Below are 57,671 nucleotides of genomic sequence, written 5' to 3'. Positions count from 1 at the left end.
CGCCGCCCCGCCCTGATGGCCGCCGCCATGGCCGACGCCGTCCGCGCGGGCTACCTCGCTCGCGAAGCAGGCCGCATCCCCAAACGCTTCTGGGCCCAGGCATCCTCCCCGGCCGTCGTCTAGGTCGCTCAGGGGTCGGTCATCCTCGAGGATGACCGACTCGCGACCTGGGGGCGATGGTTGTCACGGCGATCGTCGGCGAGACTGGTCGCATGATCGAAGTCAAGGGCTTGACCAAACGGTTCGGCGCGACCGTCGCGGTCGACGATCTGTCCTTCAAGGTCGAGCCCGGTCAGGTGACCGGATTCCTCGGCCCGAACGGTGCGGGGAAGTCGACCACGATGCGGATGATCCTGGGGCTGGACCGGCCGACCGCCGGTGTGGCGCTGGTCGACGGGAAGCCGTATCAGCAGCTGGAACGTCCGCTGCACATCGTCGGCGCGCTGCTCGACGCGAAGTGGGTGCATCCGAATCGGTCGGCGCGGTCGCATCTGCGCTGGCTCGCGGCCTCGAACGATCTGCCCGACTCGCGGGTGGAGGAGGTGCTGCGGCTGGTCGGGCTGGCCGAGACGGCGGACAAGAAGGCCGGCGGCTTCTCCCTCGGCATGTCGCAGCGGCTGGGGCTGGCCGCGGCGCTGCTCGGCGATCCGGAAATCCTGCTGTTCGACGAGCCGGTGAACGGCCTGGACCCGGAGGGCATCCTGTGGATCCGCCGGTTCATGCAGCGGCTGGCCGCGGAGGGCCGCACCGTGCTGGTCTCCAGCCACCTGCTCTCGGAGATGGCGCAGACCGCCGATCATCTGATCGTGATCGGCCGCGGCAAACTCATCGCCGACACCAGCACCGCCGATTTCATCGAACGTGCCTCGGAATCGACTGTGCGCGTTCGCAGTCCGCAGTTGGATCAGCTGCGCAGCCTGCTCACCTCGAAGGGGATGACGGTGCGCGAGGACGGCAGCGAACGCCTCACCCCCGACGGTCGTCCGGTCGATCCGGTCCCGGCGCTGACGGTGCTCGGCGAAACCAGCGATGCCGTGGGCGAATTGGCGGGCGCGAACGGCATCACGCTGTATGAGCTTGCCCCGCAACGTGCTTCGCTCGAGGAGGCGTTCATGCGGCTGACCGGTGGTGCGGTGCAGTACCACGGCGGCGGCGTCGATCAGGCGATGGGAGGTGCGCTCTGATGGGCGTATTGACGGCGGAACGGATCAAACTCACCTCGACGCGCTCACCCATGTGGTGCACGGCGCTGACGGTCGTGTTCGCACTCGGCATGGCGGCGCTGTTCAGCCTGCTGGTGAACGTCAGCGTGACCGAGTACCACCGGCAGGCCGCGGCCGGGCATCCGATGCTCACCGAGGATCCGGCGCCCGGGAATTCCATTGCGGGACTGGGCATTACCGGCGCCTCGCAGGGGATGCCCGGATTCGGCTACATCATGATCATGATCCTGGCCGCGCTCGCGATCACCAGTGAGTACCGCTTCGGCACCATCCGCGCGACGTTCCTGGCCGCGCCGAACCGCAGCCTGGTGCTGCTGTCCAAGGCCGGGCTGATCGCGGTGGCCGCGGCGGTGCTCTCGGTGGTGCTGACCTTCCTGAGCTTCTTCATCTTCAAGCTGATGCTGTCGCAGGCCGCGGGCCGGAACATGAGCCTGACGCACGGCGACGCGCACGTGTTCTATTCGGTGCCGATCTTCGTGGCGCTGGTGGTGTTCCTGTCGGTCGGCGTGGGTGCGCTGATCCGGCAGTCCGCCGGGGCGATCTCGCTGCTGATCGTGTGGCCGGTGCTGATCGAGCCGATCGTGGGCGCGTTCGGCAAGCTCGGCCGCAATATCGAGGTGTTCCTGCCGTTCCAGAACGCCGGGCGTTTCCTGGGGACCGCCGGTGGCGGCGATCTGCCCTGGCACTGGGGGCCGTGGGGTGGGCTGGTCTACTTCGCGGTCATCGTGGCGATCATCTTCGGCGGGGCGCTGTTCGTGGTGAACAAGCGCGACGCCTGAACTCCCCGGGAGCCTTCCCTCGCTGCCCGGGGCGGGAGGCGATCGCGTCGGGCGATCGCCGCACCCCGGTCACGTCGCGCACTGCCCGTTCGGCGTGACCTCATCGGCCCGATGCGCCCCTACGCGCATCGGGCCGATGTGCGTTCGACGGATGGAAATCCTCGGTTAACTGTTCCTTACAGCTCTTTCGGAGTGAAATACCGGTGCGTAGCATCGTGGCAGCAAACCTATCCATCGGCGGACCCAGTGCCGTGTTCGCTCCGTCCGATAGAGAGGTGAAGGGGTGGCGATAATCGACGATCTGCCCACCGGAGGGCGTCTGAGATACGCTCTGGGCGTGAGTGAATCCTCCTCCGCCGACGGCGAAAAAGCGCGTCGCACTGGCGATACCGGAAATTCCGCCGGTGCCGGCGAGCCGCAGTCCGCGCGCGATGGCGGCGAGAGTGAGGAACCCGTGGATGCCGGACGATCGCCGGACGGGCAAGCGGCGGAAAATGGCCCGGACGTGGTGATTCCGTTGGAACCGGTGGATGCCGAGCCGAACGGCCGCCGATCGGGCGCGCGGCTGCGTGCCGGACAGCTGTCCGCGCTGATGTCCGCGGCGAATCAGCGCAGGGATCTGATCGGCGTGATTCGCAAGGCGCGCGAAAACCTGCCCGGTGACCCGGCTTTCGGCGATCCGCTGTCGGTGTCGGGTCCCGGCGGACCGCAGGCGGTGGCGCGCGCGGCGGACAAACTCGTCGGCGATTCGCCCAGCGCGGCCAAGGAGATCGGCCTCGGCGCCCTGCAGGTCTGGCAGGCGATGTTGGAACGGGTCGGCCGCGGAAAAGGTAGCGAGCCGATAACTGTGATGTTCACCGATCTGGTGTCGTTCTCCCGCTGGTCGCTTACGGCCGGGGACGAGGCGACGCTGGATTTCCTGCGCCGGGTCGCGACGGCGATCGAACCGCCGATCGTGGATCGCGGCGGCCGGGTGATCAAGCGCATGGGTGACGGCGTGATGGCGGTCTTCCTGAGTCCCGATGCCGCCGTGCGCGCCGCGATCGCCGCGAAACGGCAGTTGACGGCGTTGGATGTGCCGAATTACCGGCCGCAGATGCGGATCGGCCTGCACACCGGCTCACCACGCGAGATCGGCGGCGACTGGCTGGGCGTCGACGTCACCATCGCCGCGCGCGTGATGGAGGCCGGCGGCAACGGCAACACCATGATCTCCCAGACCACCCTGGACGCCCTGCGCCCGGAAACCCTCGACGACCTGGGCTGCACCGTCAAGCCCTACCGCCGCGGCCTGTTCGCCGCACCCCTCAGCGGCGTCCCGGAGGACCTGAAGATCTTCCGCCTCGACGGCATCTGACCTTCATCGCCACCACAACACCGCCCCGACCACCGCCAACACCGCGCAGACGCCGAGGATGGCGCCGACGAACCGACCGCCGTTGCGCCAGGTGGTGAAGGCCCCGCCGATCAGGAAACCGGCGAGGGCCAACAGGACGACCACGATCAGGGAGTGCGACACCCTGCCATCTTGGCCTCCGCTGTGTCGTGCAGGGCCGCGGCCCCCCCGAAGAGCCCCGTATCCGTGCGATCGCCCGATGTCCGCGAGGTGGGCAATTCCCGGCTGAATGGTGTCGCGGAGGAGAAGAATCGGCCTCGGGGTCCGCTGACCAGGTCGGTGGCGGGGGGGAGTGCACATAACAAGCACTCATGCTTGATTTTTTCTCGGGGAGATGTGACGCTGTAGGCGGTGCGGCGAGGACGCCGTAGGCGCGGCTCAGGTTGGGAGGCGGCAGGCTGATGGGCGGATTGGCGCGCGATGCGGAGGTCATCCGGATCGGGAACTGTTCCGGGTTTTACGGGGATCGGGCCGGGGCGATGCGAGAGATGCTCGACGGTGGGCAGCTCGACGTGCTGACCGGGGATTATCTGGCCGAGTTGACCATGTTGATCCTGGGGCGGGATCGGATGAAGGATCCCGCGCTGGGGTACGCCAAGACCTTTCTGCGGCAGTTGCAGGACAGTCTCGGGACGGCGCTCGAGCGCGGGGTGCGGATCGTCGCCAACGCGGGCGGGCTGAATCCGGCGGGGTTGGCGCTGCGGGTTCGGGAGTTGTCCGAAAAGCTCGGGCTGGCAACGAAAGTCGCGTACGTGGCCGGGGACGATCTGCTGCCGCGGGCGAGCGAACTCGAACTCGGATCGCCGCTGACCGCCAACGCGTATCTCGGGGCGTGGGGTATCGCGGAGGCATTGCACGCGGGCGCGGATGTGGTGGTGACCGGGCGGGTCACCGACGCCTCGCTGGTGGTCGGACCGGCGGCGGCCCATTTCGGTTGGGGGCGTACGGATTACGACGCGCTGGCCGGTGCGGTGGTGGCGGGACACGTGATCGAATGCGGAACCCAGGCCACCGGCGGCAATTTCGCGTTCTTCACCGAACTCGGCGATCTGGGGCGTCCGGGATTCCCGATCGCGGAGGTGCGGCGGGACGGCAGCAGCGTCATCACCAAACACGACGGGACCGACGGCGCGGTCACCGTGGATACCGTTGCCGCGCAACTGATGTACGAGATCCAGAGCGCGCGTTACGCGGGACCGGATGTGACTACTCGGCTGGACAGTATCCGGCTGAGCCAACAGAGTCCGGACCGAGTGTTGATCGATGCCGTGACCGGCGAGGCCCCGCCGCCGCGAACCAAGGTCTCGCTCAACACCATCGGCGGCTTCCGCAACGAGATGACCTTCATCCTCACCGGTTTGGACATCGAGGCCAAGGCCGCACTCGCGCGACGTCAGCTGGAATCGTGGCTGGCGGTGCGTCCGGCCGAACTCGACTGGACCCTGAGCCGCCTGGACCGGCCCGACCCGGAGACCGAGGAGCAGGGTAGCGCGCTGCTGCGCTGCGTGGTCCGCGATCCGGATCCGAACAAGGTCGGTCGCGCATTCTCCAGTGTGGCAGTGGAATTGGCGTTGGCGAGCTATCCGGGATTCACGCTGACCGCGCCGCCGGGAAACGGCGGCCCGTACGGGGTGTTCACGGCGGGCTATGTGGATGCCGGGCAGGTGCCGCACGTCGCGGTGCTGCCCGACGGCGACGAGGTCGCCATCCTGCCCGCTGCCGAGACCCTGGAACTCGCGGATGTCCCCGAACCCGCTGTGCCCCGGTTCATTTCATCCGGTGAGACCGAACGCAAACCGCTGGGAACCATCGCCATGGCCCGCTCCGGCGACAAGGGCGGCAACGCCAATATCGGCGTCTGGGTCCGCACCGACGACCAATTCGCCTGGCTGGCACAGACTTTGACCGTCGACACCTTGCGCGAGCTACTCCCCGAAACCGCGAAACTGACCGTCACCCGGCACGTGCTGCCGAATCTGCGGGCATTGAACTTCATCGTCGAGGACCTGCTCGGCGAGGGCGTGGCCTATCAGGCCCGCTTCGATCCGCAGGCCAAGGGGCTCGGGGAATGGCTCCGGGCCCGGCACATCGATATCCCCGTGGAACTGCTGCCATGAGCAATCGCGCAGCCGAGGGGACATCAGTCATGAACAGTCGACGCCCGCGGGAAGCGGCGGGGTGTCACCGAGGAGGGCGCTGGTGCAGGCCCGGGAGGACGCAACGATGACCTATGTGAACCCTTGGGAAACACCTGAGCGGCGCGAACTACGTTCCACCGTAAGAGGTTTCGCCGAACGCGAGGTACTGCCCAATCTGGACGAGTGGGAACGCGCCGGTGAGATCCCGCGCGAGTTGCACAAGAAGGCGGGCGCGCTGGGCCTGCTGGGCATCCAGTTCCCCGAGTCCGTCGGCGGCTCCGGCGGTGACGGCCTCGACGCCGCGATCGTCTGCGAGGAAATGCATTACGCGGGCAGTTCGGGCGGCGTCTTCGCTTCGCTGTTCACCTGCGGAATCGCTGTCCCGCACCTCATCGCGGCCGGGAACACCGAGCAGATCGACCGCTGGGTGAAACCGACACTGGCGGGGGAGAAGATCGGCTCACTGGCCATCACCGAACCCAGCGGCGGCTCGGACGTCGGACATCTGCGCACCACCGCCGTGCGCGACGGCGACGACTACGTGGTGAACGGCTCGAAGACGTTCATCACCTCCGGCGTGCGCGCGGACTATGTGGTCACCGCCGTGCGCACGGGAGGCGCTGGCGCGGCGGGTGTTTCGCTGCTCGTGGTGGAGAAGGGCACGCCAGGTTTCACCGTCAGCCGCAAGCTGGAGAAGATGGGCTGGCTGGCCTCGGACACCGCCGAACTCTCGTATGTCGATGCGCGCGTACCGGTGTCGAATCTGGTCGGCGTCGAGAACAGCGGATTCGCCCAGATCGCACAGGCATTCGTGAGTGAGCGGGTGGGGCTGTCCGCGCAGGCGTACGGACATGCGCAGCGCTGCCTGGATCTGACCCTGCAATGGTGCCGGGATCGGGAGACCTTCGGTCGCCCGCTGATCAGCCGCCAGGCGGTGCAGAACACGTTGTCGGAGATGGCACGCCGGATCGACATCGCGCGGGTGTACACCCACCACGTGGTCGAGCGGGCGGCGGCGGGCGACACCGATCTGATCGCGGAGGTGTGCTTCGCCAAGAACACCGCCGTGGAAACCGCGGAATGGGTTGCGCACCAGGCGGTTCAGCTGTTCGGTGGACTCGGCTACATGCGCGAGTCCGAGGTCGAGCGGCATTATCGGGACGTGCGCATCCTCGGCATCGGCGGTGGCACGAACGAGATCCTGACCAGCCTCGCGGCCAAGCGATTGGGGTTCCAGTCTTGAGCATTCTGCGTAGCACACTGGATGCGGCGTCGGCGGATTACGTGGCCGCCGCCGAGGCCATGACGACGAAACTGGCCGAGGTCGAGGCCGAATACGCGAAGAACATCGCCGGTGGCGGCCCGGACAAGCTGGCCCGGCATCGCAAGCGCGGCAAGCTGACCGCGCGCGAACGCATCGAACTGCTCATCGACGAGGATTCGCCGTTCCTGGAACTGGCCCCCCTCGCGGCCTGGGGCAGCGAATTCCACGTGGGCGCAAGCGTTATCGCGGGCATCGGGATCGTGGAGGGCGTCGAATGCATGATCGTCGCCCCCGATCCGACCGTGCGCGGCGGCACCTCGAACCCGTGGACGTTGCGAAAGAACCTGCGCATGAACGATATCGCGCTGGAGAACCGCCTCCCGGTCATCGGCCTGGTCGAATCCGGCGGCGCGGATCTGCCGACGCAGAAGGAGGTCTTCGTCCCCGGCGGTCGCATGTTCCGCGACCTGACCCGGCTGTCGGCGGCCGGAATCCCCACCATCGCACTGGTTTTCGGCAACTCCACCGCCGGTGGCGCGTACATCCCCGGCATGTCGGACTACACGGTCATGATCAAGGAACGCTCCAAGGTGTTCCTCGGTGGCCCGCCGCTGGTGAAGATGGCCACCGGTGAGGAGTCCGACGACGAATCCCTCGGCGGCGCGGAAATGCACGCGCGCGTCTCGGGTCTGGCCGACTATCTGGCCACCGACGAACAGGACGCGATCCGCCTGGGCCGCTCGATCGTCAAGCGGCTCAACTGGACCAAGCGCGGCCCCGCGCCCCGGGCCGAGGTCGTCGAACCGCGGTACGACCAGGACGAACTGCTCGGCATCGTGCCGACCGATCTGAAGATCCCGTTCGATCCGCGCGAGGTCATCGCCCGCGTGGTCGACGGTTCGGATTTCGACGAGTTCAAACCGCTCTACGGGTCGAGCCTGGTGACCGGATGGGCCGAGCTGCACGGCTATCCGATCGGCATTCTCGCCAACGCGCGTGGCGTGCTGTTCTCCGAGGAGGCGCAGAAGGCCGCGCAGTTCATCCAGCTGGCGAACCAGTCCGATACGCCACTGTTGTTCCTGCACAACACAACCGGCTACATGGTCGGCAAGGAGTACGAGCAGAAGGGCATCATCAAGCACGGCGCGATGATGATCAACGCGGTCTCCAATTCGAAGGTGCCGCACATCTCGGTGCTGATGGGCGCGTCCTACGGCGCGGGCCACTACGGCATGTGCGGCCGGGCCTACGACCCGCGTTTCGTATTCGCCTGGCCCAGTGCGAAATCCGCCGTCATGGGCGGTGCGCAATTGGCGGGCGTCATCTCGATCGTGGGCCGCGCGGCCGCCGAGTCCCGGGGCATGCCCTTCGACGAGGAGGCCGACAAGGGGATGCGCGCGATGATCGAGGCGCAGATCGAGGCCGAATCACTGCCCATGTTCATGTCGGGACGCCTGTACGACGACGGCGTCATCGACCCCCGCGACACCCGCACGGTACTGGGAATGGCGTTGTCCGCCATCCACAATGCCCCGATCGAAGGCGCCGCTGGGTTCGGCGTCTTCCGGATGTGAGGCGAATTATGACAGCATCACGCAGTGATTCGGTGAGGGGTGGTGGTCGGGCGACGGGTGGGCTAGCGAACGTCCTGGTCGCCAATCGCGGGGAGATCGCCCGGCGCGTCTTCGCGACCTGCCGCCGGATGGGAATCGCCACCACGGCAGTGTATTCCGATGCCGACGCGCACTCTCCCCATGTGGCGGAGGCAGATTCGGCCGTCCGGCTACCTGGCAACACCCCGGCCGAGACCTACCTGCGCGGTGAACTGATCATCGAGGCCGCCCTGGCCGCCGGTGCCGACGCGATCCATCCCGGCTACGGATTCCTTTCCGAGAACGCCGGATTCGCGCGCGCCGTGCAGGAGGCGGGGCTGACCTGGATCGGCCCGCCCGTCGCGGCCATCGAGCAGATGGGCTCCAAGGTGGAGTCCAAGAAGATGATGGACGCGGCCGGAGTTCCGGTGCTGAAGCAGCTCGATCCGGCCGAGGTCACTCCCGACCTGCTGCCCGTGCTGATCAAAGCCTCCGCGGGCGGCGGCGGTCGTGGCATGCGGGTAGTGCGCGAGGTGGCCGATCTGGCCCCGCAACTCGAGGCCGCGCGCCGCGAGGCCGAATCCGCCTTCGGCGATCCGACCGTGTTCTGCGAGCGCTATCTCGAGACCGGACGGCACATCGAAGTGCAGGTCATGGCGGATACGCACGGTACGGTGTGGGCGGTGGGTGAGCGCGAATGTTCCATCCAGCGACGGCACCAGAAGGTCGTCGAGGAAGCGCCCTCACCGCTGGTGGAGAAGATGGACGGCATGCGCGAGCGGTTGTTCACCGCCGCGCGACTGGCCTCGGAGGCGATCGGTTACGAGGGTGCGGGCACGGTCGAATTCCTCGCCGACGAGCGGGGTGATTTCTTCTTCCTGGAGATGAATACCCGTCTGCAAGTGGAACATCCGGTCACCGAGCAGGTCACCGGCCTGGACCTGGTCCGATTGCAGTTGCAGGTGGCGGCGGGCCGTCCGCTGCCCGCTCGGCAGCCCGGCCTGCGCGGCCACTCCATCGAGGTGCGCCTCTACGCGGAGGATCCGGCACAGGATTGGCAGCCCCAGAGCGGCCCGGTCCACAAGCTCGACATCCCCGGCACCACAGGCGAATTCACGGTCCTGACCGAGCCCGGCGTCCGCCTGGACACCGGCGTGGTCGACGGCTCGGTGGTCGGCGTGCACTACGACCCGATGCTGTCCAAGGTGATCTCCTACGCCGAAACCCGTGACGAGGCAGCACATCTGCTCGCCTCGGCACTGCAACGCGCGAAGATCCACGGCCTGGTCACCAACCGCGATCTGCTGGTCCGTGTGCTGCGCCACCCGGCCTTCCTCGCGGGCGATACCGACACCGCGTTCTTCGCCACACACGACATCGAAAAGCTTTCCGCCCCTCTGGTTTCCGAGTCGGACGAGAAGCTCTCGATCGTGGCGGCGGCCCTGTCCGACGCGGCGGCGAATCGTGCGAAGGTCCGCATCGGCGCGGGCCTGCCCAGCGGCTGGCGCAATCTTCCCTCCCAACCCCAGTCCAAATCCTACGAGTCCCGCATCACCGGCAAACACGAGATCCGCTACCGCCTCACCCGCACGGGCCTCGCGGTCGACGGTTTCGAGGGACTCGAATTGATCGAGGCCACACCGGATTCGGTCACCCTGTCCGTCCCCGGCGAGCGCGGCCGGGTCCGCCGACGTTTCGACATCGCCCGCTACGACGACCTCGTCGCGATCGACTCCGCACTGGGCCCGGTAGCGGTGAAACGCCTCCCACGCTTCGAGGACCCGGCCGATCACGTGGCAGAGGGCTCCCTGCTGGCCCCCATGCCCGGCGCGGTCATCCGCCTCGGCGCACAGGCGGGCGACCGGGTCGAGAAGGGTCAGCCGATCCTGTGGCTGGAGGCGATGAAGATGGAACACACCATCGCCGCCCCCGCCGCGGGCGTGCTCGCCGAACTGAATGTCGTTGCAGGCCAACAGGTAGAGGTCGGCGCGGTACTCGCCGTCGTCCGCAGCGCGGATGCCACCCCCAGCGAAGGAGTAGCCGAATGAGTTTCATCGAATCCGAGGAGCAGAAGGCGCTGCGCGCCGCGGTGGCCGCCCTGGCCGAGAAGTACAACTTCCGCGACTACGCCGGACCCAAGGCCCGCCGCAACGAGCCGTACGACGAATTGTGGTCCGAGGCAGGCAAACTCGGCTTCCTCGGGGTGAACCTGCCCGAGCAGTATGGCGGTGGCGGCGCGGGCATCTACGAACTGGCCCTGGTGCAGGAGGAACTCTCCGCGCGCGGCTGCGGCCTGCTGCTGATGGTGGTCTCCCCGGCCATCTGCGGCACGATCATCACCAAGTACGGCACCGAGGACCAGAAGAAGTACTGGCTCACCCGCCTCGCCGACGGCACGTCCAAGATGGTCTTCGGCATCACCGAACCCGACGCCGGATCGAACTCGCACAAGATCACCACCACCGCCCGCCGCGACGGCGAGGACTGGATCCTCAACGGCCGCAAGATCTTCATCTCCGGGGTGGATCAGGCCGAGGCGGTGCTGATCGTGGCCCGCACCGAGAACGCCAAGACCGGTAACCTCCAGCCCGCCCTGTTCATCGTCCCGACCGACGCTCCCGGCCTGGTCAAGACGGCGCAGGAGATGGACATCATCGAGCCGGACAACCAGTTCACGCTGTTCCTGGACGATGTGCGGCTGCCCGCCAGTGCCCTGGTCGGCCAGGAGGACGCGGCCATCGCGCAGCTGTTTGCGGGCCTGAATCCCGAGCGCATCATGGGCGCGGCCATGGCGGTGGGCATGGGCCGCTACGCCATCGATCGCGCGATCGAGTACGCCAAGGAACGCGCGGTGTGGAAGGGCGTGCCGATCGGTGCGCACCAAGGACTTTCGCATCCGCTCGCCCAGGTGAAGATCGAACTCGAACTGGCCAAGCTGATGATGCAGAAGGCCGCGGTGCTGTACGACTCGGGCGACGACTTCGGTGCGGCCGAGGCGGCGAACATGGCGAAATACGCTGCGGCGGAGGCGAGTATCAAGGCGTTGGACCAGGCCATCCAGACGCACGGCGGTTCGGGTCTGACCCGCGACGTCGGCCTGGCCGGCATGCTGGCCGCGGCCCGTATCGCGCGCGTCGCGCCGGTCAGCCGCGAGATGATCCTGAACTTCGTCTCCCAGCATTCGCTGGGCCTGCCCAGGTCCTACTGAGGGGTTCGCATGACCGAAACTCCAAGTGCCGATGCGCCTTTCGTGCACTACGAGGTGAGCGACGGATTCGCCGTCCTCACCCTGGACTCCCCGCGCAACCGCAACGCGCTGTCCGCCCGCCTGGTCCAGGAACTCCTGGCGGGCCTGGAACGCGCCGCCGCCGACGATTCCGCGCGCGGCGTCGTCCTGACCCACACCGGCAATACCTTCTGCGCCGGTGCGGATCTCAAGGAAGCCCTGGACGCCGACCCCGCCGCGGCGGCGGACATCCGAACCCGCTGGATGATCCGTGTCCTGCGCGACATTCTCGTGCTCCCGAAACCCGTTGTGGCACAGGTGAACGGCAACGTCCGCGCGGGCGGCATGGGCATTCTGGCCGCCTGCGACATCGCGGTGGCCGGACCGTCCAGCACCTTCGCCCTGACCGAGGCACGAATCGGCTTGGCCCCCTTCATGATTTCGCTGACCCTGCTGCCCCGCACGACCTCCCGCTCGGCCGCGCGCTACTACCAGACCGGCGAAACCTTCGATGCCGCGGAAGCCGAACGCATCGGCCTGATCACCGTCGCGGCGGAAGACGCTGCGACAGAGGTGAACCGCCTCCGCGCCGAACTCCGCAAGAGCTCCCCGCAGGGCCTCGCCGAGGGCAAGCGCCTGGTGAACGCCGCCCTGCTCGCCGAATTCGACCGTTCCGCCGAGGAGTTGGCGAAACGCTCGGCGTCCTATTTCGGAACGCCCGAGGTCATCGAGGGTATGACGGCCTTCTTCGAGCGCCGCCCGCCCAACTGGGCAGAATAGCCAGTCATGGCTACCCCGCACGAACCCAAGCAGGACCGCAGCCGGGCCACCCGGCTGCGGCTGCTCGAATCGACCATCGACACGCTGGCCGAAACCGGTTGGGCGGCAGCCACCGTCGCCGTGGTGGCCGAGCGTGCCGGGGTGTCCCGCGGTGCGGCCCAACATCATTTCCCGACCCGCGAGGATCTGATCACCGCCGCGCTCGAGTACATGTTCGACATTCGGATGGAGCATTCCAAGGCCGAGGCGGCGGCGTTCCGCTCGGCCTCGGCGCACACCGCCGCGCAGGATCCGGCCCGCACCGAGGCAGTGGTGGCGCAGTTGGTCGAGTCCTATACGACCGCGCTGTTCAAGGCGGCCCTGCAGGTGTGGACCCACGCCGCCGCCGATCCGGCGCTGCGCGAACGCATCGTCCCGCTCGAGGCCCGCTTCGGCCGCGTCTCGCACCGGCTGGCGGTCGAGGCCCTCGGCGTCGACGACGCCGACCCCGTCGCCCACCACCTGGTCCAGGCCACCCTCGACATGGCCCGCGGCCTCGGCCTCGCCGACGTCCTCACCGACGACTCGGCCCGCCGCAAACAGATCGTCCACCAGTGGGCGGCCACCCTGCACATGGCCCTGCACGCCCCGCGCTGAGCTGCCGCGACCCATCCGCGCGTGTGAGCCTGAGCACCGGATTTGGCGAGAACGCGCGGGGTGGATAAACTGCTCAGGTTCCGGTTCACCGGATTCGAAGTTCCTGGCCCCGTCGTCTAGCGGCCTAGGACGCCGCCCTCTCAAGGCGGTAGCGCGGGTTCAAATCCCGTCGGGGCTACGTCGAGAAGCCGCGCTACGTGCGCGGCTTTCTCATTCCCCACGAATCACCTTGGCGCGCAGGCGAATCCGAGTGTTACGTAATGCTCTCCGCGGGCTGCGAACCGCCGACCGCATTCCGGAACACCCAGCGCAACCCGATGAACCGGATCAACGTCGCCACCAGATTCGCCACGACCAGCACGAACAGTTGCAGATGCACCGCCGCCCCGGGTGCCCAGTGATGCAGCGCGAACAGCGACCCGCTGGTCAGGCACCAGGTGAAGATGAAGATCAACAGCCCCTGCACCTGATGCGACACGGCCTTGCTCGACCCGCGCACCCCGAACGTGAACGCCCGATTCGCCGTCGTATTACCGACCGCCGTGATCAGCAACGCCAGGAAATTCGCCGCCTGCGCGCCCGTCAGCGGCTGCAACAGCAGATACAGCACCATGTACGCGAGCGTCGAGACCACCCCGACGATCCCGAACCGCACCAGCTGCCCGACCATCCCCAGCGGCACCCCCTCCACCAGCGGCTCCCGCCCGATCGCGGCCCGCAGCTCGTTGATCGGCAGCCGCCCGGTCGCCAGGGCTCGCCCGAGCCGCCAGATCCCGCGCAGATCCTTGCGCGCGGTATCGATGATGTGCACGCTCGAATTCGGATCATCGATCCAGTCGACCGGCACCTCGTGGATCCGCAGCCCGGCGCGTTCGGCGATGACGAGCAGTTCGGTGTCGAAGAACCACTCACCGTCCTGCACCAGCGGCAGCACCAGCTGCCCGACGTCGGTGCGCATCGCCTTGAAACCGCACTGCGCGTCCGAAAACCGTGCTTGCAGTGAGGCTTTCAGGATCAGGTTGTACGAGCGGGAGATGAATTCGCGTTTGGGCCCGCGCACCACCCGCGAGGATTTCGCCAGCCGGGTGCCGATCGCCAGATCCGAATGCCCGGACACCAGCGGCGCGACCAGCGGCAGCAGCGCGTTGAGATCGGTGGACAGATCCACATCCATGTACGCGACGACCTGCGCGTCGGACGCCTCCCAGACCGCCCGCAGCGCGCGCCCGCGACCCTTGCGGTCCAGATGCACCACCTGCACGTCGTCGAGTTCGTCGGCCAGCGCGTGCGCGACGGCCAGCGTACTGTCGGTGGACGCGTTGTCCGCGATGGTGATCCGCGCGCTGAACGGGAAACCGTCATCGAGGAACGCGCGCAGCCGACGCACACAGATGCCCAGATCACGCTCCTCGTTGTAGACCGGGATCACCACATCCAGGACGGGGGTCACTACGGCGTCGTCCGGATCGCACTCGTGCGCGGCCGTCGCGGTGTCGGTCATGGGGTCAACGGTTGAGGACCAGCCTTGGTTATCGCTGCGGCAGAGCTGGGAGATTGCTGGGAGAGTGGCCGCCGGGGTTGCGCGATCGAGGTTTCCAACAAAGAATATTCGGTCTCCTCAATCCTGGGAATGCAGCCGCCACAGCGGTGAGACCGGGCCGTGGCCCGCGCCCAGATCGTAGGAGGCGGCCAGGCAGCGCCGGGTCCACTCCTTCGCGAATTCCACCGCCTCGGGCACGGTGTACCCGTGCGCGAGCGCGCAGGCGGTGGCCGCGGCCAGGGTGTCGCCGCCGCCGTGGTCGTTACCGGTGGCGATGCGCGGGGCGGACAGCTCGGTGAAGGTGTCGCCGTCGTACAGCAGATCGGTGCTGGTCGCCGAGGACCGCAGATGGCCGCCCTTGACGATCGCCCAGCGCGGCCCCAGCCCGTGCAGCGCCTCGGCGGCCTTGCGCGCCGTGCGGTCGTCGACGACGTCGATTCCGGTGAGCAGCCGCACCTCGTCCAGATTCGGGGTGACCAGCGTCGCGCACGGAATCAGCGTGTGCCGCAACGCATCCAGCGCCTCGGCGTGCAGCAGCGGATCGCCGTGCATGGAGGCCGCGACCGGATCGACCACCAGCGGGATGTGCCCGTCCCGCCCGATGCCCAACTCTCGGCACACGCCCGCGACGGCCTCGATGATGGCGGTCGAGGCGAGCATGCCGGTCTTGGCCGCGCCGATGCCGATATCGCTCACCACCGCGCGCACCTGGGCGGCGACCGTCTCGGCCGGGATCTCGTGAAATCCGCTGACGCCCACCGAATTCTGCACCGTCACCGCCGCGACGGCGACGCAGGCGTGCACGCCCAGCAGGGCCATCGTGCGCGAATCGGCCTGAATGCCCGCGCCGCCACCGGAATCGGTGCCGGCGATGGTCAGCGCACGCACCGGCGTGCGGCCGTCGGGTGTCAGCGGCAGGAGTTCCACATCTGCACAGTACGTCGCGGCGGTTCGGACCCCGCCGCGCACCGATCTAATGAAAACGATTATCATTAGCTTGTGACCGCATCGACGAACGTTCCGCTGCCCGTGACCGTGCTCTCCGGATTCCTCGGCGCGGGCAAGACGACCCTGCTCAACCACATCCTGGCCAATCGCGAGGGCCGCCGCGTCGCGGTGATCGTGAACGATATGAGCGAGGTGAACATCGACGCGGCCCTGGTCGCGGGCCAGGCGAGCCTGGATCGGACGCAGGAGAAACTGGTCGAACTCACCAACGGCTGCATCTGCTGCACGTTGCGCGAGGATCTGATCGAATCGGTCGGCGCGCTGGCCCGCGAGGGGCGTTTCGATCAGCTGGTGATCGAGTCGACCGGAATCTCCGAACCGATGCCGGTCGCGGCCACCTTCGAGTGGGAGTTCGAGGACGGTTTCCGGCTCGGCGACATCGCGCGGCTGGACACCATGGTGACCGTGGTGGACGCGTCCACCTTCCTGGCCGAGGTGGTGAAGGGCCAGGCCCTCGCGGACCGGGACATGCAGGCCGCGCAGGGCGACGAACGCACCATCGCCGACCTGCTCATCGATCAGGTCGAATTCGCGAATGTGTTGGTGCTCAACAAGACCGATCTGGTCAGCGCGAACGCGGTGGGCACCGTGGAGGCGACGATCAAGCGGCTCAATCCGGCCGCGCGCGTGGTGCGTTCGGCGCACGGCGTCGTCGAGTTGAGCGAGGTGCTCGGCACCGGCCGCTACAACCCCGATATCGCCGCCCAGTTCGACGGCTGGGAGGACGAACTCGCCGGTGGACACACTCCGGAGACCGAGGAGTACGGCATCAGCAGTCTGACCTTCACCGCCGACCGCCCGTTCCACCCCGAACGCCTGGAAGCCGTTCTCGCACAACTGAACAGGCTGCTGCGCAGTAAAGGTTTCTTCTGGCTGGCGAGCCGCCCCGAAGTCGCCGCCCTCTGGTCGCAGGCGGGCCCGAACCTCACCTTCGAGGCCGCCGCGTACTGGACCGCACTCGATATGCCGCCCGGTCAGGAACTCGTCTTCATCGGCGTCCGGCTGAACCGCCCGCACATCCGCGACCTGCTCAACGCCGCCCTGCTCACCGACGCCGAGCTCGCCGCCGGACCGCGCAGCTGGGCGCACTACGCCGATCCGTTCCCGTCCTGGGGTGAGATGCACGAACACGCATGAGGGGCATGTTCACGCATTTCACCGCCTAGATCCCGGTCGCTGACCGGGCGTCACCACGGTCCGTCCCCGTTGTCGATCGGGGACGGACCGTCGGCGTTCGCGACGGGTATCGATCTGGCCGGAAAACCGTGCTTCCGGCGTGAGAACTCGACCCGGGTCCGTCGTCCCGGAGGAGGTCGGGTCAGGCGGGACCCTGACCTCCGCCGGGAGGACGGAACCGGGATCGGTTGCGGGAGAAGGTGTTACGAGACGACCGGGAGGTAGACCTGGTTCCCCGACTCGGTGAATTCGGCGGACTTGGCGGCCATTCCCGCCTCGATCGCGTCGATATCGGTGAGGCCGTGGGATTCGGCGTACTCGCGAACGTCGGCGGAGATCCGCATGGAGCAGAACTTCGGGCCGCACATGGAGCAGAAGTGCGCGGTTTTCGCGGGTTCCGCGGGCATGGTCTCGTCGTGGTATTCGCGGGCGGTGTCCGGATCCAGCGACAGCGCGAACTGGTCGTGCCAGCGGAATTCGAAGCGCGCCTTGGACAGTGCGTCGTCCCGGTCCTGCGCGTGCGGCAGGCCCTTGGCCAGATCGGCCGCGTGCGCGGCGATCTTGTAGGTGATGACGCCGACCTTCACATCGTCCCGGTTGGGCAGGCCCAGATGCTCCTTGGGCGTGACGTAGCACAGCATCGCGGTCCCGGCCTGGGCGATGATCGCCGCGCCGATGCCGGAGGTGATGTGGTCGTAGGCGGGCGCGATATCGGTGGCCAGCGGGCCGAGGGTGTAGAACGGCGCTTCCTCGCACCATTCCTCTTCCAGCCGAACGTTTTCCACGATCTTGTGCATCGGCACGTGGCCGGGACCCTCGATCATCACCTGCACGCCATGGGATTTCGCGATCTTCGTCAACTCGCCCAGGGTGCGCAGCTCGGCGAACTGGGCCTCGTCGTTGGCGTCGGCGATCGAGCCCGGACGCAGACCGTCACCCAGGGAGAAGGTGATGTCGTACTTCGCCAGGATCTCGCACAATTCCTCGAAGTGCGTGTACAGGAACGATTCCTGATGATGCGCCAGGCACCACGCGGCCATGATCGACCCGCCGCGCGAGACGATTCCGGTGACCCGCTTGGCCGTCAGCGGCACGTACCGCAGCAGCACCCCGGCGTGCACGGTCATGTAGTCCACGCCCTGCTCGGCCTGCTCGATCACGGTGTCGCGGTACATCTCCCAGGTCAACAGCGTCGGATCGCCGTTCACCTTCTCCAGCGCCTGATAGATCGGCACGGTGCCGACCGGCACCGGTGAATTGCGCAGGATCCATTCGCGGGTCTCGTGGATGTTCTTGCCCGTGGACAGGTCCATGATGGTGTCCGCGCCCCAGCGCGTCGCCCACACCATCTTCTCGACCTCCTCGGCGATCGAGGAGCTCACGGCCGAATTGCCGATGTTCGCATTGATTTTCACCGCGAACTTCTTGCCGATGATCATCGGCTCGGATTCGGGATGGTTGTGGTTGGCCGGGATCACCGCGCGTCCGGCGGCGACCTCCTCGCGTACGAGTTCGGGTGAAACCCCTTCGCGCGCAGCGATATACCGCATCTCGCTGGTCACGATGCCCTGCCGGGCCCAGGCCAATTGTGTTGGCGGACCGGCGATCTCGGGTTTGGTCCAGCCGTCGCGCAGCTTCGGCAGGCCGTTGTCGAGATCGATCGTCGCGGCATCGTCGGTGTACGGACCCGAGGTGTCGTACACGTCGAAGTGCTCACCATTGGTCAGATTGACCCGGCGAACCGGAATGCGCAGGTCATCGACCTGCTGATAGTGCTTGACGCTGCCCTGGATGGGGCCGATGGTCACGGTTTCCACCGTGCCCTGGACATGATTCGACGACATGTGAAGCCTCCCTACGCCGGCATTACCCGGTCAGGTTCGAACGGTCGACGGCCCTGCTCCGCCCGAATGGGCTAGCCGTCCTCTCAGCCCGCTGGTGCGAGCCCCCGCATGTTCGGTTGTGGTACCTGGCCGAGAGTACATGCCCGCGGCGGCGCGCGTCAGCGGACCTGGGCGGGAATTTTCGGGTCCGGACGGTCTGCCCACCCGCCGCCGGGACACGGATTATGGTCGTCTGATGACCCGCAGCAAATATTCCGCACCGGATGAATCCGGATCGGTGAACCATCGGATCCGCGGTCTGGACGCGGAGCAGCGCAGCGTGCGACGCCGTCGCAAGATTCTGGAAGCATCGATGGATTTATTTGCCGCGCACGGATTCTGGGGTACCTCGATCGAACAGATCTGCCAATCCGCCTATGTCGGCACCAAGGCGTTCTACGAACATTTCGAGAGTAAGGAAGCCTGTTACACCGCATTGCTGGAGCAGCTCACAGCACATACTCAGCAACAAGTGGCCGAACGGGCCGCCGCGGTGGCGGAACTGCCCTGGTCGCAGCGGTCGCCGGTGGTGGTCGCCGCCTTCGTGCACGCCATCGCGGATGATCCGCGCGTCGCGGCGGTCAGTTTCGGACATGCCGGGGGTATCTCGCCGACCGTGGAGCGCAAGCGTCGCCGCATCCGCCGCTGGGCCGCGGCCTTCCTGGACGCGCAGTGGTCCGGCGATCCGGACCCGGATCCCGATCGCCAACGCCGCCGCCTCGCCCTGGCGCTCGGCGCGATCGGCGGGCTGTTCGAACTGGTCACCGATTGGCTGTGTCATCACGACGACGGCGCCGACCCGGACACCATGGAATCCCTGATCGAGGATCTCGACCGCTACCTCACCGCCGTCGCCGCGGGTCGGGCCGCCGCGCTGTGACCCGCCCCGCCGGTCCCCGGTATCCGGCGGATGAACCCGCGGTCACCGTTGGACAACTTCTGGCAAATTATCGGATGTGAAGCCCGGAACGCTCGCGTACCGGCCGCAACAGCCTGTTCGACAGGCGGTCGTGTTAACGATTCGGCCGACCGCGAGCCTACGGTTGCGTAGCCTGACGGTTGTACGGCAACCTCCAGATGTAACTGTCGACCAGTTGTGCGCGGCCGGATTCGCCGAGTGGGATCTCGTCCTCGCACGCTGCAATTCCGCCGAGGAGGACGGTCCGTGTCGCACTACAAGGCGAACCTTCGGGATATCGAGTTCAACTTGTTCGAGGTGCTGGGAATCGGGGCGCTGCTGGACGCCGGCGCCTACGGCGATCTGGACGCCGACACCGCGCGAGGCATGCTGGGGGAGGTGCTGCGCCTGGCGGAGGGGCCGGTCGCGGAGTCGTTCGTCGACGCCGACCGCAATCCGGTCGTCTTCGATCCGGCCACCCATTCGGCCATCGTCCCCGATTCGATGCGCAAGACCGTGGCCGCGGTGAACGAGGCGGGCTGGTCCGGCCTGGGCATGCCCGAGGGGATGGGCGGGGTGCCCTCGCCCTCGCCGCTGATCTGGGCCACGCAGGAAATGCTTGTGGCGGCACACAATTCGGCGAGCTTCTTCAACATGGGCCCGTTGATGCACGAGGTGCTGTACCGCGAGGGCACCGAGGAACAGCAGCGCTGGGCCGCGCACGCGTGGGAGAACCGTTGGGGCGGAACGATGGTGCTCACCGAGCCCGACGCCGGGTCGGATGTGGGCATGGGCCGTACCAAGGCGATCCAGCAGCCCGACGGCAGCTGGCACATCGAGGGCGTCAAGCGTTTCATCTCCGGTGGTGACGTCGGCGATACCGCGGACAACATCATCCACCTGACCCTGGCGCGTCCCGAGGGCGCGGGTCCAGGCACCAAGGGCCTGTCGCTGTTCGTCGTCCCGAAATTCCTGTTCGATTCGCAGACAATGGAATTGGGCGAGCGCAACGGGGTGTACGTCACCAACCTCGAGCACAAGATGGGCATCAAATCCTCGCCCACCTGCGAATTGACCTTCGGCGGTGACCATCCCGCGATCGGCTATCTGGTCGGCGACGCGCACAACGGCATCGCGCAGATGTTCAAGGTGATCGAGCACGCCCGCATGATGGTGGGCGTGCTGTCGGCGGGCACGCTGTCGACCGGATACCTGAATGCGTTGGAGTACGCCAAGACTCGCGTCCAGGGCGCGGATCTGACACGGAACAGCGACAAGGCCGCACCGCGCGTCACCATCACCCACCACCCGGACGTGCGCCGCAGCCTGGCGTTGCAGAAGGCGTACTCGGAGGGGCTGCGCGCGCTCTACCTGTACTGCTCGGCGTATCAGGATGCCGATGTGGCACAGGCGAATTTCGGCGCGGACGCCGATGTGGCCGCGCGGGTGAACGATCTGCTGCTGCCGATCGTCAAGGGTGTCGGCTCCGAGCGCGCGTACGAGACGCTCACCGAATCGCTGCAAACCTTCGGCGGCTCCGGCTATCTGCAGGATTACCCGATCGAGCAGTACATCCGCGATGTGAAGATCGACTCGCTGTACGAGGGCACCACCGCGATCCAGGCGCAGGACTTCTTCTTCCGCAAGATCATTCGGGACAAGGGCGTCGCGCTGGGGCATGTGGCCGGGCTGATCGGCAAGTTCGTCGAGTCCGAGGGATCCGAGCTGAAGGCCGAGCGCGAACTGCTCGGCGCGGCCCTGGCCGACGTGCAGGCGATGGCCGCGGCGCTGACCGGGTATCTGGTAGCCTCCCAGCAGGATTCGGCCGAGATCTACAAGGTCGGCCTGGGTTCGGTGCGGTTCCTGCACGCGGTCGGCGATCTGGTCATCGGGTGGCGGCTGCTGGAGGCGGCGAAGATCTCGCTGGTCGCGCTGGAGGGCAGCCCGACCGAGAAGGATCGGCTGTTCTACACCGGAAAGGCCGCTGTCGCTTCGTGGTTCGCGAAGAACCAGTTGCCGCTGCTGTCCAGCGTGCGCACGGTGATCGAGAACCTCGACAACGACATCATGGAACTGGAAGAGGCCGCGTTCTGATGCTCTTCGTCGGAACGACGCAGAAGCGGGACAACTGATTTCGTAAGGACATGGGTAACTCACCGGGGACGTCCATGAGGCGCCCCGGTGAGTTACTGTTAGCCCGACGCGAATGTCTCCCCGCGCTCGACGGCCCGCTGAAATCGCGGGGAGGCGGAACAGGTACAACTAGCGCCATGGTTTTCCCGGTGGATTTCGGCTGGATTCAGGTGCTGCTGGGACTGCTGTTCGCAGTCGCGCTGGTGTTGCTGGTCACGGCGCTGCTCAAGGCGCGCAGGGCCGGGTGGAAGGTATTGGCCCGCAGGGGAAGTAGCGCGCTGGTGCTGGTGCTGATCGCCGCGCTGATCCTCTGGGTTACCACCCTGCTACAGGCTTATCTCGGTCTCACCGGGGAGGTGAAGGCGGCCCACGTCGTCGCGAAAACCATTGCCAACAGCCCACATACCCTCGATGTCGAAGTCACCGTCTACGGCGACCACGACCACGCCGACACCCACGAGACCTACCTGGTCGAGGGCGATATGTGGGCCCTGCAAGCCGATATCGTCGAACTCGAGCCCTGGATCAACGCCCTGGGCTTCCACTCCGGCTACAAACTCACCCGCCTGTTCGGCGAACGCCAGGACGGCACCGCGGTGAAACAGAACCAGATCTTCCTCAACGGCAGCGACCGAGACTTCTTCTCCGACATGCAGAACCACACCTGGTACACCAACCCCTTCGTCCGCTCCGCCTACGGCAACGCCGTCATCGCCGGCACCGGCGCCTACGACGTCTACATCTCCCAGGACGCCATCAAAACCCGTCCGGCCGACTGACGCGAGCGTCCGGACCGGGCGTCCCTATCCGCTGGGTGGATCAGTCCAGTTCGGCCCAGGTGATGCTTACGTCGATCGGGTCGAGTGGCTGTTGCGGCAACCTAGATGCCGTCGTCGAGATACTCCCAGGTGATGCGTGTCGCGAACGGATCGATGACGTCGACGGCGACCAGGTCGGTTCCGCGCACGGAAATGCCATCCGAGATGTATTTGCCGGAGATGGTCAGACGGAATCGCTCGATCGACACCACCGGTCCGTCGTTGCCTGCCATCTGTACGACCCAGTAGTGCGGGATCCTCGCTTGTGCGTACTCGGCCAGCTTGTCTCGGGTATCGGTGACAACTGTGCCCGGTGACACGATCTCGATGACCAGCAAGGAATCCGACGCGTAAGGCTTGCGACGCCATCGCCCACGATCCGATTCGATGCAGCGGTAGACGACGACATCCGGACGCCGATAATGCAGCCGGGGGGCCTCGGTGAGGAGCATGTCGACGTCACCGATCACCTTGTGGCAGGTCTGTTCCCGAGCATCCATGTACTTCGCCGCATCACGTAGCGCGGACACCAGGTTGTGCTGGATGGTCTGGTGTTCCGGGGTCGGGGATTCGCATCGAATGATTCGTCCGTCCACGACCTCGATCTGACGGCCGAGCTCCTCAGGAATGCTTGCGTACACCTCGAGGGTGATCTCTGGAGCGGCCAGTGACTGCCGCAGCCAGGACCAATCGTATGCTTCGCTCACCTGGATCAGCCTACTGAGGGCAGGCGATCGGCGGCTGTGGTCCTCGCTGTCGATACGGCACGGCACGTGCATCGCTTACTCGAGGAGTCAGTGCAGGTGAGGCAAGGCCAGCGCGATCTGCGTAATGACAGCGGCAAGATCCTCGACGCCGTGGAGGCGGGGGAGAGCTACACCATCAGTCGCAACGGCAAGCCTGTCGGTGAACTCCGGCCGGTGGGGCGGCGCACATTTGTGCCTGTCGCGGAGCTGCGGCGGACGGCCGAGCATCTGCCGCCGGTCGATTACAGCAAGTTCCGGGCCGACCTGAACGCCATGATCGACCAGGATCCCCACCATGACTGAACCTGTCGGTGCCGAGCGGTCGCGAACGGCTTCCCCTGTACCGCAACCCGGATGATTTCACGGGGCTCGGCCCTTCCTCGACGTCATCGCGGTGTGACGACGGCGAGGCCGGTCACTCGGGAATCTCCGCGACGACCGGAGCATGGTCGGACGCGCCCTTGCCCTTGCGTTCCTCGCGGTCCACGGACGCGTCGGTGACGCGGGCCGCGAGAGCGGGGGAGGCGAGGATGAAATCTATGCGCATCCCTTCCTTGCGGGGGAAGCGCAATTGTGTGTAGTCCCAATAGGTGTAGACGCCGGGGCCGGGGGCGAAGGGGCGCATGACGTCGGTGAAACCGGCCTCGTTCATGGCTGTGAAGGCGTCGCGTTCCGGTTGGGAAACATGGGTTTTGCCCTCGAAGAAGGCCGTCGACCAGACGTCGTCGTCGGTGGGGGCGATATTCCAGTCGCCGACCAGGGCGATCGGCGCGTCGGGGTGTTCGGTCAACCAGCGGGTGCCCGAATCGCGCAGGGCGGCAAGCCATTCCAGCTTGTAGGTGTAGTGCGGATCGTCCAGTGTGCGGCCGTTGGGCACGTACAGGCTCCACACCCGGATGCCGCCGCAGGTCGCGCCGATCGCGCGGGCCTCGATCACCGGTGCGGACAGCAGCGACGCCTCGGCGTCCTTGTCGAAACCCGGCTGATTCGGGAAGCCGATCTCCACCTCGTCCAGCCCGACGCGCGAGGCGATCGCGACCCCGTTCCACTGGTTGAAGCCCACGTGCGCGACCTCGTAACCGGCCTCTTCGAAACGCTCGAAAGGGAATTGGTCGTCCCGGCACTTGGTCTCCTGGATCGCCAGCACGTCGACGTCGGCGCGGTCGAGCCAGGCGATCACCCGATCCACCCGGGACCGAATCGAATTCACGTTCCATGTCGCCAGACGCACCGCCGGCTCACCTCTTTCGCCTCGACCCTGTCGAGATTGCTCTGCCCCGTCGATAATTGCTGCCGCTACCATCGATATCGCCTCGGCCCCAGCGGTTTTCGCCTCGAGTCCCGCCGATGCCGCTGGCGGCGCGCATCACTCGGGCGCGGCGTACCGGTACCGATGATGCTCGACGAACCCCATCTGCCGATACAAGGCCAACGCCCCCGTATTCTCCACCTCCACTTGGAGATACGCGTGCGTGGCACCGCGCCGATGACCCCAGCGGATCAGTTCCGCGCAGACCAGCGTGCCCAGACCGTGCCGTCGATGCGGCGCGGCGACCGCGATACCGCTCAGCCCGACCCAGTTCCGGCCGTCCGGTGCGACGGTGACCGCGCCCCGCCCGATCGCCAGCGTGCTCGGGATTCCCAGTGCGGCGAAACCGACTTCGCCCTGATGCACCGCGGTGAGCACCTCCCGATCCGGTTCCACCGGCGCCACCGGCGTGAGGTCCTCACCCCGGAACCGATGCAGTTCCAGCCACGCCGCGGTCGGCTCGGGATCCACCCGAACCATCGAAGGCCCTTGCGGCAGTACGAAATTGTCGATATCGATGCCGAGCACCACCACCTCGGCCCAGGTATGGAAACCGGGCAGCTCCGGCACCAGCCGATCCGGCAGCGCCAACTGCATCGGCAGGCCACGCTCGGCGTACCACTCGGCGATCCGGGTCAACGCGCCCGGCGTCAACTGCACCGGACCGTCGACCGTGCCCAAGGGGAGCGCCGAATTCGCCCGTCGCGTATAGCCGTTCCCGGCGCGCACCAGCCAGCCGTCGATCCAGGCGCGTTCGGTCCCGGGCCAGCCGTCGGCCGCCGCGGACTCCAGCGCCCGGATCTCGCGCGTGCGAATCGGCCTGGGGGACAACGTTCTCGCCGCCACCACGCGTTCGGCGGGAATGGTGATCAGGGCGCCGTCCGGGACCCGCACGGTCAGCGGATCCAGCGTCACCAATTCGCCGATGACATCGCTGAACTCGTGCGTCTCGTCGGCGAGCAGGCGATAGCGGACCACCACCCGCCGCCCCGGAACCAGGCCGTCGGGCTCAGTCGTCATGTCCGAAGGGATCCGGCACGGTCCCGGGAATCCAGCTCAAATCGGGTGTGCCCCAACCGTTCCGCTTGATCGCCTTCTTCGCCGCGCGGGCGTTGCGGCCGATCAGCACGTCGACGTAGAGGAAGCCGTCCAGATGCCCCACCTCGTGCTGCAACATCCGGGCGAAGAAACCCTTGCCCTCGATGTCGACCGGTTCGCCCTTCTCGTCGGTGCCGGTCACCCGCGCCCAGCCCGCGCGACCGGTGGGGAACTGCTCCCCGGGCACCGACAGGCACCCCTCCTCGTCGTCATCGGGGTCCGGCATCGTCTCGGGAATCTCCGAGGTCTCCAGCACCGGATTGACCACCGCGCCGCGCCGCCGCTGCATCGCACCGTCCGCACCCAGATCGGGGCAGTCGTAGACGAACAGGCGCAGGCCCACACCGACCTGATTCGCCGCCAGGCCAACACCATTGGCCGCGTCGAGCGTCTCGTACATGTCCGCGATCAACTCGGCGAGCTCGTCCGGTGACTGGGTGACCGGTTCGGTCGGGTTGTGCAGCACCGGATCGCCGACGATGCGAATGGGGAGAATCGCCATGGACGCATACTTTACGCGGCGTCCCGGCAGGTCCCGACACGCCGTGTGACACATCTTGTATCTCCGGCATTCATGGTTGAATTGCCCCACGACGTATCGTCTGGTGGTCACTCGGCGAGGGAGCATTATGGACAGCGCAGCGGCCCGGAACCTTTCCGCAAGCGAGGACAGCTCTTCCGCGAGCGAGGTCCTCGGCACCCCGGATACCGAAATCCCGAACATCGAAGCCCCGGAAACCGAACGGCTCGTCGACGGACTCGATCGACGCGAACTCGACATCCTCGACTTCGAACGCAAGTGGTGGAAGTACGCGGGCGCCAAGGAAGAGGCCATCCGCGAACTGTTCGGCATGTCCGCCACCCGCTACTACCAGGTGCTCAACGCCGTGGTCGACAAGCCCGAGGCGCTGGTCGCCGACCCGATGCTGGTCAAACGCCTGCGCCGGTTGCGGGCGAGCCGTCAGAAGGCCAGGGCGGCACGGCGACTGGGCTTTCAGGTGTGATCCGCGCGTTCGGCTGCGCGGACCGTTAGGGTTGCAGTCGTGAGCAACCAGAATCCGTCCCCGGGTGGACTGCCGCTGCGTGCGCTCGCCATGGTGTTGATCGCGGTGGCCATCGTCTTCGCGGGTCTGGGCGCGATGTCGCTGTCGAGCTCGCAGGGCGACGGTGCGGCATCCGCGGATTCGGCCGTCTCGACGACCGCGCAGGCCGCGGCCACCTCGGCGCAGGCCGCCACCACCACGGCCGGCGCGTCGTCCACGGCGGCCGAGACGACCACCACGGCCGCGCCCACCACGACCGCCGCCGCGGGTGTGGACAAGTCGATTCCGGTGCGGGTGCTCAACAACAGCACCGTCGCGGGCCTGGCCGCCAAGACCGGGGCCAAGCTCACCGCCAACGGCTGGAACGTCACCTCGACGGGTAACTACGCCACCAGCGTGTTGTCGAAAACCACTGTCTTCTACGAGAATTCGCCACATCAGCAGGCGACCGCGCAGGCCATCGCGAGTCAGCTCGGCGGCATCGCCGCACCCCGCACCAGCGCGTTGTCCGGACAGGCCGCGGGCATCATCGTCATCGTCACCGGCGACTGATCCGGTGGTCACGGGCTCGCGCCTACAGTGCGTAGTAGCCCCGCGCCTGCCCTGCGTAACGGCTCTGGCATCATCTTGACCGGTAACGAATTTGTCCACCAGCTCTACTCGTAAACTCGGTACTCGTAAAGGAGTTCTCCGATGGCCCCGTTCACGACACGTCGCCCGTCCTGGCGGATTGTGACCCCGGTGCTGGCGGTCGCGGTCTTCGGTCTCGCAGCCTGCACCAACAGTCAGGAGTCCAGCGACGTCAAGGGGACGACGCCGCCGGTGTGGACCGGTACGGCGGGCCCGTCCGGAGCCGCGAACCCCAGCGAGAGCGCCGCGCCCGCGGGCGATTCGGTCTCGGTGCCGCTGAAGGACCCCTCCGGTCAGGAGGTCGGCAAGGCCACCTTCGCGAAGTCCGACGATCACCTCGAGCTGACCGTCGACGTGCACGGCCTCCAGCCCGGCTTCCACGGCCTGCACATCCACCAGGTCGGCAAGTGCGAGCCGAATTCGGTCGCCCCCGCGGGCGGCAACCCCGGCAACTTCCTGTCCGCGGGCGGCCATCTCCAGGTCGGCGACGCGCACGCGATGCCCGCCAGCGGTGATCTGACCTCGCTCGAGGTCCGCAAGGACGGTTCGGCGCACCTGGTCACCACCACCGACGCGGTCACCCTGGACCAGATCTCGGGCAAGGCCCTGATCATCCACGCCGGTGAGGACAACTTCGCCAATATTCCGAATCGCTACACCCAGGCCAACGGAACCCCCGGCCCGGACGCCGAATCCCAGGCGACCGGTGATGCGGGCGCCCGTATCGCCTGCGGTGTCATCGGGTAGGTAGGTACGCCATGGGCGGGGCAGGCATCGGTTCGGTTCCCTGGAACGGTTCGCCCCGCCCGACGCTCGGTGTCGAGTGGGAGATCGCCCTGGTCGACAAGCAGACCCGCGATCTGTCCAATACCGCCGCCGCCGTCTTCGACACGGTCGGTGATCTGCACGCGTCGGACGGGCAGGCGCGATTGTCGAAGGAGTTGCTGCGCAACACCGTCGAGATCGTCAGCGGTGTGCACGACACCGTCGACGAGGTCATGGACGATCTGCACGGCACCATGGACGTGCTGCGGCGGGCCGCGGATCCGCTCGGCGTGGATCTGTTCTGCGCCGGAACCCATCCGTTCGCGCAGTGGTCCGCCCAATTGCTCACTCGCACGGAGCATTACGACGAGTTGATCGATCGCACCCAGTGGTGGGGCCGGCAGATGCTGATCTGGGGCGTGCACGTGCACGTGGGAATCTCCCACCCGGAGAAGGTATTTCCGATCCTGAACACGCTGCTGCTGTCGTATCCGCATCTGCTGGCGTTGTCGGCCTCCTCGCCGATGTGGGCGGGCGTGGACACCGGATATGCCAGCAATCGGGCGATGATGTTCCAGCAGCTGCCCACCGCCGGATTGCCGTTCCAGTTCGAAACCTGGTCGCAGTTCGAGGCTTTCGTGCGCGATCAGACCAAGACCGGGGTGTTCGAACAGCTCGGCGGCATGCACTGGGATATCCGGCCCGCGCCCAAGTGGGGCACCATCGAGGTCCGGGTCTGCGACGGAATACCCAGTCGCGCAGAGCTTTCCGCGATCGTGGCGCTCATCCACTGCCTGATCGTGGATATCGATCGACGGGTCGAGGCGGGGGAGGAGATGCCGGTGCTGCCGCCCTGGCATGTGCAGGAGAACAAGTGGCGCGCAGCACGTTACGGGCTCGACGCGATCATCATCACCGACGCGGACAGCAATGAGCGGTTGGTCACCGACGACCTGTCCGAGATGTTGAACCGGCTCGAGCCGACCGCGAAGCAGCTGGGGTGTTCGGACGAACTCGCCGCGGTCGCCGAGATACCCGCGCGGGGGGCGTCGTATCAGCGGCAGCGTCGGGCGGCCGCGGCCGCGCAGGGGGATCTGGTGGCCGTGGTGGACGCGCTCGTGCACGAACTCGGTCGCTGAGCGCCGTCCCGGTTTTCGCCTGTTCGACGCCGATGATTCAGCCACCCAGGGGGCTGGCGTTCATCGTGTGTTTACTATGAGTCAGTGCTTCTCGACGATCCTCGCGCCGGTTACGACGGCGATTCGCGCCGTGGCCGGTTTCGATGGCCGTCGAGCCCGACCCGGACGGCGGTCGCGCTCGCGGCGGTGCCGCTGCTGCTGATCGTGTTGCAGATCGTGGCCTCCCGCAACGGTTTCGAAGGTCCGCTGCAGAGTGTGTGGCACGACTACTTCGGGACGCCCAAGTCGATGTCGATGCCGTGGGCGGGACTGGCGTTGGCGCTGGTCGGACTGTCCTGGCGGCGGCGGTTCGCCGCGCTGGGGGTCGCGCTCGCGCTGGACGCGGTGATCAGTGGAATCCGGGTGGCGCTGGGCGGTCCGTTCACGTTCGGCAACGGTGCGGTGATCACGTTGACCGGGGTGGCGCTGGTGGCGTGGCTGGGCTGGGAGAGCCGCGACAAGCGCAACGCCCTGCACGCGGCCGCGCTGGGCGCGCTGCTGATCCTGGCCACCAAGGTGGGTGACGTGTGGCTGCACGTCACGGTGATGGCCGGGCCGAATGTGCTGGATCGGTATGTGGCGCTGGCGGATCGGGCGTTGGGTGAACCCGCGTGGACGGTGGCGCGGGTGCTGGATTCGCTCGGTCCCGTGCCGCCCGCGATCCTGCACTGGGTCTATATCGAACTGCCTGTCGCGGCGATGGTGATCGCGGTGTGGCAGTTGCGGCGGGTGGCGTCGGCGGGGGTGTGGCCGAGTCACTATCTGGTGCGGACGTTCCTGCTGCTCGGGTTGGTCGGGCCGCTGTTCTACGTGCTGTTCCCGGTGGTGGGGCCGATGTTCGCGTTCGCGTCCGACGGGCACGGCCTGCAGATCGGCAATTTCTGGCCGCATCACGTGCCGCCGTTCGACCACCGGCCCGCCGCGCTGCGTTTCGACGCCTTCACCCCGCGCAACTGCATGCCCTCCATGCACGCCGCCTGGTCGACGTCTATCTTCCTGCACTCCCGCCGCGATGTCGACGGCACGCCCGCACCCCGCTGGCTGCGCTGGGGCGGCGCGTTCTGGGTGCTGGCCACCCTGACCGCCACCCTGGGCTTCGGCTACCACTACGGCTCGGATCTGATCGCCGGAATCATCCTGTGCCTGACCGTCGAATCGGTCCTGCGCGCCCCCGAACAAGGCTGGCACCGCCCCCGCATCCAACTCGTCACCGCGGGCGCGATCCTCTTCGCCGCCCTCCTACTGTCCTTCCGCTACCTCGCCCTCTGGATGGCCCAACACCCCGTCCCCTCCGGCCTGGTCCTACTCCTACTCGTGGCCGCCTACGCCCGCGCCTTCTACAACACCTGGTTCGCCCCCACATCGACCGCCGACACGACCGACACGATGGACGACGCCCTCGCGCGGTAGGACTGTGTCGCCCGGCGGACGCTTGTGCCTGCGCGCCGACCTTCGATAACGCCAGCTCTGGACTCACCCAGTTTCGCCGACTCCGGATAACGCAGACACCAGGGCCACCGAGTCCGTCAGCCCTGAATAGCGCCGGCATCAGGGTTACCGAGTTCCGCCAGCCTCCGAGAAGGCCAGTTCCAGGGTCACCCAGTTCCGTCAACCATCGATAACGCCAACTCCGAGGTCACCCAGTTCCGCTAGCTCCGAATAACGCCGACAGCAAGGGTCGGGGCCCGGCTCGATTCTGGACTGACGGAGCGGGGGAGCGAAGCGGAGGAGCGGAGGAGGGAAGAATCGAGCCTTCGCCGGGCCCCGACCCCGCCGGAGCGGAGCGGAGGCAGAAGACACAGCGGAGGAGGGAAGAATCGAGCCTTCGCCGGGCCCCGACCCCGCCGGAGCGAAGCGGAGGCAAGATGGCACAGTGTCCGAACTTCCTGAGCTTGCTTTGGCTGCCCGACTGAACCGCTCGGCCGCGGATGCGCGGCGGGGGGTGGTGCGGGTGCATCCGGAGGCGTTGGCGGCGCTGGGGTTGCGGGAGTGGGACGGGATCACGGTGATCGGGTCGCGGCGGACCGCGGCGGTGGCGGGGGTGGCCCCGGCGGGGACTCCGGCCGGGGCGGTGCTGCTGGACGATGTGACGCTGTCGAATGCGGGGGTGCGGGAGGATGCGACCGTGGTCGTCTCTCCCGCAACGGTTTTCGGGGCGCGGCGGATCTCGGTGACCGGCGGGGCGCAGGCGATGCGGTCGGTGCCGGAGGCGACGTTGCGGCAGGCGCTGCTGGGCAAGGTGGTCACGGTGGGCGACACCGTCTCGCTGCTACCGCGTGATCTGGGGCCGGGGACCAGCACCGCGGCGGCGTCGCAGGCGCTGTCGCGGACCTTCGGCATCGCGTGGACCTCGGAACTGCTGACCGTCACCGCGACCGATCCGGCCGACGGACCGGTCAGCGTGCAGCCCAACAGTGCCGTGGTGTGGGGTGCGGGCGCTCCGGCGGTGGAGGCGTCACACGATCCCGGCGGTGCGCACGAGACGTCCGCCGCGCCGGGGACGCGAATGACGGTGCGGGAGCGGCCTTCCGCGGTTCCGGTGGCCGAACTCGCGGGCGTGCGCGCGCAGGCCGCGAAGCTGACCGAATGGCTCGACCTCGCCCTGGACGAGCCCGAACTGCTCAAAACCCTCGGCGCCCCACCGCATCTGGGCGTGCTGATCACGGGACCGGCCGGAGCGGGGAAGGCGACGTTGGCCCGCGCGGTCTCCACACCACGTCGCATCGTGGAACTCGACGGGCCCTCGGTCGGCGCGACCGAGAGTGGCACCCGGCTGCGGGAGGTCGCCCTCGCGGTGTCCGAAATCGGTTCCGGCGCAGGCGGTGTGCTGCTGATCACCGATATCGACGCGCTGCTCCCGGCCGATCGCGAACCGGTGGCGACGCTGATCCTGGATCAGCTGCGCGCGACCGTCGCCACGCCCGGAGTCGCCTTCCTGGCCACCACCTCCCATCCCGCGGGCATCGATTCCCGTTTGCGCGCACCGGAATTGTGCGATCGTGAGGTCGCGCTGACCCTGCCGACCGCGGCGGTGCGCAAGGATCTGCTGGCGCAACTGCTGCGCAAGGTGCCCACCGAAGATCTCATACTCGATGAGATTGCCTCGCGCACACCGGGTTTCGTGGTATCCGACCTGGCGGCGCTGTGCCGGGAGGCGGCGTTGCGGGCGGCCTCGCGCGCGAGCCGGGAACACGCCGATCCGGTGCTCACCCAGCCCGATCTGGTCGGCGCGCTCGAGGTGATCCGCCCGCTGTCCCGTTCGGGCGCAGAGGAATTGGCGATCGGCAGCCTGAGCCTGGACGACGTCGGCGATATGACCGAAACCAAACAGGCGCTCACCGAATCGGTGCTGTGGCCGCTGCGCCACCCCGACTCCTTCGCTCGCCTGGGCATCGATCCGCCACGCGGTGTGCTGCTCTACGGCCCGCCCGGCTGCGGTAAGACGTTCCTGGTCCGCGCGCTGGCAGGCAGCGGGCAGCTCAGTGTGCACGCGGTCAAGGGCGCGGAGCTGATGGACAAATGGGTCGGCTCCTCCGAACGCGCGGTCCGCGAATTGTTCCAGCGCGCACGCGATTCCGCCCCCTCGCTGATCTTCCTGGACGAGGTCGACGCGCTTGCGCCACGTCGCGGGCAGAGCAGCGACTCCGGCGTCGGCGACCGCGTCGTCGCCGCACTGCTCACCGAACTGGACGGCGTGGAACCCCTGCGCGAGGTCGTCGTGGTCGGCGCGACCAACCGCCCCGAACTGATCGACCCGGCCCTGATGCGCCCCGGCCGCCTCGAACGCCTCGTCTTCGTCCCGCCCCCCGACGCCGCGGGCCGCGCCGACATCCTGCGCACCGCCGCCCGCGCGGTCCCCCTGGCCCCCGACGTCGACCTCACCGCCCTGGCCACCACCCTCGACGGCTACTCCGCCGCCGACTGCTCGGCCCTCCTGCGCGAGGCCGCCCTCGCCGCCATGCGCCGCGACGTGGACGCCGCCGACGTCACCGCAGCCGACGTCACCACCGCCCGAAAATCCGTCCGCCCCTCCCTCGACCCCACCCAGGTCGAATCCCTCCGCGCCTACGCCGAACGCCGCACCACCGACACCTGACCCCACCACTGTCGACAGCGGCCTCACGCGAACAGCTGTGCCGATGTCTTCGGCACCTGACCCGCGACTCTCGATAGCGGCCTCACGCGAACAGTCGTGCCGATGTCTTCGACATCTGACCCGCGACTCTCGATAGCGGCCTCACGCGACAGTCGTGCCGACGTCTTCGGAACCTGACCCACCACAACAGCGGCCCGACGCGAACGGCCGTGCCAACGCCTTCGACACCGGCACCTGACCCACCACTGTCGACAGCGGCCCCACGCGAACAGTCGTGCCGACGCCTTCGAACACCGGCATCGACCACTCGGCTTCGGCATGCGTGCCCGTGGGGCCCGGTCCGATTTCCGCGCGTGAGCGAAGTCGATGGCGACGACACCCGGGTGGGGGCGGGCGATGCCGACGTGAGCCGCACGAACCACGCGTAACCGGCACGTCACCCGTGGACGTGTTTCGCATCACAGGTAGTTTTGCCTGGTGCGCACTCCTCATGCAGCGGCGGAGATGGTCACGGCCTACGTGTCCACGCTGGTTGCCGGGATGTCGCTGTTACTGCCGATCGACTTCGCGTGGTCGTCGGAATCGACGCCGCTGCAACTGGATATGCTCGCGTTCAGCGTGCCGCAGGCGATCGCGATGGGTGCGATCATCGCGGTGCTGGTCGCGGTGTTCGCCACCACGGTCAACCACGCGCTCGCGGCCTGGGGGACGGCGCTGATCGGTGTGGTGATCATGTTGATCAACCATCTCGCGGGGCACGACGCCACCCCGGTCGCGCCGCTGTCGACGCTGAACTTCGTGGATTCGATCGCGGGCGGCATGCTGCTGGGCGGGATGGCGGCCGCGGTGCTGCGCGGGCGCATGCAGGTGTTCGGGTGGACGCTCGGCGCGCTGACCAGCATCGTTCTCGCCGACGCACTTCCGGTGGCGCACACCCCGAATCCGTTCGCACCCGCTCCCGCGCATCGGCCCTCGGTGGACTACCCGCCGCTGTGGCTGATCGAGGTGACCCTCGTGCTGGTCGCCATCGGCACCCTGGTCAACCGGCGCCGCACCGAGATCGAGCGCCGCTCGTTCGAACTGCCGATGGCGCCGATCGTGGCCGGGGTGTTGTACATCGGCGCGGCCATGCTCGGCGCGCGCTGGCTGGCCGCGCGGACCGCGAGCGTGCTGGACATCGTGCTGGCCGTCGCGTTGACCGCCGTCACGGCCATGATCGCGGCCATGTTGCTGCCGCGTCGGGACGGCACCCTGGTGCTGCTCGCGGTCGCGGTCTCCTCGGTCGGCAGCGCGATCGTCCCGACGCGGCTGCCGGGCTGGTCGGTGTGGGTGCTGGTGGCGCTGCTCGCGGTCGGGATCCTGCTGGGCTTCCGGCGTCCGGCCCCGATGCTCGCGATGTCCGTGCTGCTGATCCTGGCGTTGGTGGGCGCGTTGACCGCCGGCGTGCAGGACCGCATGCACATCGCGACGATCGGCGCGGTCATGTCGCTCACGGCCGGATACGCCTTCGGCTGCGCCGCACCGCGATACAACCCGACCCGGGTGCTCGGCGTCGCGATCATCCTGGGTTCCTCGGTGGTGCTGGCGTTGCGCGGCCGCGGGGAGTTCAGCACCGTGGTCATCGGCGGTTCGCACTACAACGCGACGCCCGGGTCGATCGGACAGTCCGCCGTCGCGTACTGGATGGCGCTGGCCATCACGGTCTGCTGTGCGCTGTCGCTACTGGTCCTGCGGCGCTGGCGCAAACCCGTCCGGTTCGCGCCGCAGCCGACCGACGCCGAAGAATTGCCTGAAGATAGCTAAATGGCATAGCAGATTCGTTCCCCGCCGGTCGTGGCGCAGGTCCGCCGATCCCGCCAAGTAAACTCGGGCCCACTCCACCCCGCCCCCGACCGACGGAGTGCTGTTTGCTCGCCATTCTGCTCGTCCACGCCGCCGCCGCTCTGATCGCGCCGCCGTGCGTTCGGATGCTCGGCAGACGCGGCTTCTACCTCCTCGCCCTCGCCCCCCTGGGCAGCCTGTTCTGGGTCCTCGCGCACTGGAACGACGACCAGGTCGTGCAGATCGAATGGGCCCCCAGCATCCGCATGGATCTGGACCTGCGCCTGGATTCGCTGGCCTGCATCCTGTCGTTGCTGGTCCTGGGCGTCGGAACGCTGATCCTGGCATACTGCGCAAGCTATTTCGACGACGACGACCACCAGCGCCTGGGCATCTTCGCCGGCTACATGGTCGCCTTCTCCGGAGCCATGTTCGGCCTCGTCACCAGCGACAACATGATCCTGATGTTCACCTTCTGGGAGGTGACCACGGTCCTGTCCTTCCTGCTGGTCGGCCATCACGCCGAACAGACCGCGGGCCGTCGCGCGGCCCTGCAGGCGCTGTTGGTGACCGGTGCGGGCGGGCTGACGATGCTGGTCGGCATCATCATGGTCGGCGAGGGGTGCGGCAGTTACCGGCTGTCGGAGGTCGTGCACCGCGCCGATCCGCACTCCTGGTCGACCGGGGTCGCGGTGGTGCTCATCCTGATCGGCGCGTTGAGCAAGTCCGCGATCGTGCCGCTGCACTTCTGGCTGCCCGGCGCGATGGCCGCGCCGACGCCGGTCAGCGCCTACCTGCACGCCGCGGCCATGGTGAAGGCCGGTGTGTACCTGGTCGCGCGGCTCGCGCCGGTGTTCGCGGTGTCCGGGCCGTGGCATCCGATCCTGCTCGTGCTCGGGTTGCTCTCGATGATCCTGGCCGGGCTGCGCTCACTCCAGGTGTACGACCTGAAACTGGTGCTGGCGTTCGGCACGGTCAGCCAGCTGGGTTTCATGATGGTGCTGGTCGGCATCGGCACACCCGACGCGGCGCTGGCCGGGGCGACGATGATCGTGGCGCACGCGATGTTCAAGGCGTGCCTGTTCATGGTGGTCGGCGTCATCGATCACAGCGCCGGAACCCGCGATATGCGCAGGCTGTCCGGGCTCGGCCGGCGCGCGCCGCTGCTGTGCGGGACCGCGGTCCTGGCCGCACTGAGCATGGCGGGCATTCCGCCGCTGTTCGGCTTCGTCGGCAAGGAGAGTGCGCTGGCCGCGATCATGGGCGCGGGCGATCTGTCCGGGCCGGTGAAGATCGCGGAGACCCTGGGCGTGGTGATCGGGTCGATGTTCACCGTCGGCTACAGCATCCGATTCCTGTGGGGCGCGTTCGGAGCCAAATCGAGGTCGCGTGATTCGGACGACGTTCCCGACGAGGATGTACCCGAAATCTCCTGGCACCGACCGAGTTTCGCCTTCGTCGCGCCCGCGGGCCTGCTGGCGCTGTGCAGCCTGGCCGCCGCGATCGGCGCACCCTGGCTCGATCGGCTGCTGCGCCCCTACGCGCTGACCCTGCCCGGACCCGAGCCCACCCACCTGGCGCTGTGGCACGGCTGGGGACAACCGCTGGCCCTGTCCATGATCGCCATCGCGTGCGGTCTGCTGCTGTTCGAGATCCGCGACCACATCGGCGAATCCGCGACGCCCCGGCTGGGTAACGCCGACCGCGTCTACGACGCGACCCTGCGCGCGATGGATCAGCTCTCGCTGCGCATGACCGGCGCGACCCAACGCGGTTCGCTGCCGCTGAATCAGGCGCTGATCCTGATCACTCTGATCATCCTGCCCGTCGCGCTGCTGCTGGCCGGTGCCCGCTCGAAAGTCTCACTGCGCCTGTGGGATTCGCCGTGGCAGCTGGTGATCGGCGCGATCGTGATCATGATGGCGCTGGGTGCGACGGTGATGCGCAATCGCCTGGCTGCGGTGCTGCTGGTCGGGGTGACCGGCTACGGCTGCGGCTGCATCTTCGCGCTGCACGGCGCGCCGGATCTCGCGTTGACCCAATTCCTGGTCGAGACACTGACTTTGGTGACGTTCGTGCTGGTGCTGCGCAAGTTCCCCGCCGAGGTGCAGCCGGACAGTATCGCGAAATTCAAAGTGCGCCGGGCTATTCTGGCAGCGCTGGTCGGCACCACGGTCGCGGTCTTGGCCGCCTTCGCCGTCGCGGCTCGCGACACCGATCCGATCTGGCACCAGATTCCTTCGTACGCATACGAATTCGGTGGCGGCAAGAACGCGGTGAACGTGCTGCTGGTGGACACCCGTGCCTGGGACACCCTCGGTGAGATCTCGGTGCTGCTGGTCGCCGCGACGGGTGTGGCCTCACTCATGTTCCGCAGCAGGCGATTCGGGACATTGCCGCGCGTCGCCGACGCACCCGGCTACACCCCCGACCCCAACCGCAGCTACTGGCTGACCGCCTCCCCGCTCGTCGCGCGACGTCATCGCTCGATGGTGCTGGCCATGACCACCCGCCTACTGTTCCCGACGATCATGATCCTGTCGGCGTACTTCTTCTTCGCCGGTCACAACGCACCCGGCGGCGGTTTCGCCGGTGGTCTGACCGCCGGGCTGGCCCTGGTCCTGCGCTATCTCGCGGGCGGCCGCTACGAGTTGGCCGAGGCGCTGCCGGTGGACGCCGGACATCTGCTGGGCGCGGGCCTGGCGCTGGCCGCCGGCACCGCGACCGGCTCGCTGCTGCTGGGCGCGCCGCCGCTGTCCTCGGCGATCATCCAGATCACGTTGCCGCTGTTCGGACACGTCAAACTGGTCACCGCCATGCTGTTCGACCTGGGCGTCTACCTCATCGTGGTCGGCCTGGTGCTGGATGTGCTGCGCAGTCTCGGCGCGCGACTGGACACCGAGGAACCCGCCGTCACGGCCACCACGCCGCACGTCGACGACACCGCCGCGGTGCTCCCGCCCGACCCGGCACCGGAGGTCCGATGACCGCGAACATCACCCTGCTCGTCCTGATCGGCGTCACCGTCGCGTGCGCGGTGTACATGCTGCTCGAGCGCGCGGTCTCGAAGATGCTGCTCGGCATGATCCTGTTCGGCAACGCGGTGAACCTGCTGCTGCTCACCGTCGGCGGCCCCGACGGCCTGCCCCCGATCCTCGGCGAGACCGACCGGGTCCACCACGGCACCTCCGACCCTCTGGCCCAGGCCATGGTCCTGACCTCGATCGTCATCACCATGGGCCTGGCCGCCTTCGTCCTCGCCCTGGCCTACCGCTCCTACGCCCTCACCACCACCGAACAGGTCCAGGACGACCCCGAGGACGTCAAGGTCGCCCAGCGCCGCGAGGGAGAGGACCCCGAACAGTGAGCACCCTGATTCCCGCTGCCGCGACCCCGCCGAACCTCGCGGCCGTGCCCGGCGTCGGCGTCGCTGCTGTGCGGAACTCCTTCGCCGCCTTGCACTTCGACGTCATCACCGCGCCGGGCTCGGGCATTCTGGCTGTGCAGGCCCCGGGGACCGCAGTTGCCGTGCGTTCCGGCGGTACGGCTGAATCGAACTGCGGCGCCGTGGCCGTCCCGGACGTCGGCGTCACCGCTGTGCTGCGCTCGGGGGCCGCGACCGTGCCGAGCTTCGGAGTCGCGACGCAACGGATCGTCGGCACCGCGGACGCGTGGAACCTCGGCGAGGTGCGACTATGACGCTGCCTCACGATCTGATCCTGCGGCTGGCACCGCTGCCGGTGCTGATCCCGATGCTCACCGCGGCCGTTTCGCTGATCACCGGACGACGCCCCCGCGTCCAGCAGGCCATCTCGGTGATCGGCCTGAGTGCGGTGGTGGCCGTCGCGGGGATGCTGCTGTACCTGGCCGATCGCAACGGGATGGCCGCTCTGCAGGTGGGGAACTGGCATACGCCGATCGGGATCACGCTGGTGGTGGATCGGTTGTCCGCGGCGATGCTGCTGGTGTCCTCGATCGTGTTGCTCGCGGTGCTCGTGTTCGCGGTCGGGCAGGGTATCAGCGACGGCACCGAGCGGCAGCCGACCTCGATCTTCCAACCGACGTATCTCATTCTGAGCGCGGGGGTTTCGATCGCGTTCCTGGCGGGCGATCTGTTCAATCTGTTCGTCGGATTCGAGGTGCTGCTGGCCGCGTCGTTCGTATTGCTGACCCTCGGCGCGAGCGCCGAACGCGTGCGCGCGGGTGTGTCGTACGTGATGGTCTCGATGGTCTCCTCGCTGGTTTTCCTGACCGGCATCGCCCTGGCCTACGCCGCCACCGGAACGCTGAATCTGGCGCAGATGGCCGAGCGGATGGGGTCGGTGCCCAGCGGGGTGCGGGGTGCGATCTACGCGGTGCTGCTGGTGGCGTTCGGGATCAAGGCCGCGGTGTTCCCGCTGTCGAACTGGCTGCCCGATTCGTATCCGACCGCGCCCGCGCCGGTGACCGCCGTCTTCGCCGGTTTGCTGACGAAAGTCGGTGTGTACGCGATAATCCGGCTGCACACGCTGCTGTTCCCGGCCGCGCATTTCGACCGGATCCTGCTGATCTGCGGCCTGTTTACCATGGTGTTCGGCATCCTGGGCGCGATCGCGCAGAGCGATATCAAGCGGCTGCTGTCGTTCACGCTGGTCAGCCATATCGGATATCTGATGTTCGGCATCGGGTTGAACACGTCGCTGGGTATGGCGGGCACGGTTTACTATGTGGCGCACCACATTCTGGTGCAGACCACGTTGTTCCTGGTGGTCGGCCTGATCGAGCGACAGGCCGGATCCGCCTCGCTCGAACGCCTGGGCGGGCTGCTCGCGGCGAGCCCGGCGCTGGCCGTGCTGTTCGGTATTCCGGCGCTGAATCTCGGTGGTATTCCACCGTTTTCGGGTTTCCTGGGCAAGGTGACGCTGCTCGAGGCCGGCGCCGCCGACGGCAGTGCGCTGTCCTGGGTCCTGGTCGCCGGATCCGTGCTGACCAGCCTGCTGACCCTGTACGCGATGGCGCGGGTGTGGAGCAAGGCGTTCTGGCGGCCGCGCGCCCAGGCGCCCCAGGGCGAACTGGCCGACGCCGCCCCCTCGGCACTGATCGACGAATCGGTCGACATGCTCTTCGACGAACGTCCCGATCCCGGCCGGATGCCGCGGCTGATGCTGATGCCGACGGTCGCGCTGATCGCCGTCGGCCTCGCGCTGACCGTGTTCGCGGGCCCGATCCTGAACATCGCGACCCGCACGGCCGGTGATCTGATGAACCGGAACACTTATCTCACAACGGTTCTGCATTCCCCGGAGCCCACCCGGGCGGGCGGTGCGCGATGAGCCTGGCGACGTTGCTGAGCCGCGACCGGCTGGTCCGCCTGGGAGGTCTGGTCTGGCTGGCGATCGTGTACACCGCGCTGTGGGGTGATTTCAGCGTCGGCAATATCGTGGCCGGACTGGTGATCGGCACGCTGATCATGTTCCTGCTGCCGCTGCCCCGGGTGCCGGTCTCGGGACGTCTGCACCCGTTCTCGCTGCTCGAACTGGTTCTCCTGAGCGTCTACTATGCGCTCGAATCCAGTGTGCAGATCGCCTGGTTCGCGCTGCGGCCCTCGGGCGCACCGGTCTCGGGTGTGCTGCGACTGCGGATGACGATCCGCTCCCCGCTGGTGATGGTGCTGTGCGCCGACGTGCTGAATCTGATCCCCGGCACCATGGTCCTGGAGATCGACCGCGCCACGCACACCATCTGGGTGCACGTGCTCGACGTCGGCAGCGACGAGGCCGTGGAGCGCTTCTACTTCACCACCCGGCGGCTCGAACAGTTGCTGATCCGTTCCTTCGAACGTCCCGGCGAATGGCACGAGACGCTGCGCCCCGAACCCCTGCCCCCCGAGGAGCGCTGAATGCACCGCACACAGGAGGAGTTATGACGATCGTCGCGATCGTGGCGGCCGTACTGCTGGCGAGCGCGGCCGTACTCACCGGATACCGCGTGCTGGCCGGACCCAGCACGCTGGACCGCGTCGTCGGGGTCGACTCGCTGGTCGGCATCACCGCCTCGGGCCTGGCGGTCTGGGCGGCGTACAGCAACGACGCCACCGTGCTGCCCGGCATCGTGGCGCTGGCCCTGGTCGGCTTCCTCGGTTCGGCCGCGGTCTCCCGCTTCCGCGTCCGGGATGACCGATGAGCTGGTTCGACACCGCCCTGCGCTGGTTCTCCTGCGTGCTGATCCTGCTCGGTTCGGTCTTCGCCCTGACCGCGGCCCTGGGCATCGTCCGTTTCCCGGATACCCTCTCGCGCATGCATGCCGCGACGAAACCGCAGGTCGTCGGCCTGATCCTGATCCTGACCGGTGCCGCGGTGCAGCTCCGCGGCCACGGCAACGTCTGGATGCTCGTCCTGGTCGGCCTGTTCACCCTGCTCACCGCCCCCGCCGTCGCCCACCTGATCGGCCGCACCGCCTACCGCGAACAACGCGGCCGCGACGGCCTGCTGCTGATCAACGAACTCGGCGACGAGGACACCGACTCCTGACGTCGAGCCGCGTCGGCGCGATTGGGGCCGGACCTAGCGCAGTCGAATTCGTTTGTCCCCGAATCAGATTCGGCCGCGACTGATCCAAGCGTGCACCGACCCGAACCCTCAGCGCGGCGGAGTGTCCTCCGGGAAATTCCGCCCACCCGGCCGACGCAGCCGCAGCCGCGCGGTCGACACCCGCAGCGGCGGCAACGCCGGACGCCGCCGAGTAGCCCGACGCTGCGCCCGCCGTTCGGCCGGTTTGTGATGCCAGGTCTCCGGCCGCGCGGCCACCCACCGGGCCGACCGCCATGCGAACGGTATGTGCACCAGATACACCACGACCAGCACGATCAACAGAATCAGCGGATACGTCACCAACGCCGCCGCGATCAACGCGACCAGCACCAGCAGCATCGCCGCGGCCTGCGGCGCCACCGACACCGACTTCATCGCCAACGTGGGCACCGTACTCACCGCCAGCAGCGCGGTGAACACCGTCCACACCGCGATCGCGGGCAGCGTATTCCACCAGCCGTTGCCGAACTGCTCATGCACCGCGACCGGCAGCAGCGCGGTCAACGCGGCCGCGGGCGCGGGTACGCCGGTGAAGTATTCGCGCTGCCAGTCCGGCCGGGTGTCGTCGTCCAGCAGCGTGTTGAACCGGGCCAGCCGCAGCACCAGGCTGACCGTGTAGATCAGCGCGATGATCCATCCGACGCTGTTCCGCTGCAGGAACGACACGTACAGCACCAGCGCGGGCGCGACGCCGAAGGAGATCGCGTCGGCCAGCGAGTCGAGTTCGGCGCCCATCTTGCTGGTGGCGTCGAGCAGCCGCGCGAGCCGCCCGTCGAGGGTGTCCAGGACCGCGGCGGCCCCGATCATCGCGAGCGCGACCTCGCGGGAGCCGTCCAGCGCGAATTTCACCGCCGAGAGTCCCGCGCACAGCGCCAGGATCGTCACGACGCTGGGCAGCAGTCGAACCGTTCTGCGTCGTCCCTGGACGATCGCGGCCTTCTCGATCATGACGCCAGTTCTGCCAGCACCGTCTCCCCGCCGATCGTGCGCTGTCCCGGCTCGACGAGCAGCTGGGTTCCGGCCGGGAAGTAGGTGTCCACGCGCGAGCCGAAGCGGATCAGCCCGTAGGTCTCGCCGATGCTGAGTTTGTCGCCGGCCTTGGCGTCGCAGATGATGCGCCGGGCCAGCAGGCCCGCGATCTGCACGACGGTGATCAGCTGCCCGTTCGCGGTCTCCACGACCATGGTGTTGCGCTCGTTCACCGAACTGGCCTCGGGCAGGTCGGCCGAGCGGAATTGTCCACGCCGATAAGCGATCTCGCGCACGATGCCGGAGACGGGCATGCGCTGCACGTGTACATCCAGCACCGACAGGAAGATGCTCACGCGCGGCACCTCGCCCTCGCCCAGATGCAGTTCGGCGGGCGGGACGGCGGTGTCGACCAGCGCGACCTCGCCGTCGGCGGGCGCGACCACGATGCCGGGCCGGTTCGGCGGCACCCGGTTCGGATGCCGGAAGAACGCGGCCGAGGCCACGGCCGCGCCGATGCTCACCCGGCGTACCCACTTGCGTCGCCGTGCCACCAGCGCCACCGCCAGCGGCGTCGCCACGAAGGGCAGACCGGCGGGGTGCAGCGGTGGGATCGCAGCGCGAACCAGGTCGGCGATGTGGCCGAGTCCGGATTGTTCGGGCGTGCCGGGCGGGGTGGGGCGGCGGGCCACGGGCTCCTCTTTCGTGCATGGGCAGGGGTGTCGCGGGTGCCGGTGACGTATTCGGTCCCGGACCGCGCTCACACCTTACGGGAACAGGTCCCTTCCAGGGCAGGCCGCAAACCGGCGGCGAACGGGACATAGTGGAATCGATTGTGACTTTCCTCAACCTGACGCTACAGTTCGGGATAATATGAGGGGGCCTCATGTCTACCGTTTTGCACCGGTTGTTCGAGGTCCGATGAAGGAAGCCGCGCAGGTACGCAGAGGAGAAGCACGATGGCTGCTCGACTCGCCCAGGTCGAAGGGGCAGAGCACACCGCGATGCTCGGGCTCGGCGTGTACCGCCCAGCTCGGGTCGTCACCAATGACGAGGTCGCCGGTCCGATCGATTCCAGCGACGAGTGGATCCGCACCCGTTCAGGCATCAAGACCAGGCGATTCGCCTCGGACGCGGAGACCATCGTCGAGATGAGCGCCGCCGCGGGCCGGGATGCGCTGGCCGCCGCGGGGATCACCGCGGATCAGGTGAACTGTGTCATCGTGGCGACGTCCACCTGGTTGCTGCTGACCCCGGCCGCCGCCCCGCAGGTCGCGACCCAGCTGGGCATGAATCATCCCGCGGCCTTCGACATCTCCGCCGGTTGCGCGGGCTTCTGTCACGCCATCGCGGTGGCCTCGGACCTGGTCAAGGGGGGTACCGCGAAATATGCGCTGGTGGTCGGCGTCGAGCGGCTGACCGACGCGGTGAATCCGACCGATCGCGGCACGGCCTTCCTGTTCGCCGACGGCGCGGGCGCGGTGGTGATCGGCCCGTCCGACGAGCCCGGTATCGGCCCGACGGTCTGGGGTTCGGACGGCACCCAGCATCGCGCGATCCGCCAGGACAAGGACTGGATGGAGTTCTTCAACGAGATCGACGCCAAGGGCGCCGACGCGGTGCGGCCCTATCTCGCGATGGAGGGCACTGCGGTATTCCGTTGGGCCGCACACTCTTTGAAGACCGTCTGCCTGGACGCGATCGCCAGCGCCGGACTCACCCCGGGCGATATCGACGCGATGGTCCCGCATCAGGCCAACGGCCGCATCATCGAGATCATGGCCCGCGAACTGAAACTGCCGCAGGACACCGCGCTGGCCAACGACATCGAGCACACCGGGAACACCTCGGCGGCCTCGATCCCGCTGGCCATGGAGGCGCTGCTGCGGTCGGGGGAGACCAAGCCCGGTACCGACGCGCTGCTCGTAGCCTTCGGAGCCGGTCTCTCCTACGCCGCCCAAGTCGTGAAACTACCCAACTGGCAGTAACTTTGGCCTCCGCTCCGCTCCGGCGGTTCGCGGCCCCCTGAGGCTCACCGGTCGGCCCCGTGTCGGGCACTCGTTCCTCGCACCCGCCACGCGTCCGACCGGCGAGCCGGGCCGCGAACATTGCTGTCGGCGTTCAACGGGGTCGGCGGAACCGAGCGGCTCAGCTGTCGGCGTTGCACGGTGGTCGGTATTGCTCAGCTCAGATTCCAGGTGACCGTGACGGTGAAGGTGACCGTCTGCGTCCCCGGCTCCAGCGGAATGCTCGACATCGCGGACTGCTTGTGCAACGTGGGCGCGGGCGTGGTGTCGCCACTGCTGGTCTCGTGAATGGTCCGTACTGTCCCCAGCTTCGACCCGGACAGCACCGCGTACTGCTCGGCACGGGATTTCGCGTCGGCGAAGGCGCGGGCGCGGGCGTCGGTGAGCAGCTTGGCGTTGTCGTCCAGCGCGAACGACACCGAATCGACCCGGGTGTCGTTACCTCCGGCCTGCGTCGCCGCGGTGAGGATGGCCGAGGCCTTGGTCAGATCGTGCACCGCGACGTGCACGGTGTTGCTGGAGCGATACCCGGTGATGACCTGATCGGCGCCGTACTGCGGTTGCACCGACACGTCGGTGGTGCGGATGTCCTCCCGCTTGGCTCCCGCGGTAACCATGGCGTCGATGACCGACTTGGCCCTGGTGCTCGCGGTCGAGATGGCCGAGGAAACGTCCGGTGCGGTCACCTCGACGCCGAGATCGGCGTTCAACGTGTCCGGCGTCCCCTGCACCTCGCCCGAACCGATCACGGTGACTTCCCGAGCGGGTGCGGGAGCCGAATCCGAACTCCCGCACCCCGACAGCAGGGCAACGGTTCCGGCGAGGGCGGCAACAGAGCCTGTGATTCGTCGCATCAACAGAACGTACGCGGAATCGGTTTGCCGCACAGTCGCTTCGCCCCGGTGTGGCGGCGGCGAACTCAGCTCTCGACGGCGGTCTTGATCTTGCTCAGCGTCTCGTTCATCCCCGCGACCAAGCCGCTCTCGAACTCCTGCTCGCCGCCGAGCAGGGCGTTGATCATGACCCGGACGGGTTTGGCGACACCGTCGGGGACCTCGCGACGCTCGGTCACGCGGGTGCCCGACGCGGTGGGTTCGAGGGTGTAGCTCCAGATCGTGCGGTTCTCGTTCATCCGGAACGAGAAAACGCGATCGGGTTCGAAACGCAGGATCCGCGAGGAGGTGGGGTAGTAGTACTTGTTGTGGTTGAGGTTCACCGTCCAGGTGCCCGCGCGTACGGTGCCCAGCGGGACCATTCGGATGGTGTCCGGACTGAATTCCGGCATCCGCTTCAGATCACTCAGCACCGCCCAGACCCGCTCCGGCGGCGCGGCGATCTCGATGGTGGCTTCCAGGGGGTTCGGCAACGTCGCCTCCGGTGTGTGTGACGGTTGGTACTTCACAATCTTATCCAGCGTGTCGTCGCGCACATCCGGTGAGCCGGGTCACTCTCGGGTTGAAGATCAACTGGATCACATTCCGATGTGAAGACTGTCCCAACCTGTAATAACGGACGCACAATGGCAGATAGAGATAACGGCAGGCAACGAAGCAACCGACTGGAGTACGTCCCGTCCCATGTGAGGTGATCGGCCGTGAATTTGCGTACGCTGCTGCACCGGCAGGCGGATTCGGTTCCGCTGCTTCCGGTTTCCGAGACCGAACACATCCCCCTTCCCCGACTGCACGGTAAACGGGCGCGCGCCGCGGCCGAGGAACGCCTCGAGCGACTGCTCACCCCGACCGAGCGGGATATCGTCGAACACCGCGAGCCGCACGGATCGTGACCATTCCCGGCCCTGGACGAACCGGAGCCGCCGCATACCCCACCCTCGCCCGGACCGGTTTCCGGGCGCGTACTGCCGTCAGCGAACGCGATACGCGGTACTTGCGTATACCGCCCATACTTGTCAGGTGACTTCACCAGCTTCGGCGAAACCCGCGATCCTCAGCGTCGACGACGATCCGGGCGTCTCCCGCTCGGTCGTGCGTGATCTGCGGCGGCGGTACGGCGCGGACTACCGGATTCTGCGCGCCGAATCGGGTGCGTCGGCCCTGGAGGCGCTGCGCGAGCTGAAGCTGCGCGGCCAGCCTGTCGCGGTGCTGATCGCCGACTACCGGATGCCGGGGATGGACGGCATCGAATTCCTGGAGCAGGCCATGGACCTGCACCCGTACGCCCGGCGCGTGCTGCTGACCGCGTATGCCGACACCAATGCCGCCATCGAGGCGATCAATGTGGTGGATCTGGACCACTATCTGCTCAAGCCGTGGGATCCGCCGGAGGAGAAACTGTATCCGGTGATCGACGCGCTGCTCGAGGCGTGGCGCAGCGATGCACATCGGCCGGTGCACGAGACGAAGGTGGTCGGGCACCGCTGGTCCGCGCGCAGTTCCCAGGTGCGGGAATTCCTGGCCCGCAATCAACTTCCGTACCGCTGGTATCTGGCCGACGAGCCGGAGGGTTCGCGGCTGTTGCAGGCGGCGGGCGCGTCCGCGGACAACTGCCCGGTCGTCATCGATGCGGCCGGGAAGGCGCTGCTGGCCCCCTCGGACAGTGAATTGGCCGCGAGCGTCGGGCTCAATACCGATCCGACCGGCGAATTCTACGATCTGATCGTGATCGGCGGCGGTCCGGCCGGACTCGGCGCCGCGGTCTACGGCGCGTCCGAGGGATTGCGCACGGTGCTGGTCGAACGCACCGCGACCGGTGGTCAGGCGGGGCAGAGTTCGCGCATCGAGAACTATCTCGGATTCCCGGACGGGCTGTCCGGCGCGCAATTGGCCGACCGCGCCCGGCGGCAGGCCGTCAAATTCGGGGCCGAACTCATCACCGCCCGCGAAGTGGTCGGCCTGGAGGTGTGCGGTTCGGCGCGGGTGGTGAATTTCGACGACGGCAGTTCCATTTCCGCGCATTCGGTACTGATCGCGACGGGCGTCAACTACCGGCATCATCCCGCGCCGGGCGTGGACGAATTCACCGGGCGCGGAGTCTATTACGGTTCCGCGATGACCGAGGCCGCGGACTGCGCCGACCGCGATGTCTACATCGTGGGCGGGGCGAATTCGGCCGGACAGGCCGCGGTATTCCTGTCCCGGCACGCCTGCACCGTGCACATCCTGATTCGTGCGGATTCGCTGGAGAAATCCATGTCGCACTATCTGATTCAGCAGATCGAGCAGATCGGCAATATCGTCGTGCACCCCTGCACCGAGGTCGTCGCGGCCGACGGTGACGGTCACCTGGAACGACTCGTGTTGCGCAACAATGCGACCGGCACGGAGGACAAGGTGGACGCCGAGCGGTTGTTCCTGTTCATCGGGGCCGCGCCGGAGACCGACTGGCTGGACGCGATCGTCACCCGGGACGCCGCCGGATACGTGCTGGCCGGGCCGGATCTGATGGTGGACGGCAACCGCCCGTCCGGCTGGGAGCTGCCGCGCCCGCCGCATCATCTCGAGACCAGCGTGCCCGGCGTGTTCGTGGCCGGTGACGTGCGTTCCGAATCGGCCAAACGCGTCGCGTCGGCCGTGGGTGAGGGCGCGATGGCGGTCATGCTGGTCCACCGATACATCGCCAAGCAGTAACGGCCGAAGCAGTAAGGAGAGGTGTGCGTCGTGTCCGACAATGCCGAGAGCACCGAATTGATCTGCGATCCACACGAATTGCGGACCCTGTTCCTGTTCGAGAAGCTCGACGACGACCAGCTGGCCTGGCTGTGCCGCGACGGCCGGATGGAGAACTTCGAACCCGGCCTGGTCTTCCGCGAGGGTGAGCCCGCGACCTGCTTCTATGTGCTGATGGAGGGCGAGGTCGTGCTGACCAAGCAGTCCGGCGGCGAGGAGATCGAGCTGGTGCGCACCCGCCACCGCGGTTCGTACGCCGGGGCGTGGACCGCCTACATGCAGGACAAGATCGATCAGAACTACTCCGGGTCGTTCTACGTCACCGAGCCCTCGCGCTTCTACGTGCTCGAGGCGGCGGTCTTCGCGCGGATGATGCAGGAATGGTTCCCGATGGCCCTGCACCTGCTCGAGGGCGTGTTCTTCGGCAACCGGAACAGCAACGAGATCATCGGCCAGCGGGAGCGGCTGCTCGCGTTGGGTTCGCTGTCGGCGGGCCTGACGCACGAGCTGAACAATCCCGCGTCCGCGGCCGTGCGGGCCACCTCGGCGCTGCGTGATCGGGTCGCGGGGATGCGGCACAAGCTGAAGATGATGGCGCACGGCAAGTTCTCCACCGAAACGCTGGAGGCCCTGGTCCAGTTGCAGGAGGAGGCCGCCACCCAGGTCGCCAAGGCCCCCACGCTGACCCCGCTCGAGACCGCCGACCGCGAGGACGAACTCGGCGACTGGCTCGACGAGCACGGCATCGCCAACGGCTGGGACATCGCCCCGACGTTCGTGCAGGCGGGTTTCGACGTCGACTGGCTCGAACGGGTGGCCGGAACGTTGGAGGGTTGCGGCACAAACGTTTTCGAGGGCGCGATCCGCTGGCTGAACTACACGGTCGAGACCGAACTGCTGATGAACGAGATCACCGATTCGACCACGCGGGTGTCCTCGCTGGTGAACGCGGCCAAACAGTATTCGCAGATGGATCGCGCGCCGTTCCAGGTGGTCGACATCCACGAACTGCTCAAGAGCACGCTGGTGATGCTGGCCCGCAAGATCGGCGACGACATCACCGTGGTCAAGGACTTCGACCGCACCCTGCCGCAGGTCCCTTGTTACGCAGCGGAATTGAATCAGGTGTGGACGAACCTGATCGACAACGCGGTCGGCGCGATGCAGGGCCGCGGCACCCTGACCGTCCGCACCTACCGCGAGAACGACTGTGCGGTGGTGGAAATCGGCGACACCGGCCCGGGCGTGCCCGCCGAACTGCGGCACCGGATCTTCGAACCGTTCTTCACCACCAAGCCCGTCGGCGAGGGAACCGGTCTGGGACTGGACATCTCGTTCCGCATCGTGGCCAAGAAGCACGGCGGCGACATTCGGGTGGAGTCGGTGCCGGGCGACACCCGCTTCATCGTCCGGCTGCCGCTGGATCCGCCGAACCGCCCCGCCGATATTCTCGAATCGTCGGGAGACCCTGTCGCGCAATCGAATCTCGGAGGTGAGTGATGGCCGAATCCATCGAGGGTATCGACGCGTCCGTACCGCCCAGCGGCCCCGGCTGCGTGGAATGCGAAGCGGCCCAGGGCTGGTGGGTCCATCTGCGCCGCTGCGCCGCCTGCGGCCACGTCGGCTGTTGCGACAGTTCCCCCGCCCAGCACGCCAGCAAGCACTTCGCCGCCACCGGCCACCCCTACATCCAGAGCTTCGAACCCGGCGAGGACTGGTTCTGGGATTTCCGCACCGACGAAATGTTCTCCGAGGGCCCCACCCTCACCCCGCCGTCCCACCACCCCACCAGCCAAACCGTCCCGGGCCCCCGTGACCGAGTCCCCACCGACTGGCAGAACCACGTCCACTGATCGGTTTCCGGAACACGCAGCGTCAGTCTCCGAAATCGCCAGCTCCAGGCCCACCGAGTTCCGCCAGCTCCGAATAACGCCGACTGCAAGGGTCGGGGCCCGGCTCGATTCTGGACTGACGGAGCGGGGGAGCGAAGCGGAGGAGCGGAGGAGGGAAGAATCGAGCCTTCGCCGGGCCCCGACCCCGCCGGAGCGGAGCGGAGGCCAAAGACACAGTCCCGCCGGAGCGGAGCGGAGGCAGAAGATACAGTTGCGGGCGCGCCGGGGACCGGCGTTACCGACCATCTGGGATTACGTGTAGATGAAACGACTTTCGGTGATCGTTGCTCGTGGGGCGGCGGTCGTGGCCCTCGGTGCGTTGACGACGGGACTCGCCGCATGCGGTGGGCACCAGGACAATTCGGCCGGTTCGGCGTCGGCGTCGGCGACGAGTGCCACCGCCGCGGCGGTCGCGAGCAGTGCCGCGGCGGCTCCCAGCAGCGCCGCGACCAGCAGTGCGGCCGCGTCGAGCGCGGCGGTCGACTCGAAGCTGGGCCCGGCCTCCCGCACCACGTGCGCCACCTTCAAGAACATGAGCATCGAGGACGAGACGTCCTTGGTGAAGAAGGTGCTCGCGGAGAATCCGGGTTCGCGGTTGCAGGGCAGCCCGAACGTCGCACTGGGCACCGCGAAGCTGGTCTGTCTGGCGTCGAGTGAGCAGAACAAGCCCATCGCGGTCGCCATCGGCGTCGCCCAGCAGTGACCGGTGGAGCTCGGCGGTAACCGTTCGTTCAGGGTTCGATAAGCGCCGCGCCGCATCGTGATCGCATGGACGGCGACAGCGGCGGCACCCGATCGGCACGAGACCCCTTGTGGAGCACCGTGATCGGAGTGATCCGATGATGGTGATGCCACTGCGGGACGTCTGCGGGAGTGTGCGGCCGTACACCAGCGCCGCAGCGCGACGTCGCCCCGCTCGCGGTGCGCGCATCGCTGCCGGGCGACGCTGGTGGGGTGCGCGATCGCCGATTCCGCGCCATCACCCGGACCCGGATCGAGCGGTGCATCGTCCGCGCCTGTTCGCCCTCGCCTATCGCCTGCTCGGAGCGGCGAGCGCGGCCGAGGACACGGTGCGCGAGGCCGTCGAGCGTTGTGCGTTCACCGATCCGCTCACCGCCGCCACCGTCGAGGCCCGGCTGACCGCCGAGGTGGTCAACCTGTGCCGGACCCGCCTGGACGTCGAACGGGCGCGTCGCGGCGAAACCTGGCTACCCGAACCGGTGCCGACCGCCCACGGCGAACTGGGCCCACTGGATTCGGCAGCACAGCGCGATTTGATCTCCCTGTCGACTTTGACTCTGCTGGAACAACTTTCACCATCCGAACGCGCGGTCTTCGTCCTGCGTGAGGCATTCGAATACGCGCACCGCGAGATCGCGGACATCCTCGACATCCCCGAAGCCGAATCGCAACAGCTGTACCGAATCGCGCGGAAGTGCTTGCACGACAATCGGATTCGCCCGCGCCCCGCGACCGAGATCGGCCCGGTATCCGAGCGATTCCTGCTGGCGGCCCGCGCAGGCGACCACACCACCGTGCACCAGTTGCTCAGCGCCGACGCGATCGCGATATCGGACGATGCCACCGCACATTCGGCGGGGCGTGACCAGGTCGAGCCCTACCTACTCGAGCTACTAACCAAGCGCCGCCCCGGCACATCGATCTCCCTGGAGGAGATCAACGGCGTCCCCGCCGCCGTCGCACGATCCGGCCGAACCGTGCTGCTGGTCGCGGTACCGGAGATCATCCGCGACCAGGTATCAGCCGTCCGAATCATGACCACCCCGGACAAACTCACCTATCTCGCGCGCGGTGATGGAAGTACACGCGGTGATGGGAAGATCTGACTCCCCTCATCCGCGCTCAACCGACGTCCGTGATCAGCGGAAATACCCCTGGAACAGAATGCTCGCGACATGCGTGGCCGTCTCCCGCCCGACCTGATCACCGTTCTTCACCGTCGCGGTATCCCCGGTGATCGCCACGGTGAAACGCTCGTTCGGCCCGACGAACCCGACGGAGTTGTCCAGCCACGAACCGTCCGGATTATCGGGTGACCAGCCGTCCTTGTTGCCGGGCTGCGCGGCCGGTCCCGCACCCCACACACCCCACTGCTGCACCGCGCCCACCGATCGCATCTCGCGCACCAGATACGCCCGGTCGGCCGGATTCAGTTGCGCCAGTGCGGCATTCATCAACCGATCCAGATCCGCGGCGGTGGTCCGCATCCAGCCCCAATACGGTTGCGCGTCACGGAATTTCGACGCCGTCATGCCGAAACGTCCCAGATCCCGCGCGAAACTCGCACCGCCGTAACGCTTCCACAGCGCGTCGGCTGCGTCGTCGTCGCTGACGTTCAGCATGCGATGCATCAGATCGCGGTCCGACGCGGACAGTGTGATGGCCCCGGATTCGTTGCGTAGCAACAGACTCGCGACCATCTCCAGCTTCTCGGTCGACTCGGCCCACACCAGGCGGTTCGCGTTGCCGTTCTGCCAGATCGCACCGGTCTGCCGGTCGAACACGACGATTCCGGTGGTCCCGGGCCGGGTCTTGGCGTAGGCGTCGGCGGCGGTCGCGCGGGTCACCAGCGCGGGATCGAGGGCCGGCGCCTGGGCCGACGTCGTCGGCATGTGCAGCGCGAATGTTGCCACCACGGCCGTGGCGACGGCGGCCGAGCGTCGAAATGCGGACATATCTACCTGTCGACGAGGTTCATTGTTGCTTCTGCCTTCTGCAGGGTATTGGCCGTTCCTGGGAATCACACCCATCGGCGGCCGGTTGTCGCGAATGCGTCGTCAACTTTTGGTTGACGATATCGCGTTGGTCAACCTAAAGTTGACGCATGACCGAGAAGATACGCCTCGACGATCTGATCGAAGGCATCAAACGCGCCCGTCCCGACGACGTCCTGGAACAACTGTCCGACGCGGTCGTCACCGCCGGACACCTGAGCGATGTGGCCGACCACCTGATCGGGCACTTCGTGGATCAGGCCCGCCGCTCCGGCGCCTCGTGGACCGACATCGGCCGCAGCATGGGCGTCACCAAGCAGGCCGCGCAGAAACGTTTCGTCCCCAAACCCGCCGATGCGGCCGCCATGGACCCCAACGCCGGTTTCGCGCGCTTCACCGAACGCGCGCGCAAGGTCGTGGTCGTCTCGCAGGAGGAGGCCCGCCGCGCCGCCAGCGTCGAGATCCAACTCGAACACCTCGTGCTCGGCCTGATCGCCCTGCCGGAATCCTTCGCCGCGCACGCGATCGTCGCGAACGGCGTCACCCTGGACGCGGTGCGCCGGGTCGCCGAGGCCGCCCTGCCCGCGGGGCGGCCCGAGGATGTCCCCGCCCTCATCCCCTTCAACGCCCAGGCTCGCAAGGCCCTGGAACTGACCTACCGCGAAGCACTTCGCCTGGGGCACAACTACATCGGCACCGAACATATCCTGCTGGCCCTGCTCGAACTCGAGGACGGCAGCGGCCTGCTGTCCGGCCTGGGCCTGGGCAAGGCAGAGGTGGAGAAGGACATCTCCGCGCAACTCGCCCAGTTCGCACCCCCACCCGGCCACGAGCCGCCGCCCGCACACCAGCCCCCGCCGCCCGGTGGTCAGGTCCCGCCGGTTCCGCCCGGCGGTCAGATCCCGCCCGCGCACTTCGCGCCACCCGGACATCAGCCGCCGCCCCCGCCCGGACTGCCCCGGACCCCCGGACTGCCCCGGACCCCCGGCCAGTCCATGCCTCCGCAGCCGCCCGCGCCCCCGCAACCCCCGGTTCCGCCGCAAGCTTGAATACCGATGAATACGAGAAGGGCCCGTTCACTCGAACGGGCCCTTCCTCGCGCTCGGGACTCAGCTGGGCGTGCGAGCGACAGCGAATACACGCCGGAACGGCAACCACGTCGTCCCGTCGGCCTGCCGCGGATAAGCCTCCCGCAACAAAGGCGCCAACTCCCCGACGAACCGATCCCACCCACTGTCGTCGAGCACATCCCGCACCGGCCGCAACGCCGTCCCCGAAACCCACTTCAACACCGGATCCTCCCCGGTGAGACGCTGCAAATACGTTGTCTCCCAAGCATCTACGGCGCATCCGGCCGCGGCCAGCACGGTCGCGTACCCGGTCGGATCCAGCACGTTGCGCGGTTGCAGCAGCCCCGCGGGTTCGAGCTGCTCGCGCCACTCGTCGCGGGCGGCGAGCTCCCGGATGGACCGATGCGAGGGCGCGTCGAAATTACCGGGCACCTGGATCGCCAGCCACGCGCTGGGCGGCAGTTTGCGGGCCCACTCGTCGAGCAGCGCCGGATGTCCGGGCACCCACTGCAACACCGCGTTGGACACCACCACGTCGGTATCGGGTTCGGGAGCCCAGTCCCGCACATCGAGCAGGGTCGCGTGCACGCCGCGCGCCCGCGCGGCGGCGACCATCTCGGGCGAGGAGTCCGACGCCTCGACGATCGCCTCGGGCCAGCGCTGCGACAGCACCGAGGTCAGATGTCCGGGACCGCAGCCCAGATCGGTGACGCGCCGGGGCTGTTCGGCGCCGATCCGGGCGAGCAGTTCGTAGAAGGGACGGGAGCGGTGGTCGTCGAAGGCCAGATACTGCTGGGGATCCCACATGGGCGGCTCCTGACGTCGCTGTTATCGGCAATGATATCGCTTAACCAAACCGTACGTCCGTACTTTATAAGCCGAAGTGCGCTTGCGCAACAGGTGTCCGGATAGGATGTGCCCATGGCGGATGACACCGATTCCGACCTGATCGCCGGGGAACTACGGGTTGACCTGCTGCGAGCGCTCTCCTATGTGGAGACCGAGTCGGGTCCGGACGGCAGTTACATCGTCAACGGGGATCTCCCGCCCGAGGTGGCGCCCCCTTTCATCCGCGCCATCATGCGCATCGAGGCTGAACTCCTGCTGCACGACGCCCGTCAGGTCACCGTCGACCGCGGCGAACCGCGCACCCCCGAGGAGCGTCGCGCCGACGCCTTCCTGGCCCTGGCGCTGCGCGTCACGGACACCTGATTCCGCCCTCCCGAACCGCCCTCGCCAACCTTGCACTCGGTACCTACGAGTGCTAAAAAGGGATCTGGCACTCCTAACCAATGAGTGCCAGGTCGGGATGGTGAGGCCGAGACACTCGGTCGTCCGTCGCGGGCACCGAACCTGGCCAGATCGTGTCAATCCCTGATCTGGAGGATTTCAACAACGCCATGGCCAAGACAATTGCTTACGACGAAGAGGCCCGCCGCGGCCTCGAGCGCGGCCTGAACAGCCTCGCCGACGCCGTCAAGGTGACGCTGGGCCCCAAGGGTCGCAACGTCGTCCTGGAGAAGAAGTGGGGCGCCCCCACGATCACCAACGATGGTGTGTCCATCGCCAAGGAGATCGAGCTCGAGGACCCGTACGAGAAGATCGGCGCCGAGCTGGTCAAGGAAGTCGCCAAGAAGACCGACGACGTCGCGGGCGACGGCACCACCACCGCGACCGTGCTGGCGCAGGCGCTGGTGCGCGAGGGTCTGCGCAACGTCGCGGCCGGCGCGAACCCGCTGGGCCTCAAGCGCGGCATCGAGAAGGCCGTCGAGGCTGTCACCGGTCGTCTCCTGGCTTCGGCCAAGGAGGTCGAGACCAAGGAGCAGATCGCTGCCACCGCCGCCATCTCCGCCGGCGACGCGTCCATCGGTGAGCTGATCGCCGAGGCCATGGACAAGGTCGGCAAGGAAGGCGTCATCACCGTCGAGGAGAGCAACACCTTCGGGCTCCAGCTGGAGCTGACCGAGGGTATGCGCTTCGACAAGGGCTACATCTCGGGCTACTTCGTCACCGACCCGGAGCGTCAGGAAGCGGTCCTCGAGGACCCGTACATCCTGCTGGTCGGCTCGAAGATCTCGACCGTCAAGGACCTGCTGCCGCTGCTGGAGAAGGTCATCCAGGCCGGCAAGCCGCTGCTGATCATCGCGGAAGACGTCGAGGGCGAAGCGCTTTCGACCCTGGTCGTGAACAAGATCCGCGGCACCTTCAAGTCCGTCGCCGTCAAGGCCCCGGGCTTCGGTGACCGTCGCAAGGCGCAGCTGGCCGACATCGCCATCCTCACCGGTGGCGAGGTCATCAGCGAAGAGGTCGGCCTCTCGCTCGAGACCGCGACCGTCGACCTGCTGGGCACCGCCCGCAAGGTCGTCATCACCAAGGACGAGACCACGATCGTGGACGGTGCCGGCGATGCCGACGCCATCCAGGGCCGCGTCGCGCAGATCCGCACCGAGATCGAGAACTCGGATTCGGACTACGACCGCGAGAAGCTGCAGGAGCGCCTGGCCAAGCTGGCCGGCGGTGTTGCGGTGATCAAGGCCGGCGCCGCCACCGAGGTGGAGCTCAAGGAGCGCAAGCACCGCATCGAAGATGCCGTGCGCAACGCCAAGGCCGCCGTCGAGGAGGGCATCGTCCCCGGTGGTGGTGTGGCCCTGCTGCAGTCCGCTCCCGCCCTGGACGACCTGAAGCTCGAGGGTGACGAGGCCACCGGCGCGAACATCGTTCGCGTCGCGCTGGGCGCGCCGCTGAAGCAGATCGCGTTCAACGCGGGCCTGGAGCCCGGCGTGGTGGCCGAGAAGGTCTCCAACCTGCCCACCGGCCAGGGCCTCAACGCCGACTCCGGCGTCTACGAGGACCTGCTGGCGGCCGGCGTTGCCGACCCGGTCAAGGTGACTCGTTCGGCGCTGCAGAACGCGGCCTCGATCGCGGCCCTGTTCCTCACCACCGAGGCCGTCGTGGCCGACAAGCCGGAGAAGGCCGCCGCTCCCGCGGGCGACCCGACCGGTGGCATGGGTGGCATGGACTTCTGAGTCCTGCCTCTCGGCAACCCATTTCGCACCGGTAGCCGGTCCGCTCTCACGAGCGGGCCGGCTACCGGTGTTTTGTGGGGGCGTCGCCGAGAATCCGTCCGACAATCCTCGCGACAATGCGGTCGCCGATGCCGTCCGTTCACGAAGCGTATTCGCGCGGTTAGGCCGGATGACCAGGCGATTTGACATTGAAACAGCCTGCCGCGTAACTTATTCCAGGTCAGAGCGACACGGACACCGACCCGGGCCCCAGCGGCCAGGGAAACGAGGTAGGACGAGGAGCGCCTGGCTCTCACACTAGCTCGACCGAGACCCCGATTTGGATCGGGATCGAGGGTTGCGCTAAGCTTGAAAAGTTGCCTCACCGATCGACCGGGATAAATTCCCGCGAGATGGTGTGTGCGTGTGTTCTTTGAGAACTCAATAGTGTGTCGATGAATGTCAGTGCCAATTATTTTATTGGTTCCGGCCTCTTGCACCCCCGTGTGGGAGTGTCGGACATTTAGTCAGCAAATACTTTTGCTGGTGTTTGATTTTTTGCCATGGTTTTCGGACTCTGGTTAATTCTTCCGATTAGCCCT

54 protein-coding genes, 1 tRNA gene and 1 pseudogene (1 of these 56 running past the window's edge) are annotated in these 57,671 nt (G+C 67.4%); 41 read left to right on the top strand and 15 right to left on the bottom strand.

Annotated elements, in window-relative coordinates:
* The 4 genes from thiG to NRB20_RS34125 all read left to right on the top strand — a co-directional run.
* Positions 1–123, top strand: partial view of a thiazole synthase gene (thiG, locus tag NRB20_RS34140; protein WP_319945762.1) — the end only. Its footprint begins 645 nt before the window's first position; the window shows 123 of its 768 coding nt (coding positions 646–768); the start codon falls outside the window, past its left edge; its stop codon occupies positions 121–123.
* Between the two features lie 89 nt (positions 124–212).
* On the top strand, positions 213–1,184 hold the full coding sequence (locus tag NRB20_RS34135; protein ID WP_153415542.1) for an ABC transporter ATP-binding protein: 972 nt from the start codon (positions 213–215) through the stop codon (positions 1,182–1,184).
* On the top strand, positions 1,184–2,002 hold the full coding sequence (locus tag NRB20_RS34130; RefSeq protein ID WP_153415541.1) for an ABC transporter permease: 819 nt from the start codon (positions 1,184–1,186) through the stop codon (positions 2,000–2,002). Before NRB20_RS34135 ends, NRB20_RS34130 begins: the two co-directional genes overlap by 1 nt.
* 508 nt (positions 2,003–2,510) lie before the next feature.
* Positions 2,511–3,359, top strand: a complete 849-nt coding sequence (locus NRB20_RS34125) for an adenylate/guanylate cyclase domain-containing protein (protein ID WP_454786554.1) — start codon at positions 2,511–2,513, stop codon at positions 3,357–3,359.
* 3 nt (positions 3,360–3,362) lie between these two features.
* On the opposite strand, the gene NRB20_RS34120 is transcribed toward NRB20_RS34125, so the two are convergent.
* Positions 3,363–3,521: a hypothetical protein gene (locus NRB20_RS34120; RefSeq protein ID WP_153415540.1), complete on the bottom strand. Its 159-nt coding sequence runs from the start codon at positions 3,519–3,521 to the stop codon at positions 3,363–3,365.
* 278 nt (positions 3,522–3,799) lie between these two features.
* Between NRB20_RS34120 and NRB20_RS34115 the strand changes: the two genes are divergently transcribed.
* The 8 genes from NRB20_RS34115 to NRB20_RS34080 all read left to right on the top strand — a co-directional run bounded on the left by NRB20_RS34115 (position 3,800) and on the right by NRB20_RS34080 (position 13,212).
* A complete protein-coding gene (locus NRB20_RS34115) occupies positions 3,800–5,515 on the top strand; it encodes an acyclic terpene utilization AtuA family protein (RefSeq protein WP_153415539.1) in 1,716 nt (571 codons plus the stop codon).
* Positions 5,516–5,630: 115 nt separating this feature from the next.
* A complete protein-coding gene (locus NRB20_RS34110) occupies positions 5,631–6,779 on the top strand; it encodes an acyl-CoA dehydrogenase family protein (RefSeq protein ID WP_319945771.1) in 1,149 nt (382 codons plus the stop codon).
* Positions 6,776–8,374 (top strand): acyl-CoA carboxylase subunit beta, encoded by a 1,599-nt coding sequence (locus NRB20_RS34105; protein ID WP_153415537.1) that lies wholly within the window; start codon positions 6,776–6,778, stop codon positions 8,372–8,374. Before NRB20_RS34110 ends, NRB20_RS34105 begins: the two co-directional genes overlap by 4 nt.
* A gap of 8 nt (positions 8,375–8,382) precedes the next feature.
* Entirely contained in the window at positions 8,383–10,440 is a 2,058-nt protein-coding gene (locus NRB20_RS34100; protein ID WP_153415536.1) for an acetyl/propionyl/methylcrotonyl-CoA carboxylase subunit alpha, read from the top strand.
* Entirely contained in the window at positions 10,437–11,600 is a 1,164-nt protein-coding gene (locus tag NRB20_RS34095; RefSeq protein WP_153415535.1) for an acyl-CoA dehydrogenase family protein, read from the top strand. The genes NRB20_RS34100 and NRB20_RS34095 overlap by 4 nt, the downstream gene beginning before the upstream one ends.
* 9 nt (positions 11,601–11,609) lie before the next feature.
* Entirely contained in the window at positions 11,610–12,398 is a 789-nt protein-coding gene (locus NRB20_RS34090; protein ID WP_153415534.1) for an enoyl-CoA hydratase family protein, read from the top strand.
* 6 nt (positions 12,399–12,404) lie between these two features.
* Positions 12,405–13,034, top strand: a complete 630-nt coding sequence (locus NRB20_RS34085; RefSeq protein ID WP_153415533.1) for a TetR/AcrR family transcriptional regulator — start codon at positions 12,405–12,407, stop codon at positions 13,032–13,034.
* A 105-nt stretch (positions 13,035–13,139) separates the two neighbouring features.
* Positions 13,140–13,212, top strand: a tRNA-Glu gene (locus NRB20_RS34080).
* A gap of 75 nt (positions 13,213–13,287) precedes the next feature.
* On the opposite strand, the gene NRB20_RS34075 is transcribed toward NRB20_RS34080, so the two are convergent.
* Both NRB20_RS34075 and thiD read right to left on the bottom strand, forming a co-directional pair.
* A complete protein-coding gene (locus NRB20_RS34075; protein WP_153415532.1) occupies positions 13,288–14,535 on the bottom strand; it encodes a bifunctional glycosyltransferase family 2/GtrA family protein in 1,248 nt (415 codons plus the stop codon).
* A 117-nt stretch (positions 14,536–14,652) separates the two neighbouring features.
* Entirely contained in the window at positions 14,653–15,501 is an 849-nt protein-coding gene (gene thiD, locus NRB20_RS34070) for a bifunctional hydroxymethylpyrimidine kinase/phosphomethylpyrimidine kinase (protein ID WP_319945761.1), read from the bottom strand.
* A gap of 72 nt (positions 15,502–15,573) precedes the next feature.
* Here thiD and NRB20_RS34065 point away from each other — a divergent pair, with 72 nt between their 5' ends.
* A complete protein-coding gene (locus tag NRB20_RS34065) occupies positions 15,574–16,719 on the top strand; it encodes a GTP-binding protein (protein WP_319945760.1) in 1,146 nt (381 codons plus the stop codon).
* Positions 16,720–16,961: 242 nt separating this feature from the next.
* Here NRB20_RS34065 and thiC read toward each other — a convergent pair whose 3' ends face one another.
* The gene (thiC, locus tag NRB20_RS34060) at positions 16,962–18,602 is read right to left on the bottom strand and encodes a phosphomethylpyrimidine synthase ThiC (RefSeq protein WP_153415530.1); all 1,641 of its coding nucleotides are present in this window, start codon (positions 18,600–18,602) and stop codon (positions 16,962–16,964) included.
* A 235-nt stretch (positions 18,603–18,837) separates the two neighbouring features.
* Between thiC and NRB20_RS34055 the strand changes: the two genes are divergently transcribed.
* The 3 genes from NRB20_RS34055 to NRB20_RS34045 all read left to right on the top strand — a co-directional run bounded on the left by NRB20_RS34055 (position 18,838) and on the right by NRB20_RS34045 (position 22,451).
* A complete protein-coding gene (locus tag NRB20_RS34055; RefSeq protein WP_153415529.1) occupies positions 18,838–19,521 on the top strand; it encodes a TetR/AcrR family transcriptional regulator in 684 nt (227 codons plus the stop codon).
* 285 nt (positions 19,522–19,806) lie between these two features.
* A complete protein-coding gene (locus NRB20_RS34050) occupies positions 19,807–21,633 on the top strand; it encodes an acyl-CoA dehydrogenase (protein WP_319945759.1) in 1,827 nt (608 codons plus the stop codon).
* A 176-nt stretch (positions 21,634–21,809) separates the two neighbouring features.
* Complete coding sequence (locus NRB20_RS34045; RefSeq protein ID WP_153415528.1) at positions 21,810–22,451, top strand: hypothetical protein; 642 nt, start codon at positions 21,810–21,812, stop codon at positions 22,449–22,451.
* 101 nt (positions 22,452–22,552) lie between these two features.
* On the opposite strand, the gene NRB20_RS34040 is transcribed toward NRB20_RS34045, so the two are convergent.
* Positions 22,553–23,197, bottom strand: a complete 645-nt coding sequence (locus NRB20_RS34040) for a Uma2 family endonuclease (protein WP_194290105.1) — start codon at positions 23,195–23,197, stop codon at positions 22,553–22,555.
* A gap of 96 nt (positions 23,198–23,293) precedes the next feature.
* On the opposite strand from NRB20_RS34040, the gene NRB20_RS34035 reads away from it, so the two are divergent.
* Complete coding sequence (locus NRB20_RS34035; protein WP_319945758.1) at positions 23,294–23,539, top strand: type II toxin-antitoxin system Phd/YefM family antitoxin; 246 nt, start codon at positions 23,294–23,296, stop codon at positions 23,537–23,539.
* Positions 23,540–23,651: 112 nt separating this feature from the next.
* Here the strand turns inward: NRB20_RS34035 and NRB20_RS34030 are convergent, their stop codons facing one another.
* The 3 genes from NRB20_RS34030 to NRB20_RS34020 form a co-directional block, all read right to left on the bottom strand.
* Positions 23,652–24,467, bottom strand: coding sequence for an exodeoxyribonuclease III (locus tag NRB20_RS34030; RefSeq protein ID WP_319945757.1), 816 nt, complete (start codon positions 24,465–24,467; stop codon positions 23,652–23,654).
* 135 nt (positions 24,468–24,602) lie between these two features.
* Positions 24,603–25,565 (bottom strand): N-acetylglutamate synthase, CG3035 family, encoded by a 963-nt coding sequence (locus NRB20_RS34025; RefSeq protein ID WP_153415524.1) that lies wholly within the window; start codon positions 25,563–25,565, stop codon positions 24,603–24,605.
* A complete protein-coding gene (locus tag NRB20_RS34020) occupies positions 25,555–26,145 on the bottom strand; it encodes a peptide deformylase (protein ID WP_153415523.1) in 591 nt (196 codons plus the stop codon). The genes NRB20_RS34025 and NRB20_RS34020 overlap by 11 nt, the downstream gene beginning before the upstream one ends.
* Before the next feature lie 127 nt (positions 26,146–26,272).
* Between NRB20_RS34020 and NRB20_RS34015 the strand changes: the two genes are divergently transcribed.
* The 14 genes from NRB20_RS34015 (at position 26,273) to mnhG (ending at position 41,685) form a co-directional block, all read left to right on the top strand.
* Complete coding sequence (locus NRB20_RS34015; RefSeq protein ID WP_153415522.1) at positions 26,273–26,647, top strand: DUF3263 domain-containing protein; 375 nt, start codon at positions 26,273–26,275, stop codon at positions 26,645–26,647.
* Positions 26,648–26,686: 39 nt separating this feature from the next.
* Entirely contained in the window at positions 26,687–27,238 is a 552-nt protein-coding gene (locus NRB20_RS34010) for a LytR C-terminal domain-containing protein (RefSeq protein ID WP_319945756.1), read from the top strand.
* Between the two features lie 141 nt (positions 27,239–27,379).
* Entirely contained in the window at positions 27,380–28,063 is a 684-nt protein-coding gene (sodC, locus tag NRB20_RS34005) for a superoxide dismutase[Cu-Zn] (RefSeq protein WP_153415521.1), read from the top strand.
* A gap of 11 nt (positions 28,064–28,074) precedes the next feature.
* A complete protein-coding gene (locus tag NRB20_RS34000) occupies positions 28,075–29,220 on the top strand; it encodes a glutamate--cysteine ligase (protein WP_153415520.1) in 1,146 nt (381 codons plus the stop codon).
* Positions 29,221–29,304: 84 nt separating this feature from the next.
* Positions 29,305–30,669 (top strand): phosphatase PAP2 family protein, encoded by a 1,365-nt coding sequence (locus NRB20_RS33995; RefSeq protein WP_319945755.1) that lies wholly within the window; start codon positions 29,305–29,307, stop codon positions 30,667–30,669.
* 463 nt (positions 30,670–31,132) lie between these two features.
* Positions 31,133–33,355 carry an AAA family ATPase gene (locus NRB20_RS33990; protein ID WP_319945754.1) on the top strand — a complete coding sequence of 741 codons (2,223 nt, stop codon included), beginning with the start codon at positions 31,133–31,135 and terminating at the stop codon, positions 33,353–33,355.
* A gap of 477 nt (positions 33,356–33,832) precedes the next feature.
* Positions 33,833–35,158, top strand: a complete 1,326-nt coding sequence (locus NRB20_RS33985; RefSeq protein ID WP_153415519.1) for a GumC domain-containing protein — start codon at positions 33,833–33,835, stop codon at positions 35,156–35,158.
* A gap of 104 nt (positions 35,159–35,262) precedes the next feature.
* A complete protein-coding gene (locus NRB20_RS33980; RefSeq protein ID WP_153415518.1) occupies positions 35,263–38,163 on the top strand; it encodes a Na+/H+ antiporter subunit A in 2,901 nt (966 codons plus the stop codon).
* Positions 38,160–38,543 (top strand): Na(+)/H(+) antiporter subunit C, encoded by a 384-nt coding sequence (locus NRB20_RS33975; protein WP_153415517.1) that lies wholly within the window; start codon positions 38,160–38,162, stop codon positions 38,541–38,543. Before NRB20_RS33980 ends, NRB20_RS33975 begins: the two co-directional genes overlap by 4 nt.
* The gene (locus tag NRB20_RS33970; protein ID WP_153415516.1) at positions 38,540–38,875 is read left to right on the top strand and encodes a hypothetical protein; all 336 of its coding nucleotides are present in this window, start codon (positions 38,540–38,542) and stop codon (positions 38,873–38,875) included. Before NRB20_RS33975 ends, NRB20_RS33970 begins: the two co-directional genes overlap by 4 nt.
* A complete protein-coding gene (locus tag NRB20_RS33965; RefSeq protein WP_153415515.1) occupies positions 38,872–40,488 on the top strand; it encodes a Na+/H+ antiporter subunit D in 1,617 nt (538 codons plus the stop codon). Before NRB20_RS33970 ends, NRB20_RS33965 begins: the two co-directional genes overlap by 4 nt.
* Positions 40,485–41,054: a Na+/H+ antiporter subunit E gene (locus NRB20_RS33960; RefSeq protein ID WP_153415514.1), complete on the top strand. Its 570-nt coding sequence runs from the start codon at positions 40,485–40,487 to the stop codon at positions 41,052–41,054. The genes NRB20_RS33965 and NRB20_RS33960 overlap by 4 nt, the downstream gene beginning before the upstream one ends.
* Before the next feature lie 23 nt (positions 41,055–41,077).
* Complete coding sequence (locus NRB20_RS33955; protein ID WP_153415513.1) at positions 41,078–41,338, top strand: monovalent cation/H+ antiporter complex subunit F; 261 nt, start codon at positions 41,078–41,080, stop codon at positions 41,336–41,338.
* Complete coding sequence (mnhG, locus tag NRB20_RS33950; protein WP_153415512.1) at positions 41,335–41,685, top strand: monovalent cation/H(+) antiporter subunit G; 351 nt, start codon at positions 41,335–41,337, stop codon at positions 41,683–41,685. Before NRB20_RS33955 ends, mnhG begins: the two co-directional genes overlap by 4 nt.
* Positions 41,686–41,793: 108 nt before the next feature.
* Here the strand turns inward: mnhG and NRB20_RS33945 are convergent, their stop codons facing one another.
* Complete coding sequence (locus NRB20_RS33945; protein ID WP_153415511.1) at positions 41,794–42,693, bottom strand: CDP-alcohol phosphatidyltransferase family protein; 900 nt, start codon at positions 42,691–42,693, stop codon at positions 41,794–41,796.
* Positions 42,690–43,406: a phosphatidylserine decarboxylase gene (locus NRB20_RS33940; RefSeq protein WP_319945753.1), complete on the bottom strand. Its 717-nt coding sequence runs from the start codon at positions 43,404–43,406 to the stop codon at positions 42,690–42,692. Before NRB20_RS33940 ends, NRB20_RS33945 begins: the two co-directional genes overlap by 4 nt.
* 267 nt (positions 43,407–43,673) lie before the next feature.
* Here NRB20_RS33940 and NRB20_RS33935 point away from each other — a divergent pair, with 267 nt between their 5' ends.
* Complete coding sequence (locus tag NRB20_RS33935) at positions 43,674–44,702, top strand: beta-ketoacyl-ACP synthase III (protein ID WP_153415510.1); 1,029 nt, start codon at positions 43,674–43,676, stop codon at positions 44,700–44,702.
* 194 nt (positions 44,703–44,896) lie between these two features.
* Here the strand turns inward: NRB20_RS33935 and NRB20_RS33930 are convergent, their stop codons facing one another.
* Both NRB20_RS33930 and NRB20_RS33925 read right to left on the bottom strand, forming a co-directional pair.
* Positions 44,897–45,595, bottom strand: a complete 699-nt coding sequence (locus NRB20_RS33930; RefSeq protein WP_153415509.1) for an SIMPL domain-containing protein — start codon at positions 45,593–45,595, stop codon at positions 44,897–44,899.
* A 65-nt stretch (positions 45,596–45,660) separates the two neighbouring features.
* Positions 45,661–46,107, bottom strand: a complete 447-nt coding sequence (locus tag NRB20_RS33925) for an SRPBCC family protein (RefSeq protein WP_153415581.1) — start codon at positions 46,105–46,107, stop codon at positions 45,661–45,663.
* Between the two features lie 228 nt (positions 46,108–46,335).
* On the opposite strand from NRB20_RS33925, the gene NRB20_RS33920 reads away from it, so the two are divergent.
* The 4 genes from NRB20_RS33920 (at position 46,336) to NRB20_RS33905 (ending at position 50,220) form a co-directional block, all read left to right on the top strand.
* A complete protein-coding gene (locus NRB20_RS33920; protein WP_153415508.1) occupies positions 46,336–46,527 on the top strand; it encodes a hypothetical protein in 192 nt (63 codons plus the stop codon).
* A 127-nt stretch (positions 46,528–46,654) separates the two neighbouring features.
* Positions 46,655–48,328 carry an FAD-dependent oxidoreductase gene (locus tag NRB20_RS33915; protein ID WP_319945752.1) on the top strand — a complete coding sequence of 558 codons (1,674 nt, stop codon included), beginning with the start codon at positions 46,655–46,657 and terminating at the stop codon, positions 48,326–48,328.
* A gap of 30 nt (positions 48,329–48,358) precedes the next feature.
* Complete coding sequence (locus NRB20_RS33910) at positions 48,359–49,867, top strand: ATP-binding protein (RefSeq protein ID WP_406603915.1); 1,509 nt, start codon at positions 48,359–48,361, stop codon at positions 49,865–49,867.
* Positions 49,867–50,220, top strand: a complete 354-nt coding sequence (locus NRB20_RS33905; protein ID WP_153415507.1) for a UBP-type zinc finger domain-containing protein — start codon at positions 49,867–49,869, stop codon at positions 50,218–50,220. The genes NRB20_RS33910 and NRB20_RS33905 overlap by 1 nt, the downstream gene beginning before the upstream one ends.
* Positions 50,221–50,511: 291 nt before the next feature.
* Here the strand turns inward: NRB20_RS33905 and NRB20_RS33900 are convergent, their stop codons facing one another.
* Positions 50,512–50,799 carry a hypothetical protein gene (locus NRB20_RS33900; protein WP_153415506.1) on the bottom strand — a complete coding sequence of 96 codons (288 nt, stop codon included), beginning with the start codon at positions 50,797–50,799 and terminating at the stop codon, positions 50,512–50,514.
* Between NRB20_RS33900 and NRB20_RS33895 the strand changes: the two genes are divergently transcribed.
* Both NRB20_RS33895 and NRB20_RS33890 read left to right on the top strand, forming a co-directional pair.
* On the top strand, positions 50,792–50,962 hold the full coding sequence (locus tag NRB20_RS33895; RefSeq protein WP_153415505.1) for a hypothetical protein: 171 nt from the start codon (positions 50,792–50,794) through the stop codon (positions 50,960–50,962). The genes NRB20_RS33900 and NRB20_RS33895 overlap by 8 nt on opposite strands.
* Before the next feature lie 136 nt (positions 50,963–51,098).
* Complete coding sequence (locus tag NRB20_RS33890; protein ID WP_153415504.1) at positions 51,099–52,106, top strand: sigma factor-like helix-turn-helix DNA-binding protein; 1,008 nt, start codon at positions 51,099–51,101, stop codon at positions 52,104–52,106.
* Positions 52,107–52,139: 33 nt separating this feature from the next.
* Here NRB20_RS33890 and NRB20_RS33885 read toward each other — a convergent pair whose 3' ends face one another.
* On the bottom strand, positions 52,140–52,955 hold the full coding sequence (locus tag NRB20_RS33885) for a serine hydrolase (RefSeq protein WP_153415503.1): 816 nt from the start codon (positions 52,953–52,955) through the stop codon (positions 52,140–52,142).
* 149 nt (positions 52,956–53,104) lie between these two features.
* Between NRB20_RS33885 and NRB20_RS33880 the strand changes: the two are divergent.
* A pseudogene (locus NRB20_RS33880) lies at positions 53,105–53,800 on the top strand (Clp protease N-terminal domain-containing protein); the annotation flags it as partial.
* 303 nt (positions 53,801–54,103) lie between these two features.
* Here the strand turns inward: NRB20_RS33880 and NRB20_RS33875 are convergent.
* Entirely contained in the window at positions 54,104–54,871 is a 768-nt protein-coding gene (locus NRB20_RS33875; RefSeq protein WP_153415501.1) for a trans-aconitate 2-methyltransferase, read from the bottom strand.
* 114 nt (positions 54,872–54,985) lie between these two features.
* On the opposite strand from NRB20_RS33875, the gene NRB20_RS33870 reads away from it, so the two are divergent.
* The gene (locus NRB20_RS33870; protein WP_067884025.1) at positions 54,986–55,276 is read left to right on the top strand and encodes a DUF222 domain-containing protein; all 291 of its coding nucleotides are present in this window, start codon (positions 54,986–54,988) and stop codon (positions 55,274–55,276) included.
* 188 nt (positions 55,277–55,464) lie between these two features.
* On the top strand, positions 55,465–57,090 hold the full coding sequence (gene groL / locus NRB20_RS33865; protein ID WP_153415579.1) for a chaperonin GroEL: 1,626 nt from the start codon (positions 55,465–55,467) through the stop codon (positions 57,088–57,090).
* Positions 57,091–57,671: the final 581 nt, after the last annotated feature.

Source organism: Nocardia macrotermitis (assembly GCF_009604405.1).
GTDB lineage: Bacteria > Actinomycetota > Actinomycetes > Mycobacteriales > Mycobacteriaceae > Nocardia > Nocardia macrotermitis.
Note: the sequence above shows the minus strand (reverse complement) of the source record. Positions and strands in the feature narration are given on the sequence as shown.

Excerpts from the sequence above, each read along its gene's own strand:
- NRB20_RS33955 (WP_153415513.1), top strand. The coding sequence starts at position 41,078 with ATGACGATCGTCGCGATCGTGGCGGCCGTACTGCTGGCGAGCGCGGCC.
- NRB20_RS34000 (WP_153415520.1), top strand. The coding sequence starts at position 28,075 with ATGGGCGGGGCAGGCATCGGTTCGGTTCCCTGGAACGGTTCGCCCCGC.
- NRB20_RS34100 (WP_153415536.1), top strand. The coding sequence starts at position 8,383 with ATGACAGCATCACGCAGTGATTCGGTGAGGGGTGGTGGTCGGGCGACG.
- mnhG (WP_153415512.1), top strand. The coding sequence starts at position 41,335 with ATGAGCTGGTTCGACACCGCCCTGCGCTGGTTCTCCTGCGTGCTGATC.
- NRB20_RS33875 (WP_153415501.1), bottom strand. The coding sequence starts at position 54,871 with ATGTGGGATCCCCAGCAGTATCTGGCCTTCGACGACCACCGCTCCCGT.
- thiC (WP_153415530.1), bottom strand. The coding sequence starts at position 18,602 with ATGTCGTCGAATCATGTCCAGGGCACGGTGGAAACCGTGACCATCGGC.
- NRB20_RS33965 (WP_153415515.1), top strand. The coding sequence starts at position 38,872 with ATGACGCTGCCTCACGATCTGATCCTGCGGCTGGCACCGCTGCCGGTG.
- groL (WP_153415579.1), top strand. The coding sequence starts at position 55,465 with ATGGCCAAGACAATTGCTTACGACGAAGAGGCCCGCCGCGGCCTCGAG.
- NRB20_RS34015 (WP_153415522.1), top strand. The coding sequence starts at position 26,273 with ATGGACAGCGCAGCGGCCCGGAACCTTTCCGCAAGCGAGGACAGCTCT.
- NRB20_RS33960 (WP_153415514.1), top strand. The coding sequence starts at position 40,485 with ATGAGCCTGGCGACGTTGCTGAGCCGCGACCGGCTGGTCCGCCTGGGA.
- NRB20_RS33900 (WP_153415506.1), bottom strand. The coding sequence starts at position 50,799 with ATGCTCATGTTCTTGAAGGTGGCGCACGTGGTGCGGGAGGCCGGGCCC.
- NRB20_RS34045 (WP_153415528.1), top strand. The coding sequence starts at position 21,810 with ATGGTTTTCCCGGTGGATTTCGGCTGGATTCAGGTGCTGCTGGGACTG.
- NRB20_RS34130 (WP_153415541.1), top strand. The coding sequence starts at position 1,184 with ATGGGCGTATTGACGGCGGAACGGATCAAACTCACCTCGACGCGCTCA.
- NRB20_RS34090 (WP_153415534.1), top strand. The coding sequence starts at position 11,610 with ATGACCGAAACTCCAAGTGCCGATGCGCCTTTCGTGCACTACGAGGTG.
- NRB20_RS33945 (WP_153415511.1), bottom strand. The coding sequence starts at position 42,693 with ATGATCGAGAAGGCCGCGATCGTCCAGGGACGACGCAGAACGGTTCGA.
- NRB20_RS34115 (WP_153415539.1), top strand. The coding sequence starts at position 3,800 with ATGGGCGGATTGGCGCGCGATGCGGAGGTCATCCGGATCGGGAACTGT.
- NRB20_RS33870 (WP_067884025.1), top strand. The coding sequence starts at position 54,986 with ATGGCGGATGACACCGATTCCGACCTGATCGCCGGGGAACTACGGGTT.
- NRB20_RS33905 (WP_153415507.1), top strand. The coding sequence starts at position 49,867 with ATGGCCGAATCCATCGAGGGTATCGACGCGTCCGTACCGCCCAGCGGC.
- sodC (WP_153415521.1), top strand. The coding sequence starts at position 27,380 with ATGGCCCCGTTCACGACACGTCGCCCGTCCTGGCGGATTGTGACCCCG.
- NRB20_RS34075 (WP_153415532.1), bottom strand. The coding sequence starts at position 14,535 with ATGACCGACACCGCGACGGCCGCGCACGAGTGCGATCCGGACGACGCC.
- NRB20_RS34055 (WP_153415529.1), top strand. The coding sequence starts at position 18,838 with ATGACCCGCAGCAAATATTCCGCACCGGATGAATCCGGATCGGTGAAC.
- NRB20_RS33935 (WP_153415510.1), top strand. The coding sequence starts at position 43,674 with ATGGCTGCTCGACTCGCCCAGGTCGAAGGGGCAGAGCACACCGCGATG.
- NRB20_RS33930 (WP_153415509.1), bottom strand. The coding sequence starts at position 45,595 with ATGCGACGAATCACAGGCTCTGTTGCCGCCCTCGCCGGAACCGTTGCC.
- NRB20_RS34025 (WP_153415524.1), bottom strand. The coding sequence starts at position 25,565 with ATGACGACTGAGCCCGACGGCCTGGTTCCGGGGCGGCGGGTGGTGGTC.
- NRB20_RS34085 (WP_153415533.1), top strand. The coding sequence starts at position 12,405 with ATGGCTACCCCGCACGAACCCAAGCAGGACCGCAGCCGGGCCACCCGG.
- NRB20_RS33890 (WP_153415504.1), top strand. The coding sequence starts at position 51,099 with ATGATGGTGATGCCACTGCGGGACGTCTGCGGGAGTGTGCGGCCGTAC.
- NRB20_RS33885 (WP_153415503.1), bottom strand. The coding sequence starts at position 52,955 with ATGTCCGCATTTCGACGCTCGGCCGCCGTCGCCACGGCCGTGGTGGCA.
- NRB20_RS34135 (WP_153415542.1), top strand. The coding sequence starts at position 213 with ATGATCGAAGTCAAGGGCTTGACCAAACGGTTCGGCGCGACCGTCGCG.
- NRB20_RS34095 (WP_153415535.1), top strand. The coding sequence starts at position 10,437 with ATGAGTTTCATCGAATCCGAGGAGCAGAAGGCGCTGCGCGCCGCGGTG.
- NRB20_RS33895 (WP_153415505.1), top strand. The coding sequence starts at position 50,792 with ATGAGCATCGAGGACGAGACGTCCTTGGTGAAGAAGGTGCTCGCGGAG.
- NRB20_RS33975 (WP_153415517.1), top strand. The coding sequence starts at position 38,160 with ATGACCGCGAACATCACCCTGCTCGTCCTGATCGGCGTCACCGTCGCG.
- NRB20_RS34020 (WP_153415523.1), bottom strand. The coding sequence starts at position 26,145 with ATGGCGATTCTCCCCATTCGCATCGTCGGCGATCCGGTGCTGCACAAC.